The sequence below is a fragment of the Limimaricola sp. G21655-S1 genome, from assembly GCF_027213785.1.
GTDB lineage: Bacteria > Pseudomonadota > Alphaproteobacteria > Rhodobacterales > Rhodobacteraceae > Limimaricola.
The window spans coordinates 1-54,963 of the sequence record NZ_JAPWGO010000011.1 but is presented as its reverse complement, the minus strand read 5'-3'; the positions used below and the strand labels follow the sequence as shown (position 1 = coordinate 54,963).

General features: G+C 68.5%; 56 protein-coding genes and 1 pseudogene (1 of these 57 only partly in view). 20 read left to right on the top strand and 37 right to left on the bottom strand.

Features of this window, described 5'->3' with window-relative positions; genetic code table 11:
- From ltnD to dctP, 6 genes are all read right to left on the bottom strand, one after another.
- Positions 1-186, bottom strand: the beginning of a protein-coding gene (gene ltnD / locus O4G76_RS12190; protein ID WP_269397586.1) for an L-threonate dehydrogenase. It extends 708 nt beyond the left edge of the window; only the first 186 of its 894 coding nucleotides appear in the window; its start codon is at positions 184-186; its stop codon lies off the left edge, out of view.
- Between the two features lie 158 nt (positions 187-344).
- Complete coding sequence (locus O4G76_RS12185) at positions 345-1,847, bottom strand: malonyl-CoA synthase (RefSeq protein WP_269397660.1); 1,503 nt, start codon at positions 1,845-1,847, stop codon at positions 345-347.
- Positions 1,848-1,849: 2 nt separating this feature from the next.
- Positions 1,850-3,106: a malonyl-CoA decarboxylase gene (locus O4G76_RS12180; RefSeq protein ID WP_269397585.1), complete on the bottom strand. Its 1,257-nt coding sequence runs from the start codon at positions 3,104-3,106 to the stop codon at positions 1,850-1,852.
- Positions 3,103-4,422: a TRAP transporter large permease gene (locus O4G76_RS12175; protein WP_269397584.1), complete on the bottom strand. Its 1,320-nt coding sequence runs from the start codon at positions 4,420-4,422 to the stop codon at positions 3,103-3,105. The genes O4G76_RS12180 and O4G76_RS12175 overlap by 4 nt, the downstream gene beginning before the upstream one ends.
- A complete protein-coding gene (locus O4G76_RS12170; protein ID WP_085896972.1) occupies positions 4,422-4,970 on the bottom strand; it encodes a TRAP transporter small permease subunit in 549 nt (182 codons plus the stop codon). The genes O4G76_RS12175 and O4G76_RS12170 overlap by 1 nt, the downstream gene beginning before the upstream one ends.
- A 56-nt stretch (positions 4,971-5,026) precedes the next feature.
- Positions 5,027-6,007 carry a TRAP transporter substrate-binding protein DctP gene (gene dctP / locus O4G76_RS12165; RefSeq protein WP_269397583.1) on the bottom strand — a complete coding sequence of 327 codons (981 nt, stop codon included), beginning with the start codon at positions 6,005-6,007 and terminating at the stop codon, positions 5,027-5,029.
- A gap of 131 nt (positions 6,008-6,138) precedes the next feature.
- On the opposite strand from dctP, the gene O4G76_RS12160 reads away from it, so the two are divergent.
- The gene (locus tag O4G76_RS12160) at positions 6,139-6,792 is read left to right on the top strand and encodes a GntR family transcriptional regulator (protein WP_085896970.1); all 654 of its coding nucleotides are present in this window, start codon (positions 6,139-6,141) and stop codon (positions 6,790-6,792) included.
- A gap of 3 nt (positions 6,793-6,795) precedes the next feature.
- Here O4G76_RS12160 and O4G76_RS12155 read toward each other — a convergent pair whose 3' ends face one another.
- The gene (locus tag O4G76_RS12155; protein ID WP_269397582.1) at positions 6,796-8,133 is read right to left on the bottom strand and encodes a replication initiation protein; all 1,338 of its coding nucleotides are present in this window, start codon (positions 8,131-8,133) and stop codon (positions 6,796-6,798) included.
- Between the two features lie 608 nt (positions 8,134-8,741).
- On the opposite strand from O4G76_RS12155, the gene O4G76_RS12150 reads away from it, so the two are divergent.
- The 3 genes from O4G76_RS12150 to O4G76_RS12140 all read left to right on the top strand — a co-directional run bounded on the left by O4G76_RS12150 (position 8,742) and on the right by O4G76_RS12140 (position 12,690).
- The gene (locus O4G76_RS12150) at positions 8,742-10,145 is read left to right on the top strand and encodes an AAA family ATPase (protein WP_269397581.1); all 1,404 of its coding nucleotides are present in this window, start codon (positions 8,742-8,744) and stop codon (positions 10,143-10,145) included.
- Positions 10,123-11,208, top strand: a complete 1,086-nt coding sequence (locus tag O4G76_RS12145; protein ID WP_269397580.1) for a ParB N-terminal domain-containing protein — start codon at positions 10,123-10,125, stop codon at positions 11,206-11,208. The genes O4G76_RS12150 and O4G76_RS12145 overlap by 23 nt, the downstream gene beginning before the upstream one ends.
- Positions 11,209-11,448: 240 nt before the next feature.
- Positions 11,449-12,690, top strand: coding sequence for a glycerophosphodiester phosphodiesterase family protein (locus tag O4G76_RS12140; protein ID WP_373568034.1), 1,242 nt, complete (start codon positions 11,449-11,451; stop codon positions 12,688-12,690).
- 185 nt (positions 12,691-12,875) lie between these two features.
- On the opposite strand, the gene O4G76_RS12135 is transcribed toward O4G76_RS12140, so the two are convergent.
- The 6 genes from O4G76_RS12135 to phnD form a co-directional block, all read right to left on the bottom strand.
- A complete protein-coding gene (locus O4G76_RS12135) occupies positions 12,876-13,385 on the bottom strand; it encodes a GNAT family N-acetyltransferase (RefSeq protein ID WP_269397579.1) in 510 nt (169 codons plus the stop codon).
- A gap of 135 nt (positions 13,386-13,520) precedes the next feature.
- The gene (locus O4G76_RS12130) at positions 13,521-14,432 is read right to left on the bottom strand and encodes an HAD-IIA family hydrolase (protein ID WP_269397578.1); all 912 of its coding nucleotides are present in this window, start codon (positions 14,430-14,432) and stop codon (positions 13,521-13,523) included.
- Positions 14,429-15,232: a phosphonate ABC transporter, permease protein PhnE gene (gene phnE, locus O4G76_RS12125; RefSeq protein WP_269397577.1), complete on the bottom strand. Its 804-nt coding sequence runs from the start codon at positions 15,230-15,232 to the stop codon at positions 14,429-14,431. The genes O4G76_RS12130 and phnE (O4G76_RS12125) overlap by 4 nt, the downstream gene beginning before the upstream one ends.
- Complete coding sequence (gene phnE, locus O4G76_RS12120) at positions 15,229-16,041, bottom strand: phosphonate ABC transporter, permease protein PhnE (RefSeq protein ID WP_269397576.1); 813 nt, start codon at positions 16,039-16,041, stop codon at positions 15,229-15,231. Before phnE (O4G76_RS12120) ends, phnE (O4G76_RS12125) begins: the two co-directional genes overlap by 4 nt.
- The gene (gene phnC, locus O4G76_RS12115; protein ID WP_269397575.1) at positions 16,038-16,814 is read right to left on the bottom strand and encodes a phosphonate ABC transporter ATP-binding protein; all 777 of its coding nucleotides are present in this window, start codon (positions 16,812-16,814) and stop codon (positions 16,038-16,040) included. Before phnC ends, phnE (O4G76_RS12120) begins: the two co-directional genes overlap by 4 nt.
- Before the next feature lie 52 nt (positions 16,815-16,866).
- Positions 16,867-17,853, bottom strand: coding sequence for a phosphate/phosphite/phosphonate ABC transporter substrate-binding protein (gene phnD, locus O4G76_RS12110; protein ID WP_269397574.1), 987 nt, complete (start codon positions 17,851-17,853; stop codon positions 16,867-16,869).
- A 142-nt stretch (positions 17,854-17,995) separates the two neighbouring features.
- Here phnD and O4G76_RS12105 point away from each other — a divergent pair, with 142 nt between their 5' ends.
- On the top strand, positions 17,996-18,772 hold the full coding sequence (locus tag O4G76_RS12105; protein WP_269397573.1) for a DeoR/GlpR family DNA-binding transcription regulator: 777 nt from the start codon (positions 17,996-17,998) through the stop codon (positions 18,770-18,772).
- A 49-nt stretch (positions 18,773-18,821) separates the two neighbouring features.
- Here O4G76_RS12105 and O4G76_RS12100 read toward each other — a convergent pair whose 3' ends face one another.
- The 4 genes from O4G76_RS12100 to O4G76_RS12085 all read right to left on the bottom strand — a co-directional run bounded on the left by O4G76_RS12100 (position 18,822) and on the right by O4G76_RS12085 (position 22,129).
- The gene (locus O4G76_RS12100; protein WP_269397572.1) at positions 18,822-19,043 is read right to left on the bottom strand and encodes a DUF1127 domain-containing protein; all 222 of its coding nucleotides are present in this window, start codon (positions 19,041-19,043) and stop codon (positions 18,822-18,824) included.
- Between the two features lie 118 nt (positions 19,044-19,161).
- Complete coding sequence (locus tag O4G76_RS12095; RefSeq protein WP_269397571.1) at positions 19,162-20,433, bottom strand: FAD-dependent oxidoreductase; 1,272 nt, start codon at positions 20,431-20,433, stop codon at positions 19,162-19,164.
- Entirely contained in the window at positions 20,403-21,245 is an 843-nt protein-coding gene (locus tag O4G76_RS12090; protein WP_269397570.1) for a squalene/phytoene synthase family protein, read from the bottom strand. Before O4G76_RS12090 ends, O4G76_RS12095 begins: the two co-directional genes overlap by 31 nt.
- Positions 21,242-22,129 carry a squalene/phytoene synthase family protein gene (locus tag O4G76_RS12085; protein WP_269397569.1) on the bottom strand — a complete coding sequence of 296 codons (888 nt, stop codon included), beginning with the start codon at positions 22,127-22,129 and terminating at the stop codon, positions 21,242-21,244. The genes O4G76_RS12090 and O4G76_RS12085 overlap by 4 nt, the downstream gene beginning before the upstream one ends.
- 144 nt (positions 22,130-22,273) lie before the next feature.
- Here O4G76_RS12085 and crtI point away from each other — a divergent pair, with 144 nt between their 5' ends.
- Genes crtI through O4G76_RS12065 form a run of 4 tightly spaced genes read left to right on the top strand, consistent with a single transcriptional unit; the run spans position 22,274 to position 27,276 of the window.
- The gene (crtI, locus tag O4G76_RS12080) at positions 22,274-23,830 is read left to right on the top strand and encodes a phytoene desaturase family protein (protein ID WP_269397568.1); all 1,557 of its coding nucleotides are present in this window, start codon (positions 22,274-22,276) and stop codon (positions 23,828-23,830) included.
- Positions 23,827-25,395: an NAD(P)/FAD-dependent oxidoreductase gene (locus O4G76_RS12075; RefSeq protein WP_269397567.1), complete on the top strand. Its 1,569-nt coding sequence runs from the start codon at positions 23,827-23,829 to the stop codon at positions 25,393-25,395. Before crtI ends, O4G76_RS12075 begins: the two co-directional genes overlap by 4 nt.
- Positions 25,379-26,161, top strand: coding sequence for a lysophospholipid acyltransferase family protein (locus O4G76_RS12070; RefSeq protein ID WP_269397566.1), 783 nt, complete (start codon positions 25,379-25,381; stop codon positions 26,159-26,161). The genes O4G76_RS12075 and O4G76_RS12070 overlap by 17 nt, the downstream gene beginning before the upstream one ends.
- Positions 26,158-27,276, top strand: coding sequence for a glycosyltransferase family 2 protein (locus O4G76_RS12065; RefSeq protein WP_269397565.1), 1,119 nt, complete (start codon positions 26,158-26,160; stop codon positions 27,274-27,276). Before O4G76_RS12070 ends, O4G76_RS12065 begins: the two co-directional genes overlap by 4 nt.
- A 4-nt stretch (positions 27,277-27,280) precedes the next feature.
- Here the strand turns inward: O4G76_RS12065 and O4G76_RS12060 are convergent, their stop codons facing one another.
- The 3 genes from O4G76_RS12060 to O4G76_RS12050 all read right to left on the bottom strand — a co-directional run bounded on the left by O4G76_RS12060 (position 27,281) and on the right by O4G76_RS12050 (position 29,631).
- Complete coding sequence (locus tag O4G76_RS12060; protein WP_269397564.1) at positions 27,281-28,651, bottom strand: aldehyde dehydrogenase family protein; 1,371 nt, start codon at positions 28,649-28,651, stop codon at positions 27,281-27,283.
- Positions 28,648-29,352, bottom strand: a complete 705-nt coding sequence (locus O4G76_RS12055) for a hypothetical protein (protein ID WP_269397563.1) — start codon at positions 29,350-29,352, stop codon at positions 28,648-28,650. The genes O4G76_RS12060 and O4G76_RS12055 overlap by 4 nt, the downstream gene beginning before the upstream one ends.
- 120 nt (positions 29,353-29,472) lie before the next feature.
- Complete coding sequence (locus tag O4G76_RS12050) at positions 29,473-29,631, bottom strand: YqaE/Pmp3 family membrane protein (RefSeq protein WP_085896949.1); 159 nt, start codon at positions 29,629-29,631, stop codon at positions 29,473-29,475.
- A gap of 184 nt (positions 29,632-29,815) precedes the next feature.
- Here O4G76_RS12050 and O4G76_RS12045 point away from each other — a divergent pair, with 184 nt between their 5' ends.
- The gene (locus O4G76_RS12045; RefSeq protein ID WP_269397562.1) at positions 29,816-30,439 is read left to right on the top strand and encodes a hypothetical protein; all 624 of its coding nucleotides are present in this window, start codon (positions 29,816-29,818) and stop codon (positions 30,437-30,439) included.
- Positions 30,439-31,089, top strand: a complete 651-nt coding sequence (locus tag O4G76_RS12040; protein WP_269397561.1) for an RES domain-containing protein — start codon at positions 30,439-30,441, stop codon at positions 31,087-31,089. The genes O4G76_RS12045 and O4G76_RS12040 overlap by 1 nt, the downstream gene beginning before the upstream one ends.
- Before the next feature lie 22 nt (positions 31,090-31,111).
- Here the strand turns inward: O4G76_RS12040 and O4G76_RS12035 are convergent, their stop codons facing one another.
- Complete coding sequence (locus O4G76_RS12035) at positions 31,112-31,612, bottom strand: autoinducer binding domain-containing protein (RefSeq protein ID WP_269397560.1); 501 nt, start codon at positions 31,610-31,612, stop codon at positions 31,112-31,114.
- A gap of 146 nt (positions 31,613-31,758) precedes the next feature.
- Here O4G76_RS12035 and O4G76_RS12030 point away from each other — a divergent pair, with 146 nt between their 5' ends.
- On the top strand, positions 31,759-32,361 hold the full coding sequence (locus tag O4G76_RS12030; RefSeq protein ID WP_269397559.1) for an autoinducer binding domain-containing protein: 603 nt from the start codon (positions 31,759-31,761) through the stop codon (positions 32,359-32,361).
- A 26-nt stretch (positions 32,362-32,387) separates the two neighbouring features.
- Here the strand turns inward: O4G76_RS12030 and O4G76_RS12025 are convergent, their stop codons facing one another.
- The 5 genes from O4G76_RS12025 to O4G76_RS12005 all read right to left on the bottom strand — a co-directional run bounded on the left by O4G76_RS12025 (position 32,388) and on the right by O4G76_RS12005 (position 35,422).
- Positions 32,388-32,546 carry a hypothetical protein gene (locus O4G76_RS12025; RefSeq protein ID WP_269397558.1) on the bottom strand — a complete coding sequence of 53 codons (159 nt, stop codon included), beginning with the start codon at positions 32,544-32,546 and terminating at the stop codon, positions 32,388-32,390.
- Between the two features lie 96 nt (positions 32,547-32,642).
- Entirely contained in the window at positions 32,643-32,936 is a 294-nt protein-coding gene (locus tag O4G76_RS12020) for a hypothetical protein (RefSeq protein WP_269397557.1), read from the bottom strand.
- A 1-nt stretch (position 32,937) separates the two neighbouring features.
- Positions 32,938-33,669, bottom strand: coding sequence for an ABC transporter ATP-binding protein (locus tag O4G76_RS12015; RefSeq protein ID WP_269397556.1), 732 nt, complete (start codon positions 33,667-33,669; stop codon positions 32,938-32,940).
- Complete coding sequence (locus O4G76_RS12010) at positions 33,654-34,424, bottom strand: ABC transporter permease (protein ID WP_269397555.1); 771 nt, start codon at positions 34,422-34,424, stop codon at positions 33,654-33,656. Before O4G76_RS12010 ends, O4G76_RS12015 begins: the two co-directional genes overlap by 16 nt.
- On the bottom strand, positions 34,421-35,422 hold the full coding sequence (locus O4G76_RS12005; RefSeq protein ID WP_269397554.1) for an ABC transporter substrate-binding protein: 1,002 nt from the start codon (positions 35,420-35,422) through the stop codon (positions 34,421-34,423). Before O4G76_RS12005 ends, O4G76_RS12010 begins: the two co-directional genes overlap by 4 nt.
- 246 nt (positions 35,423-35,668) lie before the next feature.
- Here O4G76_RS12005 and O4G76_RS12000 point away from each other — a divergent pair, with 246 nt between their 5' ends.
- Positions 35,669-36,379 (top strand): DUF1194 domain-containing protein, encoded by a 711-nt coding sequence (locus O4G76_RS12000; protein WP_269397553.1) that lies wholly within the window; start codon positions 35,669-35,671, stop codon positions 36,377-36,379.
- Between the two features lie 20 nt (positions 36,380-36,399).
- Here O4G76_RS12000 and O4G76_RS11995 read toward each other — a convergent pair whose 3' ends face one another.
- The 7 genes from O4G76_RS11995 to O4G76_RS11965 all read right to left on the bottom strand — a co-directional run bounded on the left by O4G76_RS11995 (position 36,400) and on the right by O4G76_RS11965 (position 41,808).
- Complete coding sequence (locus O4G76_RS11995; protein WP_269397552.1) at positions 36,400-37,002, bottom strand: DedA family protein; 603 nt, start codon at positions 37,000-37,002, stop codon at positions 36,400-36,402.
- Positions 36,999-37,358, bottom strand: a complete 360-nt coding sequence (locus O4G76_RS11990) for a hypothetical protein (protein WP_269397551.1) — start codon at positions 37,356-37,358, stop codon at positions 36,999-37,001. Before O4G76_RS11990 ends, O4G76_RS11995 begins: the two co-directional genes overlap by 4 nt.
- 41 nt (positions 37,359-37,399) lie before the next feature.
- Positions 37,400-37,933 (bottom strand): EF-hand domain-containing protein, encoded by a 534-nt coding sequence (locus O4G76_RS11985; RefSeq protein ID WP_269397550.1) that lies wholly within the window; start codon positions 37,931-37,933, stop codon positions 37,400-37,402.
- Between the two features lie 168 nt (positions 37,934-38,101).
- Complete coding sequence (locus O4G76_RS11980) at positions 38,102-39,361, bottom strand: PHB depolymerase family esterase (protein WP_269397549.1); 1,260 nt, start codon at positions 39,359-39,361, stop codon at positions 38,102-38,104.
- Positions 39,362-39,392: 31 nt separating this feature from the next.
- On the bottom strand, positions 39,393-39,797 hold the full coding sequence (locus O4G76_RS11975; protein ID WP_269397548.1) for a CopG family transcriptional regulator: 405 nt from the start codon (positions 39,795-39,797) through the stop codon (positions 39,393-39,395).
- 81 nt (positions 39,798-39,878) lie between these two features.
- Positions 39,879-40,010, bottom strand: a complete 132-nt coding sequence (locus O4G76_RS11970; protein WP_269397547.1) for a hypothetical protein — start codon at positions 40,008-40,010, stop codon at positions 39,879-39,881.
- 319 nt (positions 40,011-40,329) lie between these two features.
- Positions 40,330-41,808, bottom strand: a complete 1,479-nt coding sequence (locus O4G76_RS11965) for a fused MFS/spermidine synthase (RefSeq protein ID WP_269397546.1) — start codon at positions 41,806-41,808, stop codon at positions 40,330-40,332.
- Between O4G76_RS11965 and O4G76_RS11960 the strand changes: the two are divergent.
- A pseudogene (locus O4G76_RS11960) lies at positions 41,807-42,187 on the top strand (class II aldolase/adducin family protein); the annotation flags it as partial. The gene O4G76_RS11965 and the pseudogene O4G76_RS11960 overlap by 2 nt on opposite strands.
- 108 nt (positions 42,188-42,295) lie before the next feature.
- On the opposite strand, the gene O4G76_RS11955 reads toward O4G76_RS11960, so the two are convergent.
- Positions 42,296-43,213, bottom strand: coding sequence for a hydrogen peroxide-inducible genes activator (locus tag O4G76_RS11955; RefSeq protein ID WP_269397545.1), 918 nt, complete (start codon positions 43,211-43,213; stop codon positions 42,296-42,298).
- Positions 43,214-43,305: 92 nt separating this feature from the next.
- Between O4G76_RS11955 and O4G76_RS11950 the strand changes: the two genes are divergently transcribed.
- Entirely contained in the window at positions 43,306-44,280 is a 975-nt protein-coding gene (locus tag O4G76_RS11950; protein WP_269397544.1) for a sodium-dependent bicarbonate transport family permease, read from the top strand.
- 240 nt (positions 44,281-44,520) lie between these two features.
- Here the strand turns inward: O4G76_RS11950 and O4G76_RS11945 are convergent, their stop codons facing one another.
- Positions 44,521-46,497 carry a PhoX family phosphatase gene (locus O4G76_RS11945; RefSeq protein ID WP_269397543.1) on the bottom strand — a complete coding sequence of 659 codons (1,977 nt, stop codon included), beginning with the start codon at positions 46,495-46,497 and terminating at the stop codon, positions 44,521-44,523.
- A gap of 468 nt (positions 46,498-46,965) precedes the next feature.
- On the opposite strand from O4G76_RS11945, the gene O4G76_RS11940 reads away from it, so the two are divergent.
- From O4G76_RS11940 to O4G76_RS11920, 5 genes are all read left to right on the top strand, one after another.
- Entirely contained in the window at positions 46,966-47,655 is a 690-nt protein-coding gene (locus O4G76_RS11940; protein ID WP_269397542.1) for a hypothetical protein, read from the top strand.
- A 61-nt stretch (positions 47,656-47,716) separates the two neighbouring features.
- Positions 47,717-49,510 carry an ABC transporter ATP-binding protein gene (locus O4G76_RS11935; RefSeq protein WP_269397541.1) on the top strand — a complete coding sequence of 598 codons (1,794 nt, stop codon included), beginning with the start codon at positions 47,717-47,719 and terminating at the stop codon, positions 49,508-49,510.
- Complete coding sequence (locus O4G76_RS11930) at positions 49,470-50,708, top strand: glycosyltransferase (RefSeq protein ID WP_269397540.1); 1,239 nt, start codon at positions 49,470-49,472, stop codon at positions 50,706-50,708. Before O4G76_RS11935 ends, O4G76_RS11930 begins: the two co-directional genes overlap by 41 nt.
- Before the next feature lie 30 nt (positions 50,709-50,738).
- Positions 50,739-51,872 carry a radical SAM protein gene (locus O4G76_RS11925; RefSeq protein ID WP_269397539.1) on the top strand — a complete coding sequence of 378 codons (1,134 nt, stop codon included), beginning with the start codon at positions 50,739-50,741 and terminating at the stop codon, positions 51,870-51,872.
- Between the two features lie 643 nt (positions 51,873-52,515).
- Entirely contained in the window at positions 52,516-53,334 is an 819-nt protein-coding gene (locus O4G76_RS11920; protein WP_269397538.1) for a hypothetical protein, read from the top strand.
- Positions 53,335-53,574: 240 nt separating this feature from the next.
- On the opposite strand, the gene O4G76_RS11915 is transcribed toward O4G76_RS11920, so the two are convergent.
- The gene (locus O4G76_RS11915; protein ID WP_269397537.1) at positions 53,575-54,141 is read right to left on the bottom strand and encodes a DUF3085 domain-containing protein; all 567 of its coding nucleotides are present in this window, start codon (positions 54,139-54,141) and stop codon (positions 53,575-53,577) included.
- A gap of 534 nt (positions 54,142-54,675) precedes the next feature.
- The coding region (gene cutA / locus O4G76_RS11910) for a divalent-cation tolerance protein CutA (RefSeq protein WP_269397536.1) at positions 54,676-54,963 on the bottom strand (288 nt) is incomplete at its 5' end.

The window sequence follows — 54,963 nt, the reverse complement described above, 5'->3', positions numbered from 1 at the left end:
GCTGACCACGATGTCGCTTTGCGCCGCGGCCTCGCGCGGCGTGCCCGCCTCGCCGCCCTCGGCCAGAAGCGGCGCCGCCGCACCATCGCGCAGGTCGCAGCCGATCACCCGGTGCCCCGCGCGCCTGAGCGACAGCGCCATGCCGAGCCCCATCGATCCCAGACCGATCACCGTGATCACCGCCATGCGCGCCTCCCGTTTGGTATACCATTTGGTCCCATGCTTCGCCGGGCCTGTCAATCGGCGGCGTGACGAACCGCCCCGCCCTACCGATCCGGGCCGCCGCGCATGACGAAAGGCGCCGCGCGGTCGCGCGACGCCTTGTCTCTTTCCCGGTCCCGGGATCAGCCCGCGAAACGCTCGCGCAGCAGGTTTTTTTGCACCTTGCCCATGGTGTTGCGGGGCAACTCGTCGACGATCTCGATCCGGCGCGGCTGCTTGAACCGCGCGAGGCTGCCCTGCATCGCCGCCATCACCGCCTCGGGGTCGATCTCGGCACCGGGGCGCGGCACCAGCACGCCGACCACGCTCTCGCCGAAATCGGCGTCCTTCACGCCGATCACCGCGCTCTCCAGCACACCGGGCTGCTCGTCGAGCAGGAGCTCGATCTCCTTGGGATAGATGTTGTAGCCGCCCGAGATGATCAGGTCCTTGTCGCGTCCGACGATCGAGACGTAGCCATCCTCGTCGATCCGCCCCAGATCGCCGGTGAGGAAGAAGCCGTCCTCGCGCAGCTCCGCCTTGGTCTTCTCGGGCATCTGCCAATAGCCCTTGAACACGTTGGGCCCGCGCACCTCGATCAGCCCGACCTCGCCCTGCGGCAGCTCGGCCCCGGTCTCGCGGTCGGTGATCTTCAGCTCCACCCCCGGCAGCGGGAAGCCCACGGTTCCGGCGCGCCGCTCGCCGTCATAGGGGTTCGAGGTGTTCATGTTGGTCTCGGTCATGCCGTAGCGTTCGAGAATCCGGTGCCCGGTGCGCTTTTCGAACTCCACATGCGTCTCGGCCAGAAGCGGCGCCGAGCCCGAGATGAAGAGCCGCATGCCCGCGGTCAGTTCGCGGGTGAACCTCTCGTCGCCCAGAAGCCGGGTATAGAAGGTCGGCACCCCCATCATCGAGGTCGCCTCGGGCATCAGCTCGATCAGCGCGTCGAGGTCGAATTTCGGCAGGAAGATCATCGAGGCGCCGGCCACCGCGATCACGTTTGTCGCCACGAACAGCCCGTGGGTGTGAAAGATCGGCAGCGCGTGCAGCAGCACGTCCTCATCCGTGAAGCGCCAGTGCTCGACCAGGGTCACCGCGTTCGAGATGAGGTTGTCCTGGGTGAGCATCGCGCCCTTGGAGCGACCCGTGGTCCCCGAGGTATAAAGGAACGCCGCAAGGTCCTCGCCCGTGCGCGGCACCGTCTCGAACCGGTCCTCGTGCCGCGCCGCCTGCGCCATCAGCCCGCCATGACCATCGGCGCCCAGCGTCAGGATCTGCGCCCCGAGCCGCTCGGCCAAGGGTGCGAGATCCGCCTCGCGCGCCGGATCGCAGATCACCATCCGCGCGCCGCTATCCTCGATGAAATAGCTCAGCTCATCGACCGTGTAGGCGGTGTTGAGCGGCAAGAACACCAGCCCCGCCTGCGCGCAGGCGGCATAGAGCGCCAGCGCCTGCGGGCTTTTCTCGACCTGCGCCGCGACCCGGTCGCCGGGCTTCAGACCGGCATCGACCAGCGCATGGGCGATGCGCGCGGCCTGGCCCAGGAACGCCGCATGGCTGATCCGGGCGCCGTCGCGCAGGATCAGGAACGGCGTCTCCTTGCCGGCGTGACGCCCGAACAGCGTGTCGTAAAGCGGGTTGGCCATGCTCATGCCCCTTCCTTGCGGGCCCGGCCCTGGCGGGGAAGGAGACCGCGCACGGCATCCGACGCCGCCACCTCCTGCCGCTTGGCAAAGCCTTCGTGGTTCTGGGTGATCTTCCCCAGGTCATAGAGATAATTCACCATCGCGCCGCAGCTCTCGGCGCGGCCCTTGGGCGAGATGTCGGCATTGGCATGCACCGCGTGCAGCTGCGCGCCGTTGCCCAGATGGAACCGCGCCACCGGGTCGAGCGGCATGCCGCCCTCGCGCTTGGCGGTCAGCAGGTAGGTCGCCGCGATGCGCCTGAGCGCCTCGTCGTCGAGCTTGGTCGGATCGATCTCCTGCCCGTCCATCCAGCGCCGCAGCCCCGGGATCGGCGACAGCGTCACGAAGGTCCTGAGTCCGGGCAGCTCGGCCGAGAGATCCGCCACCACCTGCTTGATCAGCGAGTTGCCGAAGGAGATGCCGGCGAGCCCCGACTGGCAGTTCGAGATCGAGTAGAACACGGCCGTGTCGGCCTCCGCCGCCTCGACCTCCTCGCGGTCCTCGGCCAGAACGCCCTGGATCGAGCCGGGAATGCCACGGGTCAGCGCCACCTCGACGAAGATCACCGGCTCGTCCGGCATCGCCGGGTGAAAGAACGCGAAGCAGCGCCGGTCGGTGGGCTCGACCCGGCGGCGCAGATCGTCCCAGCTGTCGATCGCGTGCACCGCCTCGTAGGCGATGATCTTCTCGAGAATCTGCGCCGGGCTCTCCCAGCTCACCGGGCGCAGCACCAAAAAGCCGCGGTTGAACCAGCTCTGGAACAGGTGCCGGAAATCCTGATCGAGCGCGGCGCGCGGATCGTCGCGCCTGAGCAGCCGCAGCAGGTCGGCGCGCATCGCCACCAGCCGCGCCGTGGCGCCGGGCACCCGGTTCAGCCGCCGCACCAGCTCCTGCCGGGGCGGCTCGGCCGCCTCGAGAAAGGCGCGGTAGCTCTTCGGCCCCGGCTTGGCCTCGTAGGCGTCGAGCGCGCTGCGCACCGTTTCGGGGTCGATGTCCAGCTCCTCCGCCAGATGCGCGAAGAAGGCGATCTTGGCGGCGTCGTCCTTGTGGGCATAGCGTTCGAGCAGTTCGCGCGCCGAGGTCAGCCCCGAGATCTCGCCGGCGTTCGACAGCAGGTCCGCGATCAGCGCCGCGTCCGAACGGTGGTCGGCCTCGCGCGCCGGCTGCCACGGGTAGCGGCGTTCGAGGATGGTCGAGAGGACGTCGGACAGGATGCTCATATGGCTTTCCCCATGACGGCGTCGGGCAGCCAGGTCGCCAGACCCGGAAACACCGACAGAAGCACGATGGCCGCGATCATGCAGCCGACGAAGGGCAGCGAGCCGAACAGCACCTTCTTGAGCGAGATGTCCGGCGCGATGCCGTTGATGACATAGAGGTTGAGGCCCACCGGCGGCGTGATCAAGCCGATCTCCATGTTGATCGTCACGATCACCGCGAACCAGTAGGGATCGAACCCCGCCGCCGTGATGATCGGCAGAAGGATCGGCGCCGACATCAGGATCACCGCGACCGGGGGCAGGAAGAAGCCCGCCACCAGCAGGAACAGGTTGACGATCGCCATCAGCACCCAGCGGTTCACGTCGAGGTCGCCGATCCAGGCCGCCACCGACTGGGTGATGAACAGCGAGGACAGCATGAAGGAGAACACCCCCGCCGCGCCGATGATGAACAGGATCATCACGCTCTCGCGGGTGCTGTCGCGCAGGATCGCCCAAAGCGCGCGGGGCTGCACCATCTTGTAGATGATCATCACCACGACGATGCACAGAAGCGCGCCGACGGCGGCGGTCTCGGAGGGCGTCGCGATGCCGCCGTAAAGCGCGTAGAGCACGCCGAGGATGATCGCGAGGAAGGGCAGCACGCGCGGCAGGATCTCGACCTTCTGGCGCCAGCTATAGGTGATGCCCGACAGCGCCACGCCCGCGGCGCCGCGCCGCCAGGTGTCGAAGATCGACCAGGCGATGAACAAGAGCGTCAGCACGAGGCCGGGAATGACGCCGGCGAGGAACAGCCGCCCGATCGAGGTCTCGGTCGCGATGCCGTAGACGATCATCGTCACCGATGGCGGGATGAGGATGCCCAGCGTACCGCCGGCGGCGATGGACCCGGCGGCCACCTCGTCGGGGTAGCCGCGCTTGCGCATCTCGGGGATGCCCATCTTGCCGATCGCGGCGCAGGTCGCGGGGCTGGAACCGGACATCGCGGCGAAGAGCGCGCAGGCGCCCAGGTTCGACACCAGCAGCCCGCCCGGCACCCGGGTGAGCCAGCGCTCCAGCGCCTCGTAGAGATCGGGACCGGCGCGCGAGGACGAGATCGCCGCGCCCATGATGATGAACATCGGGATCGACAGCAGCGCGAAGCTGTTGAGCTCGCCGAAGAACAGCTCGGGCAGCGCCTCGAGCGAGCGCGCGCCGTCGACGAAGAACAGGAATCCGGTGGCGACCACCAGAAGGCCGGTGCCGACGGAGATGCCCGAGAACAGCACCAGCACGGTGAACAGCGCGACCAGCGCGCCAAGGGTGAGCGGCTCCATCAGTGTCTCCGGTCTTCGGGGGCGACGTTGGGATCGGCGTCGTCATGCCCGGTGGCGACGGCCCAGAGATCGGCCACGAGCTGCAACGCGAAGAGCGCGAAGCCGAGCGGGACCGCGAGATAGGGAATCCAGAGCTTCACGCCCCAGACGGTTTCCGAGCGCCAGTTGCGCTCCCAGGCGAGGTGGAACATCTCCCAGCCATAGAACAGCATCAGCCCGATCATCACGATCGTCGCGGACAGCACCGCCAGCGCCAGCGCCTTGCGCGCGCCCGCCGGCAGCAGCCCCGGTACCAGGTCAACGCCGACATGGCCGCGCAGCTTCTGCACATAGGGCAGGCCCAGCAGCGTCGCGCCGATCATCATGTAGATCACGGCTTCCGTCTGCCAGACGGTGGATTGGCCCAGCACCGCGCGCAGAAAGATCATCTGGCAGGTGATCAGCACGGAGACGAAGATCAAGGCGGCCGCCACGACCCCGCACAGGGTCGAGACATGGCCAATCGCGCGGATCGCGGCGGGGGCGTCCCGCCGGGTCATCTCGGTCATGGAATGTCCTCGGGAAATGGGGTCGGCCCCGGCGCGGCGCCGGGGCCCGCCTCGGCTCACTCGACGGCGAGCGCCTTGTCGAGCAGCTCCTGGCCGTTCGGGGTCTCCTCGACGAAGACCTTGAACGCGGTCTCCTTGGCCAGCTCGCGCCAGGCCTCGAAGTCCTCTTCGCTCATCTCGGCGATCTCGACCCCGGCCTCGCGGAAGGTCTCGCGCGCCATGTCGTCGCCCTTCTTGCCCTCGGTGAGGTAATAGGCCTCGGCCTTCTCGGCCGCCGCCATCAGCGCCGCCTGCTGCTCCTCGGTCAGACCCTCGAAGGTCGTCTTGTTCATGATCAGCGGCTGGTACATGAACCACAGCGCGGTGTCGCCCGCGGGCGTGTAGCAGTCGAGCTGCTCGTAGAGCCGGTAGCTCACGAAGCTCTCGGACGAGGTGTTGGCGGCGTCGAGCACGCCCGTTTGCAGCGCCGGGTAGATCTCGGACGAGGCCATCGAGGCGATCGAGGCCCCTGCCCCCGCCAGCATCTCCTCGAAGCTCTTTCCGGCGGCGCGGATCGTCACGCCCTGGACGTCCTCGGGCGCGGTGATGCAGCCCTTGTTCGAGCCGAAGCCGCCGGCGAGATAGCCGTCGACCAGCACCATCACGTCATCCTCGGCCATGGTCTCGCGGATCGCGTCGCCGAACTCGGATTTCGACAGCCGGTTGCCGTGCTCGAGATTGCGCACGAGGCCGGGCATCAGGGTGAGGTTGTAGGCGGGCTGCTGGCCGCCGGCATAGCTCAGCGGCAGCACCGTCATGTCGAGCTGGCCGCGCGACAGCGGCGTGTACTGCTCGCGCGCCTTGAACAGGGTCTGGTTCGGAAAGATCTGGATCTCCAGATCGACATCGGCGGCGGCGACCTCCTCGGCCACCATCTGCGCGACCTGATGGCGCACGTCGCCCTCGGCCCATTGATGCGACAGCCGCAGCGTCTCGGCATTGGCGGCCAGCGGCGCGAGCAGCGCGGCCCCGGCCGCGAGCAGGGTGATCTTGTTCATTCTCGTCCTCCCAAACGACGCGCCGCGATGCTCCCCCATCCGACGCCGGGTCACGCTGCGCGGGATTGTATTCGGAGTCAAGCTCTCGTATACAAGAATGGCTTTTCTGCATATGCGAAGGGATCGGCGCCATGAGCCGCAGCCGCAGCGACCTGATCGCCGAGACGCTCGAGGACGAGATCCTGCGCGGCCGGTTCCGCCCCGGCACGAGGCTCGACGAGACCCGGCTGGCCGAGGAGCACGGGGTCTCGCGCACGCCCCTGCGCGAGGCGTTCCAGAAGCTCGCCGCCGCCGGGCTGATCGAGCAGCAGCCGCGCCGCGGCGTCTTCGTGCGCGAGGTCGGCGCGGTCGAGCTGCTGGAGATGTTCGAGGTGATGGCCGAGATCGAGGCCAGCTGCGGCCGCCTCGCCGCGCAGCGCATCACCGACGCGGCGCTCGCCGATCTCGACGCCGCCAACGACCGTTGCCGCGAGGCGCTGGAGGCCGGTGAAAGCGACGCCTATTACCGCGAGAACGAGGTGTTCCACCACCTGATCTACGAACAGTCCGGCAACCGGTTTCTCGCGGCCGAGGCCGGGCGGCTGCATCGCCGGCTCAAGCCGTTCCGCCGCACCCAACTGCATCTGCGCGGCCGCATGGCGCAGTCGATGACCGAGCATCAGGCGATCGTCGCGGCGCTGCGCGCGGGCGAGGCCGATCGCGCGGCGCGGCTGCTGCGCGAACACGTCGCGGTGCAGGGCGAGAAGTTCCACCACCTGATGGCGGGGCTGCGCGCCGCCGAATAGGCGTCACTCGGGCGGCAGCTCGGGCAGCTCCTCGAACAGCCCGGGCTGCATCTCTTCCCAGAAGGCGAAGATGGCGCGGGCATTGAGCGCGCTCTCCCAGCCATGGCGGCGGAAATCCTCGCGCTCCAGCTCGCCTTCGAGCTGGCTCAGCATCAGCCGCCGGTCGGCATCGCGCTGGGTCGGGTTGCGCCGCTTGACCGCCTCGGCCACCGCCTGGAACCGCGCCACCCGCGCCGCACGCCGCGCCGCGCGCATGTCGATCTCGGCCTCCGCCTCGGCCTGCCGCGCGATCCGGGCATCGGCGGCCTTGCGGGCCGCGTCGCTCGGTTCGGGCGCGGGGGCCTGAGCGGGCGGCGCCCCCTCCCCCGCCCAGCCATTGTCGAGCGCGGCGCGCAGGAACCCGACCGGGCTGCGGACATTGTCGCGCCCGGATACCCAGTCGAGCTTTTCGGCCACCGCCTCGGCGCCATGCTCGGAGATCCATTGCCGCGCCAGTCGGTCCGACACGCCCTGCGCCCGCAGCCGCTCATAGACCGGCTGGCTGCGCAGCGCCTGCCCGTCATCGATGTCGAGCATGGCCAGCTGCGGGTTCTCCCGGATCAGGAATCGCAGCTCCTTGACCGAGCGGCCCATGCGCTTGAACTCGGGCTCGATCAGGATGTTCGAGGAGCGGTTCACCTCCTCGACGCTGGGCTTGATGACCTTGGCGTTGAGATGCTTGAAGCTGCGGTAGTAGTCGCTGTCATCCACCCCCATCAGCCGGCGGAACACCTCGAGCGGCCACCAGCCGGTCGAGCCGGTGCGCACGAAGCGGTAGCAGTTCTCGTAGAGCGCCAGCCCGTGCCCCGAGGTGAAGCGGCGCTGGATGTCGAGATTGATCAGCGCGAAGACCCGCGGGTCGTGCAGCTTCTCGGCCAGCGCCGGGGAATAGGCATAGTCGCAGACCCCGTCGCGCAGCCGCGCATGGGCAAGGAGCGCCGAGACCCCCCATTCCTGACGCCCCTTCTCGTCGAGCATGTCCCATTCGGCCACGGTCTCGGCCAGCCCGCGCAGCGCGTCGCGCAGGCTGTCGATGTCGTTCGAGTTGTAGCCGATCATCAGGCACAGGGTACGCGCGTCGATCCGGTGCACGCTTTGGCTCAGCAACGTGTCATAGGCATTGAGCAGCAGCACGTTCGACAGCTTGCGCTGCAACAGCGTCAGCTTGCCGCCGATATGGATCGCGGCGACGTTCTTCTTCACGGTGCCGCGGCGAAGCGCGCCGCTCAGCCCTTCGACGTCGATCCGGGCCGGGGTCGTCGCCCTGACCTTCGTGCCCTGCGCCTGCCGTTCGCCCGCCATAACCAATCCCTCGCCGCACCCGATCCGGCACGTGCCGCAGGCTGCACCTTGTGGCACCTTCACGCAAGCGCGATCTGGGTACCTTCGCACCATTCCGATCCTATCCCGTAAAGGGGTACCTTTCAGTGACCGCAGCGCGCGTTGCGTGGCGGGCATCCCGAAACCGGGTACCCTGCGCCCCCGACAGCGCGAATCGAGGCGGTTTCGGGGGCGCCAGTTGCGCCGAAACCCGTCAATATCCCCCTATCGAGGCGGGTTTCGCGACTGTTGCATGGCCCTGAATCCGGGAACCTCCGCTCCTGCAAACGGGTACCCTTGGCCCCGGAATCGGATACCCTTCGTCCCGAGAACGGGTACCAAATAGCCCATAGCCTCATGAAATTACGGGATTTCCTGAGCCCAAAGACTCTAAAGATTCGAAAGATTACAAACGACCTGCGTGCTGTTCCTTCATGGAAATTGGAGAAGAAACCGGCAGGGTTTCGCGGCGAAACCTCGAATGCCACGCTTCGACGCGGGTATGGATCAGGGTTATTCCGCTTCATGGGATGATGTGCGACAGTTCGCTCGATAACAGCGCAAGCGGCGCACATGACAGAAGGTTTCGCATGAACAAGCGCGCGGACACGAGCTCACCGCCCTTTCACAACATCGACCCGGCGCGCGCCGCCGCGCGGCTCGGCCCCCGCGTCGATACCACGCGATTCGCCAAGGCCGCCACCTTTTGTGCGCGCGGCCGCGACGACATGGCCCGGCGCGGCTACGCCCCCGACGGCACCAAGACGCTGCGCAAGTTCTCGATCTGGGAGATCACCCGCTACCTGATCCCGGTCGCCGCCGCGCATCTGCGCCGGGTGCTGAAATCGCATCCCGACCTGCCGCAGGGCGAGGGCGAGGCCGGGGCCAAGTGGTTCAGCCTCGACGACGTGCTGAAGCTGCGCCGGCACTTCGCCGAAGAAGGCGCCGCCAACAAGGAATACCGCCCCTGGCGCCCCGAGGGTCTGCCAGCCAAGATCGCCGCCGTCGCCAACTTCAAGGGCGGCTCGGGCAAGACCACCACCTGCGTGCATCTCGCCATGGCCGCCGCGCTCGACGGCTACAAGGTGCTGGTGATCGACCTCGACAGCCAGGCCTCGATGACCTCGCTTCTGGGCGGCAAGGTCGCCGATGAATGGCAGACCGTGTTCCCGCTTCTGGCCCGCGACTACGCCCGCGCCGTGACCCAGGAGAACCTCGTGCGCGAGGCCGAGGGCGCGGCCCCCCTGCCCCTCGACGAGACGCTGACCGAGGCGCTGGAGGTTTCGCCGCGAAACCTGATCCAGTCGACGCACTGGCCCAATATCGACCTGATCGGCGCCCAGCTGAACCTCTACTGGTCCGAGTTCCAGATCCCGGTCTGGCGCATGAATCTGAAATCGTGGTCGCTATGGGACGCGCTCAACAATGCGCTGAACGAGGAGGGGCTTCTCGACGAGTATGATATCGTCTTCCTCGATACCCCCCCTGCCCTCGGCTACCTGACGATCAACTCGCTCTCCGCCGCCGACATTCTCTTGGTACCGCTTGGGGCCTCCTTCCTCGAGTTCGATTCCACGGGCCGGTTCTTCGACATGCTCTACTCGACCTTCGCCTCGATCGAGGAAGGCGAGAACGCGCAGCGCCGCCGCGCCGGCCTGCCCGAGATGCGGTTCGAATGGGACGTGGTGCGCGCCATCATCACCCGCTACGACGCCGGGCAGCAGACCGATCTGGCCAACGTGATCCAGGCCTATTTCGGCGACTTCATGACCGCCTACCGGCAGGAGTTCACCGCGCTGGTCGGGCAGGCCGGAGAGCAGATCAACGGCATCTACGAGGCCGATTACCGCGACTTCAACCGCGAGACCTATCTGCGCGGGCGCGAGGCCTTCGACAGGACCTATGCCGAATTCAAAGAGCTGCTTCTGGGCAGCTGGTATCGCGACATGATGGAAGAGCAGGAGGTGAAGGATGGCCAGACGCAGGACGCTTGAGGCGCCCGATCCGCAGGCGCTCGCCGAGATCGAGGCGGGTTTCGCCGCGAAACCGGCGCTTGGCCCCGGCGGCTTTGCCGCGCCGATCGCGCAGGTCGCCGCCGAGGCCGCCTCGGACCGCGACGCGCGCCCGGCCGCCGATCGCGCCAACGCCGCGCGCACCGCGACCGAGGCCGCGTCCTGGCGCGAGGCGCAGGCCGAGGGGCGGGTGATCAAGACGCTGCCGCTCGACCGGATCCAGGTGAACCACCTGACCCGCGACCGGGTCGAGAGCGATGCCGAGGCGATGGACGAGCTGGTCGCCTCGATCCGCGCCAACGGACAGCGCCTGCCGATCGAGGTCGTCGATCTGGGTGAGGGGCGCTACGGTCTCGTCTCGGGCTGGCGCCGGGTCCGGGCGCTGGCGCTGATCGGCGCCGAGGAGGGCACGGCGCCGGTGGCCCGCGCCATCGTGCGACCGGCGGTCGAGGCGGGCGACGCCTATGCGGCGATGGTCGAGGAAAACGAGGTCCGCGCCCAGCTCACCCCCTACGAGCGCGGCCGCATCGCCGCCGTGGCGGCGCATCTCGGGGCCTTCCCCTCGATGGAGGCCGCGGTCGACGCGATCTTTGCCGCCGCGTCGAAGGCCAAGCGCTCGAAGATCCGTTCCTTCGCGATGGTGCATTTCGAGCTGGGCGACCTGCTGTCGCATGGCCGCGAGCTGAGCGAAGCGGGCGGGCTGCGACTGGCGGCCGCGCTCAGGGGCGGTTTCGCCACGAAACTGCGCGCGGCGCTGGAGCGGGGCGACGCGCCGGACGCGGCGGCGGAATGGGCGCTGATCGAACCCGTTCTCGACGCCGCCGAGGCGGCCCCCAAGCCCGCGCCGCGCGGCGGCCGTCCGCGCCGTGAGGCACAGCCGCCGCTGGCCGAGGCCGTGCTGCCGGGCGGGGCGCGCGCGACGGTCCGGAGCGACGGGGCGAAGCTGGTGCTGACGCTGGACGGGCAGGGGGGGCTGAGCGACAGCGAACGCCGCGACATGGCGGAGCGGCTTCTCGCTTGCCTGACCGAAGCAGGGGACGACTGATAGACCGCAGGACCATCATCTAAGGCGTTGTAATACAATGATATTCAAGAGCGTTCGGAAGCAGGGGCAGCCCTTGCTTCCGCAGGGTCACCAGGCCGGCGCGCCGCGCGGGCGAAGCGCCGCCGAGCAATGCCAACGCACTGTCATTAAAACTTAATCACACCGTCGTGTTTCGCTTAGGCTGTTGGCGCAGAAGGTCGGCAACGAGACCGGCCCTGACAACCTATGGGAGGACGACACATGACACGGATAGGATTTCTGGCACTGGCCACGGCGCTGCCGGGCATGGCGCTGGCCGAGAGCCACATGGCCGAGGGCGGCCCGGCGCTGAGCTATGGCGAGCGGCCGTTCTTCCTGATCGACGCGATGGAGGAGGGCGAGCTCAAGGACAAGCTGATGTCCTGCCAGGGCCAGACGCCCGAGCCCACCGCCTTTTCCATCGCGCATCGCGGCGCGCCGCTGATGATCCCCGAGCACACGAAGCAATCCTATGTTGCGGGCGCGCGGCAGGGTGCGGGGATCGTCGAATGCGACGTGACCTTCACCGCCGATCACGAGCTGGTCTGCCGCCACGCGCAGAACGATCTGGCGACCACGACGGACATCCTCGTCACCGATCTGGCCGAGAAATGCACCGCAGGCTTCACCCCCGCGGGCGAGGGCAGCGATGCGAGCGCCGAGTGCCGCACCTCGGACCTGACGCTGGCCGAGTTCCGCGAGCTCAGCCCGAAGATGGACGCCTCGAACGCGGCGGCCTCCACGCCCGAGGAGTTCCAGGGCGGCACCGCGCCGTGGCGCACCGATCTCTACGTGGCGGGCGCCGAGCTGATGACCCATGCCGAGTCGATCGCGCTGATCGACGGCCTCGGCGCCGACTTCACGCCCGAACTCAAGGCGGCCTCGGTCGAGATGCCGCATGAGGGCTTCAGCCAGGAGGACTACGCGCAGAAGCTGATCGACGAGTACAAGGAAGCCGGCATCGAGCCCTCCCGGGTCTGGCCGCAGAGCTTCAACCTCGACGACATCAAGTACTGGATCGAGAACGAGCCGGAGTTCGGCGCGCAGGCGGTCTATCTCGACGACCGCTACGAGGCCGAGGACGAGGATGAGGGGCTGATCGACCCGATGGACCCCTCGACCTTCAAGCCGACCATGCAGGAACTGGCCGATATGGGCGTGAACTACATCGCGCCGCCGATGTGGATGCTGGTCACCACCGACGAGGCCGGCGAGATCGTGGCCTCGGCCTATGCCGAGGAGGCCGAGGCCGCGGGGCTGGAGATCATCACCTGGACGCTGGAGCGCTCGGGCCCGCTGGCCGCGGGCGGCGGCTGGTACTTCCAGTCGGTCGAGCAGGCCATCGACGATGACGGCGACACCTATGCCATGCTCGACGCGCTGGCGCAGGATGTGGGCGTCGTGGGCGTGTTCTCGGACTGGCCCGCCACGGTGACCTACTACGCCAACTGCATGGGGCTCTGAGCGGCTCCTGAGAGCGGGGCAGGGGGCCCTCAGGCCCTTTGCCGAAGATGCCCGCACGGACGAGTTGGCGGCGCTGCGCGTCCGGGGCCTCGATGCGAAGACGCCCTCGTGGACATCCGCGAGGGCGTCGTGACTCCCATCGTTTATCGAGCGGACGAAGCGGGCACCGGCGGGAAGACCCGTTGTCAGTCCAGTCGGTAGGAATAGACGTTGTTCAGGTAGCTTTCCGCGCCGATGCGGAACTGCGTCTCTCCGACATGCTCGAAGCCCTTCCGAAGGTAGAACGCGATGGCGGGCGCGTTTTCCGCATTGGTCGTGAGCCAGACCGTATCGGCCTGCATCGCGCGACAATGCCCGAGGGCCGCGTCGAGCAGGCGCGACCCGATCCCTTTCCCATGGTGACGCGGCTGGACGTAGAAGGTCGCGACCTGCAGGTCGGAACATCCGTGCACAGGCGGCCTGCTGCCTGCGGAGACGCGTATGTATCCGTCGATGCCCTCGTCGTTCTGCGACACCATCACGAACTCCGACGGATCGGCTATGAATGTCTCGGCGTTGGCCACGGTGAAGGTGTCGAGGACATAGTCCGCGAAGAAGGCGCTGACGCCGCGCTTCAGATAGGTGCTGATCCACACCTCCAGCGAAAGGGCGGCGATGCTCGAAGCGTCTGAAATCCGGGCCGGTCTGAGGGTCATGGATCTGATATGCCCTCGGCCGGAGCAGGGGTAAACGCCGAATGTTGGGGGCGGAGAGTACTCTTCCCGATCCCTGCGGCGGACCGATCTGCGATCCATCCGTCGAGGGGCATTCCGCCGCGCCGCCCATGGCCGTCAGATATGCGGGATCACGAAGTCGGGGACGATGCCCGCGCGGTCGATCGCGGCGACGATGTCCTCTCCCGCCAGCGGGCCGTGATCGGTGACCAGCGCCGAGGCGAATCCCATGGCGCGGGCGCCGAGGATGTCGGTGTGCAGCGTGTCGCCGACCATCAGCACGCGCGCGGGGGCGGGCGCCGGGTCGAGCCGCGACAGGGCCAGATCGAAGATCGCGCGGAACGGCTTGCCGCAGAACTCGGGCGCGCAGAGGCCGGCATCGGCCAGCGCATTGGCGAAATGGCCGGGCTCGAGCGTCAGCCCGCCTTCGCGCGGGGCCACGAGGTCGGGGTTGCCGACCAGCACCGGGCGCGGGTGGTCGCGCAGGCTGGCGGCAAGAAGGCGCTGCCGCTCGACGGTCCAGCCGTCGGAGCCGACCAGCAGGAAGCCCTCGGCCGCCGCGTAGCCCGCCGCGTCGTCGAGCAGCAGATGCGCGTCGATCGCCTCGAACTCGCGCAGGCCGTGGCCCGGGCCCAGCATCACGCCCCAGCGGCGCGGCTCGTCGCGGCCCAGCCGGGCGAGCAGCGCCTCGCGGCTGGTCACCACCTCGTCGGGGGCGAAGTCGAAGCCGAGCCGCTCGTAGCGCTGCATCATCGCCCGCTTGGGGTAGCCCGCCGAGTTCGAGACCACCATCACCCGCTTGCCCATGCCGCGCAGTTCGGCGATCCGCGCGGCGGCGCCGAGGATCGGCGTCTCGCCCACGTTGAGCACGCCGTAGGCGTCGAACAGCACCACGTCGAAGGGATCGGCGATGGCGCCCAGATGCGGGGCGCGGCCGAAGGCGCTGCCCTCTGGCGCCTCGGGCAGCCGGTGCCGGATCGCCAGATAGGCGTCGAAGGCGGCGCGCCCGTCGGGACGCGGCCCGGTCACAGGATCCGGCGCCGCAGCCAGGCCGAGACGATCTCGCCCAGGATCACCAGTCCGAGGATCGCCAGCAGCACCGTCGCCGCCTCGCGCCAGTTGAAGGTGTCGATCGCGCCTTGCAGGATGATGCCGATGCCGCCCGCGCCGACGAGACCGAGCACGGTGGACTCGCGCAGATTGATATCCCACCGCAGAATCGACACGGCCCAGAATGTCGGCATGACTTGCGGTACGATCGCATAGGCGATGACCTTGAGCCGGGAGGCGCCCGTCGCCTCCAGCGCCTCGACCGGGCGCTTGTCGATTTCCTCGATCGCCTCGCCCAGGAGCTTTCCGACGAAGCCGATCGAGCGGAACATGATCGCGACGATGCCCGCGACGATGCCGGGGCCGAAGATGGCGACGAAGAGTAGCGCCCAGATGATCGTGTTGATCGAGCGCGACGAGACGAGGATGAAGCGGCCGATCCAGAGCGTGGCGCGGTTCGGCGTGGTGTTCTGCGCCGCGAGCCATGCCACCGGCAGCGACAGGATCACCGCGAAGGCGGTGGCGATGGTGGCGATGTTCACCGTCTCCCACAGCACCCGCAGGATCGCGCCGAGATTCGACGGGTCGGGCGGGATCATCCGGCCGAACAGGTCGCCCATCTGGCTGGGCGCGTCCCAGACCCAGGCCCAGATCACCTCGATCGAGGAGATGGCCCAGCCGATGGCCAGCGCGCAGGCGGCGAAGACGGCGTAGCGTTGCAGCCGCTGTTTCAGGGTGAAGCGGGTCCAGTCGTCGCGACCGAGATCGGAGAGGGTCATAGGCGTTTCCTGATCTGGCCCGACACCGCCTCCGACAGGAGGATCACGCCGACGATGACCATGGTGATGGCGAGCGCGAAATCGTAGTCGTAGCGGCCGAAGGCGTTGGCCAGCGTCGAGCCGATGCCGCCCGCGCCGACGATGCCGACCACCGCCGAGGCGCGCAGGTTGCTGTCGAGCTGGTAGATGGTGAGACCGACCTGACGCGGCATGATCTGCGGGATCACCGCGTAGATCAGGGTCGAGAGATAGGGGGCGCCGGCGGCACGCATCGCCTCGACCTGCCCGAAGTCAATCTCCTCGATCCGCTCGGCCAGCATCTTGGCGACGAAGCCGATGGAGTAGACGATCAGCGTCAGCACGCCCGCCAGCGGCCCGAAGCCCACCGCCTTGACGAAGATGATCGCGACGATCACGGGATGGAAGCTGCGCGCGACGATGATGATGGCGCGGCCCAGATAGAACACCGCCTTGGGGACCACGTTGCGCGCCGCCATGAAGGCGATCGGGATCGACAGGATCACGCCGCCGAAGGTGGCGAGGATCGCGATCTTCAGGCTTTCGAGAAAGCCGTCGATCAGGAGCCCCGAGCGCTCGAAGCTCGGCGGGAAGGCCCCGCCGAAGATCCGGCCCGCGCGCTCGATGCCCTCGGCCACCCGGACCCAGTCGATCGGCAGCCAGGCCAGGGTCCAGACGACGTAGACCAGCGCACCGCCATAGACCAGCCAGCGCAGCACCGGGTTGGCGATGAAGCTCGGCTTGCGCCAGTGATCGCGCGGCGCGGGGGCGGGGGAGGGGGCGGTGCTCATGACGCCGCCCGCATCTCGCCGGCGCGGTCGGCGGCGGGGCTGCCGGAATAGATCCGGTCCATCGCCTCCTGGTCGAGCGCGCGGGGCAGGTCGTCGAAGATGATCCGGCCATAGCGCATCCCGACGATCCGGTCGGTGTATTCCTTGGCCTCGTGAACGTTGTGGATGTTGATCAGCACCGGCAGCTTCAGCTCGCGCGAGAGGTCGCGCAACAGCCCCATGATCTGCTCGGAGGTCTTGGGGTCGAGCGAGGCGGTGGGCTCGTCGGCGAGCAGGATCTCGGGCTTCTGCATCAGCGCCCGGACCACGCCGACGCGCTGCCGCTCGCCGCCCGACAGCTCGTCGGCGCGCTTGTCGGCGTAATGGGCGATGCCGACCCGCTCCATCAGCTCGTAGGCGCGGCGGATGTCCTCCTTGGGGTAGCGCCGCATCAGCGCCGCCCAGGTCGAGATGTAGCCCAGGCGGCCGGACTGGACGTTCTCCATCACGGTGAGCCGCTCGACGAGGTTGAAGCCCTGGAACACCATGCCGATCTTGCGGCGGGCGCGGCGCAGCTCGGCCCCGCGCAGCCGGGTCAGTTCGGTGCCGTTGAGGGTGATCGAGCCGGAGGTGGGCTCCACCAGCCGGTTGATGCAGCGCAGCAGCGTCGACTTGCCCGCGCCCGAGGAGCCGATGATCGACACCACGCTCTCGCCCTCGATGGTCAGGTCGAGATTCTTCAAGACCGGCTCGCCGCCGCCATAGCGCTTCACCAGATCGCTGATCTTCAGCATCGCATTCTCCTTGCGGGGTCCGGCCCCGTCGCCGGGGCCGGACCCGTGCGCGTCACTCGGCCGCGAGGCCCTCGGGCGTGTATTCGACGCCATTGGCCTTCTGGATCTGCCGGATCACCGCCCACTGGTCCTCATAGGTGATGGGGATGAACTTGCTGACGCCGGTGAACTCCTCGCCGAGGGCCGTGCCCGCGAAATCGAAGCTGAAGAACGCCTCCTCGATCTTCTCCTTCAGATCGGGCGCGAGGTCGTGGGCATAGGTGTAGGAGGTGGTCGGGAAGGGGTCGCTCTCCCAGACGATGCGCACCTCCTCGGGGTCGTAGAGGCCGCGCTCGGCCATCCGGTCGACCACCTCGGAGGCCACGGGGGCGGCGTCGTAATCGCCCGCGACCACGCCCAGCATCGACTGGTCGTGGCTGCCCGAATAGGTCACCTCGTAATCCTCGTCCGGCACCACGCCGAGATCGGGGAACAGCGCGCGCGGCGCGAGGTTGCCCGAGTTGGAGGTGGGCGAGGTATGCGCCACGCGCTTGCCCGCGAGATCGGCGGGTTCCTGGATGTCGCTGTCGGCCTGGGTGTAGAGCTGCAGCTTGTAGCCGAACTGGCCGTCATCCGAGCCCATGATCGCGAAGGGCACCGCGCCGGCGAGGTTCACCGCATAGGGGGTGGGGCCGGTCGAGAAGCCCGCGATATGCAGGCGGCCCGAACGCATCGCCTCGACCTCGGCCGAGTTCGACTGCACCGCGAAGAACTGCACGTCCTTGCCCGTCACCTCCTCGAGATGGGCGATGAACGGCTCCCAGATGTCCTCGTAGATCGCCGGATCCTCGACCGGGGTATAGGCGAAGACCAGCGTGTCGGGGTCCTTGAGCAGGCTCTCGTCGGTCGGCGCGTCGGCCACCAGATCGCCGTCGGCGTCGCAATACATCGCGTCGAGCGCGCCGCGCTCGGGGCAGTCGTCCTGCGCCATGGCCGTCATGGCCGAAAGCGTCATCGCGGCGAGCGTCGCCGCACCCAGAATCGTCGGGGTCTTGAGCATGTCGAGTTGTCCTCCTCCCAGAGATGGTCCGGGGGACCGCTCCTCAACGGTGCCCGGATCGCAGCGATCTCAGCACTTCGGGTTTGACAGTGCAACATTTTCTTGGGTGAAGATGTGTCAGACCGGACATCGGGGGACAGGCATGGGCAGCGAGGCGCGTCCCGCCAAGGCGGAACGACAGGCACAGATCCTGATGGAGCTGAAGCTCAGGCCGCATGTGCGGATCGCCGATCTGGCGGCGCGCTTCTCGGTGACGCCCGAGACGATCCGCCGCGATCTCGGGGCGCTGGACGGGCGCGGCCAGATCCGCCGCGCCTATGGCGGCGCCACCGCGCCCTATCCCGGGGCGCGCCACGATCTGGAGGCGCGGCAGGAGCGCCGTGTCGACGAGCGGGCGCGGATCGGCCGCGCCGCGGCGGCGCTGGTGCGGCCGGGCGAGACGCTGATGATCGACGCGGGCGCGACGACGATCGAATTCGCGCGCTACCTCGCCATCGCGGGCACCCCGGTGACGGCCATCACCAACTGCCTGCAGGTGGCGCAGCTCCTGGGCGGGGTGCCGGAGGCGGAGGTGGTGCTCTGCGGCGGTCGGCTCCTGGCGGGGGAGGGGGCGTTGATCGGGCCCGAGGCGGTGGAATCGCTGCAGCGCTACCGGGTCGATGCCTGCTATCTCGGGGCCTCGGCGGTCGATGCGGAGATGGTGAGCGAGGCGGTGCGCGGCTTCGACGCGGTCAAGCGGGCGATGCTGGCGGCGAGCGGGCGCTCGGTGCTCTTGGTCGATTCCAGCAAGCATGGCCGGCGCGACTTCGCGGCGGTGGCGCCGCTGTCGAAGATCTGTCTCGTCGTCACCGACGCGGCCCCGGACGAGGTGCTGGCACGGGGTCTGGCGCAGCACGGCGTGGCGCTACGGGTGGTCTGATGCGGGCGCCGCGCCCCCGGCAAGGGGGGACGCGGGTGGCGCGCTCGGCTCAGAGGTAGATCGAGCCGCCGAAGATCTTGCGGACCATTTCGGCGCGGGTGGTGCCGAGCGCCGCGAGGTCATCGTCGCTCATGTCGTTGAGGCGGCGGACCTGCTGCATGCGCGGGCCGGCTTCGGCGATGGCGACGAGGCCGCGGCCGATATAGGCGAAGGGGGCGATGAGGATACCGGCCAGCGAACGGGCGGTGGATTGGGTCGCGGTCTGTGCCATGTGAACGGCCTCTCGTCTGGTGTCTGCCTTGTCTTGCAACGAGATATGCGCCCCCGAGGGGGTGCGGACAACAGACGCTTCGGTCTGGCCGGGTTGCACTGGGCGCAAGGCAGTCGCCTCAGCCGTCGAGCGCCTCGGCGGCGGCGCGCCCCGAGAGCAGCGCCGCCTCGATCGTCTCGGGCAGGGGCCCGGCGAGCCAGTCGCCGGCCAGCGCGAGCTTGGCCAAGGGCCGGATGGCCGGCCGCGCGCGGCGACCCGCGGGCGAGGCGTCGGCGGTGGCGGCGCGGGCGCGGATCAGCCGGGCGGCCAGCGGCGGCGCATCGGTGCCGGCGGCGCGGGCCACCTCGCGCCAGATCCGGTCAAGGGTGGCGTCGCGGTCGGGGCGGGGCCCGGCGCAGCTCTCGGCGGCCGAGACGGTGACCGATATCACGTCGTCGCGGCGAAACAGCCAATGCGACAGGCTCGAGATCAGCCCGAGGATCGGCGGCAGCCGCCCGGCCGTCTCGGGCGGCACCCGGAAATGCGCGTTGAGGATCGACTGGCCCGGCCCCGGCGCGGGCCCGTCGAGCAGCCGCGCCAGCGCGTCGGGGGGCAGGGCGAGGATGGCGGCGTCACCGGGGCCGAGCGTGATCTCTTCCGCGCCGAAGCGCAGCGCGTGGAGCCGGTCGCCTTTCAGGGCGAGGCCGGTGAGGGGGCGGCGGAAGTTCGGACGGATGCCGCGCTCGGCCAGCCGCGCCAGCGCCGGATCGACAAGGGTGGGGCCGAGGCCGCGCGGCATGGTGACCGGGCGGCTGGCCGCGCCGCCGCGCAGCACGGTGCGGCGCAGCACCTCGGCCAATGGCGCCGCCGCCGCGTGGTCGGGCGGGGCGTTGAGCACGGCGAGCGAGAGCGGCTCCCAGATCCGGGTCCAGGCCGGACCGCGCCCCGGGATCGCCTGCGCCACGGTGGCATCCGGCCCGGCACGCATGAGCCGCGCCGCGTCGGGGCCGAGCGAGAGCGCGGTGCCGGGCGGCAGCCGCAACCCGCCGCGCAGCAGCTCGCCGAGGGAGGCGGGCAGGCGCAGGCTCCAGCGGGCGCCGGTTTCGAGGTCGAGAAAGGGCAGCTCGGCGCGCGGGGCGATGTCGAGCAGGCCGGAGGTGCCGATGCGGCGGCAATGGTCGAGCACCTCGGCATTGCCCGAGAGCACGAGGTGGTTGCCATTGTCGATCACTCGGTCGAGCGCGCCGTCGTGAAAGCTCCAGCAGCGGCCGCCGGCGCGGGCCGTGGCCTCGTGCAGAACCACTTCGGTGCCGGGGCGCTCGGACAGGTGCAGCGCGGCGGCGAGGCCCGCGAGCCCCGCGCCCACGACATGGACCCGCCTCACCGCGTCGCGCCGCTCGTGGCGAGGCACAAGAGCCCGTCCACCAGCTTGCGCCAGCGCGGGCGCGGCACGGGCGGGCGCGCGGCATCGGCCTCGATCTGGCGCAGCAGCCGCTCGTATGGGCCCATCATCAGCAGCGCCGGGGCGATGCGCAGCCGTGGATGCGCCGCGATCTCGCGCGCGGCGGCGCGGTAGGCGGCGCGGGCCCGCAGCGCGAGGCGGCGGCGCGCCTCGGGCAGGCCGGGGGCGTCCGATACGGCGGCGGGAACGGGCGGGATGCCGGTCTCGGCCAGGAGCCCGGCGGGGAGATAGAGCCGGCCCAGTTCGGCGTCCTCCTCGACGTCGCGCAGGATGTTGGTGAGCTGCAGCGCCTCGGCCAGCGTCAGCGCGAACCGCTCGGACGCGGCGCCGCGCCAAGCGCCGAAGACATGCATCGACAGGATGCCGACCGCGCCCGCGACGCGGCGGATATAGGCGTCGAGGCGCGCCTCGTCCGGTGCGATCACCCCGTCGAGATCCATGCGCATGCCGTCGAGGATCAGGGCCAGCTCATCCTGCGGCAGATCGTAGGCACGGCTCGCATGGGTGAGCTCCCGGCCCACCGCGGTGCGGGGCCGTCCGTCGCGGATGCGGCCGAGCTCGGCGGCCCATTCATCGAGGAAGGCGCGCTTCTCGGCCAGCGGGGCCGGGCCGTCGACCATGTCGTCGAGCAGCCGGCAATAGGCGTAGATGGCGAGGATGGCGCGGCGGCGCGGCGCCGGCATCAGCCGCATCCCGGCGCGAAAGCTGCTGCCCGACCCCGCGACGATCCGGGCCACCTCGCGCTGGTTCTCGTCGCTCATGCGGTACCGCCCGGCACGCGGCGCGGCGCGATCAGCGCGAGCCCGCCGCGCAGCCCGGCGCGCAGCCAGTCGCCGCGGTTCGGCGCCACCCGCCCAGCCAGCGGATCGGCGCGCCGCAGCCGCAGCTGCAGTCGCGCGGCCAGCGTCGCGATCACCTCGATCTCGGCCCGCAGGCGCCGCGCGCGGACCGTGCGCGGCAGGGTGGCGGCGCGCGCCAGCAGCCCGGCATTGGCGTCGAGCGCGCGGTCGACGGCGGCGCGCAGCGGCGGCGTCAGCACCGCCCCGCCCAGATCGCCGACATCCGCCCCGGCGGCGCGGAGCCAGTCGAGCGGCAGGTAGACGCGGCCCAGATCGCGCCAGTCCTCGCCCAGATCCTGCAGGTGGTTGAGCACCTGCAACGCCGTGCACAGCGCATCCGCCGCGTCGCGATCGGCGCCGGTCTCGCCATGCAAATCGAGAAGGAAGCGCCCGACCGGGTTGGCCGAGGACCGGCAATAGGCGCGCAGCTCGGCCCAGCTCTCGCAGGGGCGCGCCTCGATGTCGGCGCGGAACGCCACCAGCGTCGCGATGGCATGACGCTCGAGCCCGGCGCGGCCGACCGCCCGCAACGCGTCGCGCAGCGCGTGGCCGCGCGGATCGCCATCGCCCGCGCCGCGAAGCCCGGCCTCGATCCGGTCGAGCCCGGCCTGCTTGTCCTCGATCCGCATCTCGGGGTCGTCGGCGATGTCGTCGGCGGCGCGCACCACGGCGTAGAAGGCCCGCACCGGGTCGCGCAGCGGCGCCGGGAGCAGCAGCGATCCGACCGGGAAATTCTCGGTCTCGGCGGCGCGGCGGCGCGGCTGCGGCATCGCGCCGCGCTGCTCGGTCTTCACGACTTTTTCCATGTCCTCGCTCATCCGCGCGCTAGATCGTCCGACGCCCTCCCGATGGGCGGATATCGAAAGTACGAACACCATGGTAGATACGAGCGCCCCCGTGGCAAACCTTTCCCTCCGGGCAGCGCGCCGCGTGGCGCGCCGGGAGGCGTGATGATGGACGGGTCGGGCGGGTTCGACGCGGCGCGCAGGCGGGTGTTGGTGATCGGCGCGGGGCCGGGCGGTCTCGCCACCGCGATGCTGCTGCGCGCGGCGGGCGCCGAGGTCACGCTTCTGGAGAAGGAGGACCAGCCCGGCGGCCGCACCGGCGCGATCCGCCGCGACGGCTTCACCTTCGACATCGGCCCGACCTTCTTTCTCTATCCCGAGATCCCGCGCGAGATCTTCGCGGCTTGCGGCCATGATTTCGACGCCGAGGTCGAGCTGATCCGGCTCGACCCGATGTACCGGCTGCAATTCGACGATGGCCGCGCCATCGACGCCACCGCCGATGTCGAGCGGCTCACCGAACAGGTGGCGAGGATTGACGCGCGCGACGCGCGCAACGTCGCGGGCTATTTGGAAGCGAACCGCGCCAAGTTCGAGGCGTTCCGGCCGATCCTGCAGCGGCCCTTCGCCAGCCTGCGCGACCTGGCGCAGCCCGACATGCTTCGCGCGCTGCCGAAGTTCAGGCCCTGGGCCACGGTGGATGGCGAGCTGCATCGCTGGTTCCGCAATCCGGATGTGCGCGTGGCCTTCTCGTTCCAGTCGAAATATCTGGGCATGTCGCCGTTCAAATGCCCGTCGCTCTTCACCATCATCGCCCATGTCGAATACGGCTTCGGCGTCTGGCATCCGAAGGGCGGCTGCAACGCGATCACCGCCGCGATGGCGCGGGTGGCGCGCCGGATGGGGGTCGACATCCGCCTGTCCGAGCAGGTGGAGCGGCTCAAGGTCGAGGGGCGGCGCGCGGTGGGGGCGGTGACGGCCAGGGGCGATTACGACGCCGACGCGGTGGTGATGAACGCCGATTTCGCCCATGCGATGACGACGCTGGTGCCGGATGCGGCGCGCAAGCGCTGGACCGACAAGCGCATCGCGTCCAAGAGCTACTCCTGCTCGACCTTCATGCTCTATCTCGGCATCGAGGGGACGCTGCCCGAGATGAGCCATCACACCATCGCCTTTTCCGGCGATTACCAGCGCAACGTGGCCGAGATCGACGCCGGCAAGGCGCCGCTCGATCCCACGATCTACGTGCAGAACGCCAGCCGCACCGATCCGACGCTGGCGCCCGAGGGGCATTCGGCGCTCTACGTGTTGGCGCCGGTCGGCAATTTGACGGGGGGCGAGGACTGGGCCGCGCTGGCGCCCGCCTACCGCGAGAAGATCCTCGACCGGGTATCCAGGCTGGCCGGGCGCGACATCCGGCCCGCGATCCGCACCGAGATCATGTACACGCCCGACGACTGGCGCTCGAAGCTCTCGGTCTACAATGGCGCGACCTTCAACCTCGCGCATAATCTCGGGCAGATGCTGCATTATAGGCCGCGCAACCGGTTCGAGGATATCGACGGGGTCTATCTCACCGGGGGCGGCACGCATCCCGGCTCGGGGCTGCCGACCATCTTCGAGAGCGCCCGGATCGCCAGCAAGCTCTGCGCCGAGGATATGGGCCTGCCGGGGGCGGGCGCGATGACGACGACACTGCCGATGGAGGCTGCGGAATGACGAAGACGGGGATCATCGGTGGCGGCCTTGGCGGGCTTGCCGCCGCCTGCACGCTGGCGGCGCGCGGTCATGACGTCGTGCTGTTCGAGAAGAACGACTGGCTCGGCGGCAAGGCCGCGGTGCTGGAGGAGGGGGGCTTTCGCTTCGACATGGGGCCCACGATCCTGACCATGCCGCGCGTGCTGGAGCGGATCTTTTCCGAAGCCGGCCGCGACCTGCATGCCGAGCTCGACCTGCGGCGGCTCGACCCGCAATGGCGCTGCTTCTACGACGACAAGACGGTGCTCGATCTGCGCGACGACCCGCGCCAGGCGGCCGAGGCGATCGGGCGGCTCTCGCCCGGGGACCGCGAAGGTTTCGAGCGGTTCATGGAGGTGGCCGGGCAGCTCTCGGACGTCTCTGACCGGTTCTTCTTCTGGAAATCGGTCGAGGATCTGCGCGACACGATGGATCTCAAGGCGAACATGAACCTCGCCACGCTGAAGGACGTGATGGCGCTCCGGATGCACCGCACCGTGGCCGGGCAGATCAAGCGCGACGTGAAGGACCGCCGCGTGGCGCAGATGCTGGAGCATTTCATCCAGTATGTCGGCTCCTCGCCGCTGGCCTCGCCGGCGGTGCTCTGCGGCATCGCGCAGATGCAGCAGGGCGAGGGGGTCTGGTACCCGATGGGCGGGACGCGGGCCGTGCCTCTGGCGCTGACCCGGCTGGCCGAGGCCTTGGGCGTCGAGATCCGCACCGGCGGCGGCGTGCGCCGGATCGAGGTGACGAAGGGCCGGGCCCGGGCGGTGATCACCGATGCGGGCGAGCGCGTCGCCTGCGACCACGTGGTGTCGAACATGGACAGCGTGCGCACCTATCGCGAGCTGGTCGGCGGCGCCGAGGGCCGGGCCTTCGACAGGTCGCGCAAGCGCGAGGCCGCCTGCTCGGGGGTGGTGCTCTATCTCGGCCTCGACCGCGCCTACGAGCATCTGGCGCATCACAACTTCGTCTTCTCGCGCGACCCAGAGGAGGAGTTCGGCGCGATCTATGACAAGGGCGAGCCGGCGCCGGATCCGACCGCCTATATCGCCGCGCCCGCGCGCACCGAGCCGGGCGTCGCGCCGGAGGGCGGCGAGGCGCTCTATGTCCTCGTCCACACCCCCTATCTGCGCCCCGGCCACGACTGGAAACAGATGCTGCCGGGCTACCGCGAGGTGATCCTCGACAAGCTGCGGCGCAGCGCCGGGATGGAGGACATCGACGCGCGCATCGTGGTCGAGCGCAGCCTGACGCCGCAGGACATCCACGAGCGCTACAACGTGCTCGACGGCGCGATCTACGGGCTGGCGAGCCACGGCAAGGTGCTGGGCGCGTTCAAGCCGGGCAACCGCTCGCGGCAGGTCGAGGGGCTGTATCTCGCGGGCGGCTCGGCGCATCCGGGACCGGGCATGCCGATGGCGCTGATGTCGGGCTGGATCGCCGCCGACACGCTCGACCGTGACGCGGGTGGCGCGCGCGCGGCGCGCGACGACGCGGACGGGGCGCGGCGGCAGCAGGCGGGCGCGGATGTCGCGGCCGAGTGATCCCGAGGCCGCGCGCTCGCCCCGGATGGCGGGCTTCTTCGCGGGGGTGATGCGGCGCCAGCTGGCGCGGCAGTTCCGGGCGGTGCGGATCGCCCGGCCCGGCCTGCCGGCGCTGGACCCGGCCCGGCCGGTGATGGTGGTGACGAACCACCCGTCATGGTGGGATCCGGCAGTGTTCATCGCGCTGCATGACGGCCTGTTTCCGGGCCGCACCGGCTTTGGCCCGATCGAGGCGGCGATGCTGGAGAAATACCCCTTCATGGCACGGATCGGCCTGTTCGGGGTCGAGGAGGGTTCTCGCGGCGCGGCCGGGTTCCTGCGGGTGGCGGGGCGGATCGTGTCGCGGCCCTACCGGGTGCTGTGGATCACCGCGCAGGGGCGTTTCGCCGATCCGCGCGAACGGCCGCTGGCGCTGCGTCCCGGTGCGGCGCATCTCATGGCGCGGCATCCGGACCTCGCGGCGCTGCCGCTGGCGCTCGAATACCCGTTCTGGTCCGAAAAGCGGCCCGAGGCGCTGCTGCGCTTCGGCGCGCCGCTTTCGGCGCGCGAAGGCGAGCCGGTGGCCGATCTCGCGGCGCGGCTGGAGGCGGCGCTGACCGAGACCTGCGACGGGCTGGCGGCGCTGGCGATGGCGCGCGATGCCTCGGCCTTCGACATGGCGCTCGGCGGGGCGCGCGGCACCGGCGGCGTCTACGGGCTGTGGCAGCGCGGGCGGGCGGTGCTGGCGGGGCGGCGCTTCGTGCCCGATCACGGGGAGGAGGGATGATCCTGATCCTGTCGATCCTCGCCTTGGCGCTGGCCGGGCTATTCGCCGCGATGTGCGTGGTCAATCTCTCGGTGCTGCGGCCACCGGAGGGGGCGGGGGGCGAGGCGGTGTCGATCCTGATCCCGGCCCGCGACGAGGCGGCCAATATCGACGCGGCGCTCGATGCGGCGCTGGCGCAGAGCGGCGTCGAGATCGAGGTGGTGGTGCTCGATGACGGCTCGACCGACGGCACGGACGCGATCGTGGCGGCGCGGGCCGCACGCGACGGGCGGGTCCGGCTGCTGCGCGGCGCGGCGCTGCCAAAGGGCTGGATCGGCAAGACCCATGCCTGCTGGCAGCTCTCGAAGGCGGCGCGGCACCCGGTGCTGCTTTTCGTCGATGCCGATGTGCGGCTCGCCCCCGATGGGGCGGCGCGGCTCTCGGGAGAAATGGCGCGTCGCGGTCTCGACCTGCTCAGCGGCTTTCCGCGTCAGGTCACGCGGACATGGGCCGAGAAGATTGTGATCCCGCAGATATTCACCACGCTTCTGGGGTACCTGCCGCTGCCGATGGCGCGGGCCCGGCCCGACCCGGCCTTCGGCGCGGGCTGCGGCCAGCTGATGGCGGTGCGCCGCGCGGCCTATGACGCGGCGGGCGGGCACGCGGCCTTTGCGGGCCGGATGCATGACGGGCTGGAGCTGCCGCGTCGGGTGCGGGCCACGGGCGGGCGCAGCGATCTGTGCGACGCCACGCCGGTCGCGACCTGCCGGATGTACGCGACGCCCGCCGCGATCTGGCACGGGTTTTCCAAGAACGCGACCGAGGGCATGGCCACGAAGCGGGCGCTGCCGGTCTGGACGCTCTTGCTGTTCGGCGGCCACGTGCTGCCGTTCCTCACGCTCGTTGCGGCGCTGATCGCGGGGGCGGGGTGGGCCGCTGCGGTCTCGGGGCTGGCCTGCGCGCTGGTGCTGGGCGCGCGCATCGCCATGGCGCTGCGGCTGCGACAGTCGTGGCTTTCGGTCTTGGCGCATCCGCTCGGCGTGATGGTGGTGCTGGCGATCCAGTGGAGCGCGCTGATCGGGGCGTCGCGCGGCCGCCGCGCGGTCTGGCGCGGCCGCGACTACGGCATGGGCTGAGCGCTCAGCCGATCAGCGATTTCAGGATGCGTTCGACGTTGCGCCCATAGGGGGGGCGCACCAGTCGCGCCAGCGAAGGCCGGGCGATCATGGTGCTGCGCGGCCGGGTGAAGGCGCGGAAGCCCTCGGCCCCGTGATAGGCGCCCATGCCAGAGGCGCCGGCGCCGCCGAAGGGCAGTTGCTGCACGCCGACATGCAGCACCGCCTCGTTGATCACCGCACCGCCCGCCGGGATCGCCTCGGCCTCGGCCCGCGCGGCGGCGCGATCGCGGCCATAGACGTAGAGCGCCAGCGGGCAGGGGCGTGCGGCGACGAAATCGCGCGGCTCGTGCGGCGCGTCATAGGGGATCACCGGCAGGATCGGGCCGAAGATTTCCTCGCGCATCAGCGGGTGGTCGCGGTCGGGGTCGATCACCGCCACCGCGCCCATGCGCGGCGGCGCGGGCGGGCGCGCCATCAGCGGCACCGGGTCGAGCCCGTCGAGCAGCGCCGCGAGCCGGTCGCGGTCGGACGCGCGGGCGATCGCGGCATAGTCGGGCCCGGCGGGGTCGGGATAGAGCGCCTCGGTCGCGGTCTTCAGCGCCGCGACGAAGCGGTCGAGCATCTCGCGCGGGACCATCGCGTAATCGGGGGCGACGCAGGTCTGACCGGCGTTCAGCAGCTTGCCCGCCATGATCGAGCGGGCGGCGGCGTCGATCTCGGCGTCGGGGCGCAGGATGGCGGGCGACTTGCCGCCCAGCTCCAGCACCACCGGCACGAGGTTTCGGGCCGCCGCCGCCATGATGTGGCGGCCGGTGCCGGTGGAGCCGGTGAAGAACAGCCCGTCGAGCGGGGCGGCGGCCAGAGCCCGGGCCTGATCGGCGCCGCCGGTCAGCACGCGGGCGCGGTCGGGGATCGCGCGTTCGACGATCCGTGCGATCAGCGCGGCGCTGCGCGGCGTGTGCTCCGAGGGGTGCAGGATCGCGCGGTTGCCGCCGGCGATGGCGGCGACGAGCGGCACCAGCGCCAGCTGCACCGGGTAGTTCCACGGCCCGATGATCCCGACCCGGCCCAGCGGCACCCGGTCGACCCGAGCCGTGGAGGGCCACAGATGCGGCGGCAGCATCACCCGCTCGGGCCGCATCCAGCGCCGCAGATGGCGCCGCGCGTGCTGCGCCGCGCCGATCACCATCGCCACCTCGGTGAGCAGCGTCTCGGGCCTTGGCCGGGCCCCGAAATCATCGGCGACGGCTTCGGCGGCTTCCTCGGCATGGGTGCGCATCTCGCGCTCCAGCGCTTCCAGATGCGCCTTGCGGGCGGCGCGGTCCGGGGCGGGCTCGGTCGGGCCGAAGGCGTCGAGCGCCGCTTCGAGGGCGGGGTCGGGTGTCGCGGTCATCCTGCCTCCTGGCGCGCGGCGCGGTCATCCGCGTCATTGACGCGAAAGTCGCGCTCGGTCCAGTCGCCATAGATGATCGGGTTGCGGGCGCAGAAGGCGACGAGCAGCCCCGAGAGCGGCCAACGGGCGCCATGGCGCAGCCGCCGCTGCGCCGCGACGGCGCCGTAGCTCGCGCCGGCGAGATTGGCCGCCACGTCGCCCATCGTGTCGGGCAGGCCGGATCGCTGCGCATTGGTGCCGAAGACGGCGTCGATCGCGAACTCGAACAGCTCCCAGCCGGCGCCGACCAGCGCCGCGAAGCCGACCCCGAGCGTGCCGAGGATCCACAGGGCGGTGCGCGGCGGCGCGCCCGCCGTGGACAAGAGCGCCATCGCGACGCCGGCGAGTGCCAGCACCGCCGAGGCCAGGGCATGCAGCAGCAGGTCCCAGACCGCGCTGTCGCGGTAGAGGCCCGCCGCCTCGCCCAGCACGAAGGCGGCGAGGCAGAAGCCGAGCACGCCGGTGGAAAGGCCGGGCGGCATCACGATGCCCGAGACGCGGGTATAGAGCGGCAGCAGCAGCGCCAGCGCCATCGCCCCGAGCGCGGCCAGCGTCAGAAGCGGTTGCGCCGAGAGGACACCCGCCGCGGCGATCAGCCCGGCGCCGCCCCAGAGGATCGACCGGGGCAGGGTGGTGGGTCGCAGCAGGCCGGTCCGGATCATCTGGCGGTCTCGCATCGGGGTGTCGGGGCGCAACCTAGCGCGCCCGCGCGGGGGCCCAAATCAGGGGTCCAGGCTGGCGCACGGGCCGAAGTCGGCACCGAGGTCGGCAGTGGGGTCCGCCTAGCGCTTGATGATGATGTAGAGCGCGTGGATGATGCCGGGGACATAGCCGAGGAGCGTCAGGATCACGTTGATCCAGAAATGCTTGCCCAAGCCCTCCTGCAGGAACACGCCGAGCGGCGGCAGCAGGATGGCGACGATGATGCGGATGATGTCCATTCGGGGTCCTCGTGGCGCAGGCGCGCCGGTTCGTGTCACGGGTCGGGAAGCCAATGCGGCGCATCCGCATCGGTTCCGCGCGAAGGCGTGGCGGGTGAACGGCGACCCTCCGCGCGGCTTCGTGACCTCGCCTTTACTAACGACGGCTAACGACCTATATGTGCGTTAGCGAAGGAGGTCCGCCATGATATCGCAGGCAGGTGCACGTCAATCCGGCGCCGAGGGGTTCGGCGAGGTGATGTCCTCGCTGTCGCGGCTTCGGCTCGACCATCTCGCCGCGCCGCTGGCGCGGGCGGTGGACAGCTATCTCGCCGATCACGCGCGCCAGCTCAGGGCGCTGTCGCGGCCCGAGCCGCTGACCGCCGCCGAGGAGGCGGCGCTGGCCTCGGTGGGCGTCGGACGCGGCGCCGGTGAGCCGGATCTCGGCCCCGTCATGGGGGTGGCGGTGCGGCTGGCCGCGATCCAGGCCGGGGCGATCCCGCTCAAGGCGGCGGCGGCGCGGCTCGGGGTCAATGACAGCCGGTTGCGGCAGCGGATCAAGGCGCGGACGCTCTACGCGCTGCGCCAGCCGGGCGGGCGGGGCTGGATGGTCCCGGCGTTCCAGTTCCTCGGCGATGCGGAGCTGCCGGGCCTCGCGCAGGTGCTCCCAGTCGTCCGAGAGGACATCCACCCGGTCGAGCTGGAGAGCTTTCTGACCACGCCGCAGCCGGATCTCGAGGATGAGGATGGCACGGCGATGCGGCCCGTGGACTGGCTCGCGCAGGGGCGCGACCCCGGCGCGGTGCGGGCGCTGGCGGCCGGGATCTGATGCCGAAATTCCCCGAGCCGCCGGAGCGGGCGGCGCTCGAAGCCCTGGGCCCAGAGATCCGCGAACTGCCGCGCGCCGCGCCGCTGGGGCGGATCTTCATGCGCGGCGGCGCGCATCCGGTGGAGTGGAACAGCTTTCGCCACTGGGGCCCGACCGACGCGCGGTTCGACCATCACCTGCCGGGGCCGGATGGCGGCGGCGCGGAGCAGGCGCGCGGCGTGCTCTACGCGGCGGGGCCGGGTGGCGCGGGGGCGCTCGCGACCTGCGTGGCCGAGGTGTTCCAGTCCAAGCGGATCATCAATCGCAGCCATGGCGCGCCTTGGTTCTGCGTCTTTGCCACCACGCGGCCGCTGCGGCTGCTCGATCTCACCGGGCGCTGGCCGACGCGGGCCGGGGCCTCGGCGGCGATCGCCACCGGTGCGCGGGCCCGGGCCCGGCGCTGGAGCGCGGCGGTCTACGAGGCCTATCCGATGATCGACGGGGTGATCTACCGCTCCTCCATGGCCGGTGACGCCGAGGCGGTGGCGCTCTACGAGCGGGCCGCCTCGGCGCTGCCGGAGCGGCCGCAATTCCACCGGGCGCTGGAGGACCCGGCGCTGCAGCGGCCGCTGCTCGATGCCGCCGCCGCGATCAATTACGGATTGATCTGAGCGCGGGCCGCGCCGGGCCGGTTCATCCGGGCTGGTCGAGCTGCTCGGTCACGACGATCGCCATGTCGCGAATCCGGTCATGGGCCTCGGCTCCGAGCGGTGCGCGGGGCCGTGTCACGTCGTGCAGGCGGCGCAGCAGCTGCCCCACCTCCTCGATCTCCGCATCGGTGAAGTCGCGATCCGACCGGGAGAAGCCGCCAAGCGAGAAATTCCCGCCCTCATGGATCGAGTGGCTGTGGCCGAAGGTGAGGCCGTATTCGCGGGCCAGCGCGAACAACCCGGTGTCGTCGGTCGCCTCGAATTCGGGCCAGCGCCTGACGCCCTGTTCCTGCATCGACCAGCGGACGGTCGGATCGCGCATCAGCCAGCCCTGGCGCGCGTAGAGTTCGCGAAACTCCGGCGGGTAGCATTCGAACATGTAGGCAGCGGAGGTGAACCGGAGATGCAGACCGACCGCGAAGCCCGCCGTTGCGATCTGCTTGAGGCGGCTCAGGGTGCCGATGACGATCGTTGCGGTCTGCATGCACTTGTCTTTCGGTGTTTTCGGGGGATATCACAAGGGTTCCAGCGCCGGAAGGTTTGCCCTGCCGGGGTGAACGGCTGCATGATCGCATCATCGGCGAACCGCAATGGCTTCGATGGAAGCCGCGCAACCGACAGGCCAAGACATTGATATCGAAGGACGCATCCGAGGATTTCGCGCGACTCGCGCCGAGCGGCTTCTATGTCGCCCTCAGGGTGCGCTTCGCGTTTCCGGCCACCGAACTCAACGCGCTGCCGCGCGAATGGGTCGATCTTTATTCCAGACGCCGGTTCTTTTTCGACGACCCGGCGCTGCGCTGGTCCTGCGACCATGTCGGCGCGGTGCGCTGGAGCGCGCTGGCCGATACGGACCCGCAGGAGATCATCCGGCAGTCCCGGGCCTTCGGCCTGCGTTACGGCGCCGTCGTCGCCTTCAGCGAGAGCGACGGGCGGCGCAGCTACGGGCTGTTCTACCGGCCGGACCGCGAATATGACGACGCGGAGTTGGCGGATCTGGCCGAGCGCGTGGCAGCACTGCATGTCGGGCCGGGACGCGCCGGCGCGCTGACCCAGGCCGAGCTGGCGGTACTGGAAGCGGTCCGCGACGGCACGAAGATCAAGGAGATCGCCCACGACTTCGGGGTCAGCGAAGGCGCGATCAAGCAGCGGCTGAGGAATGCCCGCGACAAGCTCGGCGCCGCGAACGGCACCCAGGCCGCGGTCATGGCCTCGCGTCTCGGCCTGATCTAGGCCGGGCGCCGATCGGGGCCCGGGTCCTATTCGACCGGCGCCGACAGGGTTTCGGGCTCGGCCGAGGGCGCGATCCGGTCGATCATCGCCTCGCCCAGCATCCAGGCCACGACGAGCGCGACCAGAGCCGCCGCGCCCCAGAGCAGATACATGCCCGGCTTGGCCGGGCCCTTGTTGATGTCCATCTCGACGATCCTTCTCGACGGCTGGTGCCGCCATAGTAGCGCGGATCGGCGCGGATTTCCCCCGTTTCGATGCGGTGCCCGTGATCGGGCCGCGCATCAGGCCCGCATGTAGGCCCAGCCCTCGTTCTGGCGCGTCGCGATATGCAGCACGGCGGCGGGCACCACGCGCGCCGTCTCGGGCACGGCGAGGCCCTGCGCGGCGAGCGAGTTGCCGCAAAGGAGCAGCGGCGGCTCGACCTCGCCGGTTTCGATCGCGGTGGCCACGGCGCCGGCATTGACGACGATCTCGACCTCGGCCGTGGGGTCGGCGCGCAGCAGGTTGCGGGCGTTGGAGCGGGCCCGGGCGAGGGCGGCCGCGGTCGGCGCGTGGATCAGCAGTCGCAGGGCCATGTCACAGGGCCTCCTGAATGTCGGTGACGAGCGGGGCGAAGCCCGGATCCTCGCGGCGGCCCTCGAGCGGCAGCGCGACGCGGCGGTCGAGGCCGATGCGGGCGGGCTGGCCCGAGAGCACGATGACGCGTTCGCTGAGCAGCGCCGCCTCGGCGATGTCATGCGTCACGAAGAGGATCGCCGCGCCCGAGGCAGACCAGATCCTGAGCAGCTCGTCCTGCAACGCGCCGCGCGTCAGCGCGTCGACCGCCGAGAAGGGCTCGTCCATCAGCAGCACGTCGGGCCGCACCACCAGCGCCCGGGCGATGCCGCCGCGCTGGACCTGCCCGCCGGAGAGCTGGTGCGGGTAGCGATCGGCGAGATGCTCCATCCGGGTCAGGCGCAGCACCTCGTCGACCCGTTCGCGCCGCTCGCCGGCGCTGAGCGACAGACCTTCGAGACCGTATTCGACGTTGCGCCTGAGCGTGCGCCAGGGCAGCAGGCGGCCGTCCTGGAACACGATGGCGCGGCGGCGCTGGCCCGGCCGCACCGGGCTGGTGAGATCGATGGTGCCGGCATCGGGCGGCAGCAGCCCGGCGATGGCGCGCAGCAGCGTCGACTTGCCGACGCCCGAGCCGCCGACCAGCGCCACGAAGCCGCCCGCCTCGATGTCGAGGTCGAACTCCTGAAGCGTCGGGCGTTCGGCCCCGGGAAAGCGCAGGCTCAGCCCGCGCGCGGTCAGGACGGGCGCCATGCGAGAAGCCTCCCCTCGATCAGCGAGAACAACGCGTCGGACAGGGTGTAGACCACCGAGATCGCCAGCATGTAGACGACCACCGCCTCGTAGGCGCCGACGCCGGCGGCGGCGTTCATCTCCTGGCCCATGCCGGGCACGCCCAGAAGCTCGGCCGCGATCAGCGTCATCCAGGCCTGGCCGACGCCGGTGCGCAGCCCCGACAGGATGCCGGGCGAGGCGGCGGGCAGGGTCACCGAGCGGTGCCGCTTGAAATAGGCGCCCTGGCCGAAGGCGCGGGCCAGCTCGTGGTAGCGCGGATCGACGTTGCGCACGGCCGCGTAGGTGGCGAAGTAATTCACCCAGAACACGCCGATCGAGATCACGAAGGCCGCGCCCGCATGGCTCACCTTGAACCAGGCGATGGCGAAGACCACCCAGGCCAGCGGCGGGATCGGCCGCAGGATCCGCGCCAGCCAGGCATGCGCCGCGTCGAGCCGCGGCAGCGTCGCGGTGGCGAGACCCACCGCGATGCCCAGCAGCGAGCCGAGGCCGAGCCCCCAGACGTAGTGCACGAGCGAGGAGCCGATGGCCGGCAGCAGCCGGCCCGAGACGATCTCGTCGCGGATCGCGGCCGGCACCAGGAACGGGTCGGGCATGGTGCCGGGCGTGGTCCAGCCGAAGCTCCCGGCGGCCTTCCACAGCGCGATGAAGGCCACGAGACCGGCGGCGCCGAACGCGGCGCGCCGGATCCCGCGCGGTGCGGCGGCGCTCATCGTGCGGCTGCGCGCTCGAAGACGTCGAGGTCGAACAGCGCGTCGAGATCGACCGGCTGCGCCAGCGTGCCGAGCTCGATCTGGAAGTCGTGCATGGCGCGGGTGCCCTCGGTGATGCGGTTCGGATCGGCGACGAACTGCGCCGCGGACCGTGCGATCGCGGCCTCGACCACCGCCGGGTCGAGACGGCCGCCGCCGACATGCTTGGCGACCATCGGCGCGGCGGTGGCGGCGTCGCTGGCGAGCAGATCGGTCGCGGAAATATGGGCCGCGACCAGCGCCTCGACGGTCTCGGGCGACCGCTCCAGCAGCCCCTCGCGGACCGCGAGCACCGCGCCGGGCTGATCGGGGAACATCTCCGCCCCCGCAGCCACCACCTCGGCGCCCTCGATCCGGGCCAGCGTGGTCGAGACGACCGGTTCGAGGATCGCGGCGCCATCGACCGCGCCGGTCAGCAGCGCCTGCTGCACCTGCGCCGTGCCCTGATGGATGATCTCGATCAGCTCGGGATCGATGCCCGCCTCTTCGCGCATCCAGTATTGCAGCACGGTTTCCGGCACCGAGCCGGTGGGGAAGGTCGAGATCACCGGCTTGCGGCCCTCTCGCGCGGCGAAGGCCGCGAAGGCGGTGGCAGCGTCGGCGCCCTCGAAATCCGCCGCCAGCGGCGGCAGCGCGACGAGCGAGATCTGCTCGACGATGTTGGAGGCCACGACCTTGATGTCGGCGCCGCGTCCGCGCGCCACCATGGCCGGGCCGATGCCGAGATAGGCGACGTCGAGTTGACCGGCCAGCAGCGCCTGCACCATGGCCGGACCGTTCTGGAACTCGACCAGATCGGCGTCGATCCCGGCCTCGTCGAGCGCGCCGTTCTCCAGCGCCACGAAGAGCTGCGACACCGGCAGGATCGGCATGTAGCCGATCTCGATCTCGGTATCCTGTGCCAGCACCGGCGCGGCGGCCAGTCCGGCGGCGAACAGGGTGGTGAATGCGGTCTTCATCTCGGAGCCTCGCGCTGGGTTTGTCGTCACTTAACGCGGTCATGGCGCGGGCGGGAGGTGAGGCGGCGCGAAAGGGAAACCCGTCTTTTCGGGCCTGTCCGGCTGGTCCGGGCGTTCCGCGCGATGCCCGGCCATTGGAACGGCGATCCCCCGAGCCGGCGCGCGAATGGGCAAGGCACCGCTCGTTCGGGGCCCACTGGGAGATTTGCACGCCGGTCGGGCCGGAATCGCGCTAGGCTGGAGCGCATGAAACGGTGGGTTCTCATCGCCTTGCTGGTCCTCGCGGGGCCGGCGCTCGCGCAGGAGCGGCGCGAGACCGGGCTGGAGCTGGTGCTGCTGGCCGATGCCTCGGGGTCGATCGACGCCGAGGAGCTGGCGTTCCAGCGGCAGGGCTATGCCATGGCGCTCACCGATCCGCGGGTCGTCGCGGCGATCGAGGACAGCACCTACGGCACCATTGCCGTCACCTATGTGGAATGGGCGACGAACACGGCGGTGGTGGCGGACTGGACGATCATCGACGGGCCGGAGGCGGCGCGCGGTTTCGCCGATGCGCTGCTCGGGCCGCCGCGGCGCGCCGTGGGGCGCAACGCGATCGGCGGCGCGCTGCTCGAAGGCAAGCGGCTGATCGAGAGCAATGACATCGACGCGCCGCGCGCGGTGATCGACTTTTCGGGCGACAGCATCGGCAATTCCTCGGGGCCCTCGATCGCGGCTGCGCGCGACGAGGTGCTGGCGGCGGGGATCACGATCAACGCGCTGCCGATCCTGCGACCCGAGGACGGGCGCCGGGCCGGAGCCGATCTCGAGGCGGAATATGCCCGCCGGATCATCGGCGGGCCCGGCGCCTTCATGGTCACCGCCGAAAGCCGCGCGACCTTCGCCGAAACGCTGCGCCGCAAGCTGGTGCTGGAGATCGCGGGGCCGGAGGCGGCGCGGCGGCACGCGGCGCGATAGGCCCGCGCCATGCGGCGGGATCAGGCGGCCTGATGCTGCGCCCGCCAGCCGCGCCGCAGCCACCATGCCAGGCCGAAGGTGGCGGCCAAGGCGAGGATCAGCCCGACCGAATTGGCGATCAGCGCCGCGATTTCTGCGATCCTCTCGGCGAAGGCGTAGCCGAGCCAGCTATAGGCTAGGCACCATGTCACCGCGCCCGCCGCCGCCGCCGCGCTGAAGCGCGACCGGTCGAGCCCGAGCGCGCCGGAGAGGTAGCCGACATAGGGGCCGAGCGGGCTCAGCACGGTGCGGCTGAGAAACACCGCCAGCAGGCCGCGCCGGTCCAGCAGGTCCTGCGCGCCGCCCAGCACGGCGGCGGGGCCGGGTCGGCGCCCGAGCCGCGCGATCAGCGGCGCACCGCCCGCGCGGGCGAGGTGATAGGCGATCTGGTCGCCCGCCACGAAGCCCGCCAGCGCCGCCGCCAGCAGCTGCCAGTAGACCAGATCGCCCGCCGCCGCGAAGCCGCCGGCGGCCATCACCAGCATCGACGACGGGATCGGCAGCGCTAGGCAGGACAGCGCCACCGAGACCATGACCAGCCAGTTGCCATAGACCGGAACCAAGGCGAGCAGGGTATCGGTCATTGCTGGGCACCCTCCATCTCGGCGCGGGCAGCCTCGATCCGATGCCGGAACCGCTCCAGTTCGGGCCCGTCCCCGAGCACGTCCGAGAGGGTCGTCGGGCCTCCATGGGGCCGCGGGTCGACGGGCAGGAGGCTATAGACGAAAGACGGCGGCAGGCCCCAGCTGCGGGCGACATAGCGCGGCGTCATCCACGGCTCGATCGGCCGTTCGGCATGGGTCGGGGCGAAAAGCCGGGTGGTGGCGGTGCCGACCTGCCACCCGAAGCCGAGCCCCGCCACGACCGCGAGGGCCAGCAGCAGGGCCGCGACCGGATGCCGGCGCGACAGGAAGCGAAACAGGCGGCGTGCTCCGGTCATGATCCTCGACCCCTTCACGGGTGCTGCGGCCCCCTACCAGCTCAGCGGCGGCCGCGATCGGCCGGGCCGATCGCGCCGTCACCATCGCGGTCCAGCCGCGAGACGAGGCGGTCGATCCGGCTCTCCATCTCCGCCTCGGAGATCTGGCCGTCGCCATCGGCGTCGAGCGCCTGGAACGCATCGACCATCCGCTCGCGCGTGAAGGCGTTGTAGAGCGTTTCGAACTCGGCGATCTCCAGCGCGCCGTCGCCGGAGGCGTCCGCGCTTTCGACCTGCGCGGCGCGGAAGGCGTCGATCTCGGCCCGGGTCAGCGCCCCATCCTCGTTCATGTCGGCCTGTTCGATGATCTGCTGCAGCATCACCGGGCCGCCGCGACGGCCATGATGGCGATGCCCGCCCTTGCCGCCAAAGCCGGCGCGGACGCGCTCGATGACGCCGGGCCGTTCCGGGGCCTGGGTCGTGGCGCTTTCGGGGGTTTCCGCGACGGGCTGGCTCTGGGCCGTGGCGATGGCGGCGCCGGCGCCGAGCAGCGTGGTCACGAGAAAGGCGGCGGGAAGCAGGGTCTTGGGTGTCATGGCGATCGGTCCTCGGGTCTGGTCCGGGCTGCGATGCCCGGGCCTTCGTCGAGGACCGTCCTGCCAGCCATGGCGGATCGGCGCCACGCGGGCTTTGTCGCCATGTATCGCAAGGCGGGCGGGGGATACATTTCGCGACAATATCCCCCGGCCGCCGGTGTCTCTCGCTCAGCCGTCCTGCAGGAAGAACCGGATCATGCCCTTCGAGGCGTCGGGTCCTGCCGGGTCGGTATAGCTGCCCTCGGGGCGGCCGCCGGACCATGCGTGGCCCGCGCCAGACACGATCCAGCTTTCGGCGCGGACCCGGCCTTGCGCATCCCTATGAAGCCTGCGGCGATAGGGCCGGGCCGCCTCGTCCTCGGCTGGGGCTGCGTCTTCGCCCCGCGATCCGAGGATCCTTTCGGCGTTGGAGATATCGACCGTGCGGTCGGAATCGCCATGGATGACGATCAGCCGCGGACCGGTGGCGGCGGCGGCGCGACCGGCGCCCTGGCCCCGCATCGCGGAAAAGGCCGAGACCATGTCCTGCGCGGCACCCGCCGGCAGGCCCGAATGCACCCCGATCGCGCCGAAGATGTCGGGATGCGTCTCGCCCAGGATCGCCGCCATCGCGCCGCCCGCCGAGAGCCCCGCCACGAAGCAGCGCTCGCGCCCGACACCGAACTCGGCGCAGAGCGCCGAGGCCAGGCCGGCCAGGATCGCCGGCTCGCCCCGCGCGGCCTGCTGGTGCCCGGCCTCGAACCAGTTCCAGCACGACATCATGTTGTGGTCGCGGGTCTGTTCGGGCCAGGCCACCGCGAGATCGGCGGCCTCGGCGGCGGCGTTCATCCCGGTGCCGCGCGCGAAATCCTCGGGCGTCTGGGTGCAGCCATGCAGCATCACCACGAGGCCCTGCACCCGCGCGGCACCGCAGGAGGGAATGTAGAGCCGGTAGTTGCGCGCGCCCTCGGGGCCGGAATGGCTGCGCGACAGGAATTGCGCCCCCTCGGGCATCTCGGGCACCGTGGCGTCGCCCGGCACGACGCCGCGCCCGGCAGGCCGCATCTGCCCCGGCAGCCCGGCGAGGGCGCCCGCCAGCGCGTTGGGCAATGCACCGGACAGCGGATTGGTCGTGGGGCCGCAATCGACGCATCCGCTCATCTGCGCCTTCAGGCGCTCGAACAGGGAGGGGGGCGCGGCGGTGTCGGCGGCGTCGCTGCCCTGGCCGGACTCTTCGTCGAGGATCTCGGCATCCTCGACCTGTGGATCGCGGCGCCATTTCGAGGCGCGGGGCAGGGCGGGGGGCGGGGTCGTCGCCGCGGGCTCGGGGCGGTCGGGCCGCGCGCCGCCACCAAGCGCGGCCTGGATCTCGCGGGTGGCGCCCATCGGGTCCTGCGCCCGCACGGCGGCCAGCGCCCGCCGCATCGCGGCGGTCATGTCGATACTCATCTCGCTCGTCCTTTCGCAGCCCCTCGGGGCGTCACTTGATCCGGTCCGCCAAGGCGGATTTGAGGGCCGGGCTCGCCTGGAGCGCGCCCAGAACGGTCAGCGAGGCGATGGTCTGCCGCGCCAGCTCGGGGTCGATGTCGGGGGCGAAGCGGGCAAGGCCGACGACGCGGACATGCAGCACCTCGCCCCTGTCGCGCAGCTCCTCGAGATCGGCGCGCAGGAAGTCGTAGAGCCCCACTTCGAGCCGGTGCCTTGCCACCGACCGGTCGATCTCCCCCGCCTGCGCCGCAAGCTGGGTGCGGATCGCGGTGCGGATAAAGTCGGTCCGGTTGCTGAAGAAGCCCTCCTGCACCAGCAGATCGATCCGACCCAGATCGACCGGGCCGAGATTGATGGTGATCTTTTCGGTCTCCGCCGTTTTCTCGCGCTTAGCCAACAGCCATCCCCATACCATCCATGTGGATGGTGATATGGCGAGTCCGCTGCGCATTGCAATCCCCTTGAAGCGTCCGGGTGGTCACGACCATGCGAACGGATGGGGCGACGGATGGATGCGGTGAGAGGGTATGAGGATGCCGTTTGGATGAACGTTGCCCATGAAGAGGGCGGCTTGCGGCGCCTTCGTCGTTCGATCCGGCAGTTCCTGCATGGCCGTCGCGCCCTGTAAACGGGCCTAGCTCACTCGTAGCATCGAGTTGGTCCAAGTGCCGCAAGCAGGTCGGTCTTGGATCAGGCCCTCTGCATTCCGGGCATGTCACGGTTGCGACCGCGTCGAAGCAGGATCTCCACCGGACCGGACCGGTCTATTTCAGGAGGGCTGCTATGGCTTGGATCGGCGCATATCGCGCGTAGGAGGTTTCCCGACTTCGGCGATCCAGCTTTGATGGCAGCCTTTCTGACAGGCGAAGGCGGCGTCCGGAGTTGCGGGAAGTAAGCAAACTGGAAAGGCGCGTTCCGACGCTGACGGCCTAGCGATGGCCGACCCATCCCCGGTCGTCGGTAAAGGCGCGAGCAGGCGATATGGACACCGTCTCGTAGCCCTCAGGCACTGTCGGCAACGGTGCGAGGGGTGCCGCCGATGCGGCGAGCACGAGGTTGGCCCGTCCGCGTGAGCTCACCGGACCCTGAACGGCTTCGACATGGGGGTAAAGGTCTCTCAGGATCGCGTGCAGTCCGCGCACGAGCGGGCCGTCGGGCGCATCGATGAGGTTCACGTAGACGGGGCCGTCGACGATTTCTCGCAGACGTTCATAGGTCTCGACCGTCGCGAGATGAGCGGGCACCGACTCAGAGGAGAACGCGTCCATGACGGCGGCATCGAAACGTCGATCCGCCTCGTTGATGTAGACACGGCCATCCTCGTGCACGATGCCGAGCCTGCCTTTATCCGCCGCGCCGCCAGAGCCTGCGTGGGTCGCGTCGAAGCCCGTCCGCGCGATCATCCTGCCGGCCGCCGGAAGATGCGCCCTGACGACGGAGGTGACGAGGGGGTCGATTTCCACCGCGACGGCCCGGGCCGCCGGTCGCGCGGCCAGCAACTTGGTGGGCAGCGTATAGCCGCCGCCGCCGATGAAGAGCACCGCAGGTTCCGAACCGAGATCGCGGTCCATGCGGGCCCAGAGCCATTGCGCGTAGGACAGCACCAGTTCCGGCGAGCCCTCAATGCCGACGCTTTTTTCCGCCGCCTGCGATGTGCGGTCGGCCTGAAGATAGACCGTGTCGCCGCGGCGCAGGATGTCGATGCAGGACAGGCCGGATTCGTACTGGCAGACGGGGCCGCTCATCAGGCCCGCGGCCATGAGGAGGGCGGCGAGCGCCATGGAGACCGGCGTGACCGGCTCGGGCGGGGCCGGGGTCGTCGCGACGGCGCCGTCCTTGGCGCCGGATGCCCCGCCGCGCACGAAGGGAACGCAGAGCAGGGCCACGGCGCCGCAAGCGGCGAAGGTGGCCGCCGAACCGAAATGCGGCAGGGTGACGAAGCCGGCCAGCAGGGCGCCCGCGATGGCACCGATCGAGCCTGCCGCCAGCACGAGGCCCAGAGACGAGCCTTCCCGCCCGGGCCGGGCCTCGACGGCCATCTTCGCGAGGAAGGGGGATGGAAAGCTGACGAGCACCGAGGCGGGAAAGAACGCGACCCAGACGGTGAACAGCATGCCTCCGGTCCCGCGCGCCCCCATGGCATAGAGCGCGGCGAGCACGGTCGGCGAAAGCGCCATCAGCACGGCCGTGGCGAGCAGCGCCCTTCGGACGTGCCGAATGGCGACCCGGCGCGGGCGCTCCGCGGCGAACCCCCCGATGGCGTTGCCGACCGAGAACCCGGCGAGCACCGTGGCGATGACGGTCGTCCATGTCACCAGGGAGGTTCCGAAGAACGGGGCAAGGACACGACCGGCGGCGATTTCGTAAGTGAGCCCGACGACGGACAGGACGAGGATCAGGCCGATCATGGTCCAAAAGCGCATATCGGTCTCTCCAAGGTCAGTTAGACGCTGCCCGCTCGTCCGAAAGAGCTTAGTGGCCCGCTGCCTGAAGGGAAGGCGGTCGGAGCGCGCGATACTCGTACCGCGACCCTATGAGGTCGCAGGGCAGGGCGCTCGCAGCCACTTCTCCAGCTTCTCGACCCCCGGACGGGCCCAGCTCTTCGTGTTGCATACCGAATCGTCGTCCCGCGCTCTCGATCCGGCCCGGCCGAGCCGCGTCGATGCGGCCATGGCCCATGTCGGTCATCGGCCCATCAAGGAAATGCCGCTGCACCGGGCCTTCGACGACACCCGCAGCGGCGCGGGCGCGATCGTTCATCTGCATTCCTGTCGCTCCGTGGCGCTATCGATGATGCCCGGATCCGGAAAATGGTTTCTCAGAAGAAGGGTGGTAGGCGGCGCAATCGCTGCGCCCGAGCGGAATGTCGGCCATGACGCAAGCCGAACATGCAATTCACGACGGTTCGGATACGGCCAGGTCGAGCAACCTCGCCGCGTCTCGTATGGCGCCGATCAGGTGGTCGCGGCTTTCGTCGGCGGGCTGATCCGCCGAGAACAAGAGGCTGATGCCCCGGTTCGCGTCCGGCATGACCAGCGGCCTGACGACGACTTCCTTCCGGTGGATCGCCTGGCGCCGGGCGAACAGGTCGGGGAGCACCGCGACACCGGCGCCGGTCGCAGCCATCAGCATGATGGAGTCGAGGCTCGTGCCTTCGTAATCGTCCGACACGATGCCCCCGCTGAGTCCTGCGAGGCCGTAGACGATCCGCGCCAGCCGGTGTCCCGTATCCAGCGTCAGGAGGCGCTGGCCTGTCAGATCGGTGCCGCCGACACGATCGAGCGCGGCGATGGGATGATCCGGGGTCACGGCCACCCAGAGGGTTTCGGTGAACAGCGGATGCTGCCGGGTGTTCGGGTGGTCCTCGGGCGTCGAGATGATGGCATCGAAGCGCCCGTTGCGGATGCCTTCGTCGAGGCTCAGGGTGTTCTCCTCGCGCACGATGACGCGCAACTCGGGCTGGTCGCGATGTAGCGAGTGCATCACCTGCGGCAGCAGGTAGGGCCCGATCGACGGCAGGACGCCGAGCCGCAACCGCCCGCCGAAAGGCAGCGTGGAGGTCATGACGCTGCGCAGGTTCTCGACCTCCGCCAGGATGCGTCGCGCCCGGTGGACGCATTCGAGCCCCTTTGCCGTCGCCTGCGTTCCGCCGCGCCCTCGCTTGAACAGCCGCACGCCGAGATCGGCCTCCACCGCTGCGATCTGGCTGGAGAGGCTCGGCTGGCTGACATGCAGCGTATCCGCGGCCAAGCTGAAGCTGCCGAGCTGGTGCACCGCGACGATGTATTCCAGCTGGCGGAGTGTCGGCCTCATGCATAGGTCCAAGCTATAGATGGCGCTGATAGAATGTATTTAAGCTATGAAGATTTCTGCGGCAATGGGGGCGAAACCGAAAGGAGTTCGCCGTGTCTGCCGTTCTCGACACCCTCACGGGCAACCTCATGGTGCCCACCATCCTGTTCTTCGTGCTCGGCCTGATCGCCGCATTCATGCGCAGCGACCTGTCCATTCCCGAAGGGGCCGCGAAGTTCATGTCGCTCTACCTGCTCCTGGCGATCGGCTTCAAAGGCGGCCATAGCCTGGCGGAGCATGGTCTGCGCAGCGAGTTGCTGGTCGCCATCCTGGCCGGTCTGCTCCTGTCCTTCCTGATCCCGTTCCTGGCCTTCGTGCTGCTTCGGGTGATGGCCCGGTTGGATGCGATGAACGCCGCCGCGGTGGCCGGACATTACGGATCGATCTCGATCGTCACCTTCGTCGCCGCCACCAGCCTGCTCGAACTGTCCGGCGTCGCGTTCGACGGCTACATGGTGGCGGTCGCCGCCAGCATGGAGGTGCCGGCGATCCTCTCGGCGCTGTGGATCGCGCACCGGTATTCCGGCGACCGGGAGGCGACCGGCGGCGTTCCGGCCCGCGAACTTTTCGCCAATGGTTCGGTGCTGCTGCTCACCGGCGCTTTCGTGATCGGCGCCGTCACGCAGGACAAGGGCATGCAGATGATCGCCCCCTTCGTCGTCACGCCCTTCGTCGGCATCCTCTGCCTGTTCCTGCTCGACATGGGGATCTCCGCCGGCCGGAGCCTCTCGGCCAACCGGCACATGCTGAACCCGGGGCTGTTCTCCTTCGGTCTGGTCATGCCGATCACCGGCGCGCTGCTGGGCTGGGCCGCCGGATCGATGATCGGGTTGCAGACCGGAAGCCTGTTCCTGCTGATGGTCCTGGCTGCTTCCGCCTCCTATATCGCGGTTCCTGCCGCGATGCGCATCGCGCTGCCCAAGGCCGAGTCCGGCATCTACCTCACGCTTTCGCTGGGCGTGACGTTTCCCTTCAATATCACGGTCGGTTTGCCGCTCTATCTATGGCTGGCGGGTTTCGGCGCGTGATACCCGCGAGCTGGCCAGTCAATGCCGAAGCCGACCTTCGTCGCGGGGCGTCTTGACGGCAATCATCGGTGAACGAGGTCAGCCACCTTTAGTGGCGAGCTAATTCGGCAGCGCTGAACCCGTGGCCAATCGAACCCGAAGGCCTATCGGTGTCATCTCCCTGCCGGCGTGTGGGGAGGTGCGCCTCGGGCGGCGCACCTGCTTGTAATGGAGGGTAGGCGAGTGCCAGTCGTCCGGGCCTTACCCGATCCGGCCGCCACCCTGCTTCTGGATCACGACCACGGCGGGCCGGGGTGGCATGCCATCCGTGAAGTCGGGCCAGCGGGTCGAGGGGCTGTCGAAGGTCGAGCCATCGCCCGGATGCTGGACCGCGAGGAACAGGGACTGGTCGTCGTTGACGAACCACGGGCCGCACATCTCCGCTCCTACCGGCACGCGGAAGAAATGCTTCGACGTGCCCCGCATATCGCCCTCGGTTTCCATCGCCCAGAGGCCGTCGGCGCGCCCGGTGTCCTCGGCCGAGTTGCCGTCGGTCGCGATCCAGAGCCGGCCCGCCGCGTCGACCGCGCAGTTGTCGGGCATGCCGAACCAGCCATGTTCGCTCGTCGCCGGCGAGAAGGTCGCGCCCACCTCCTCGACCGAGGGGTCGCCGCATTTGACGAGGATCTCCCACGGCATGGTGTCCGCCGCGAAATCGCCCTCCGGCGCGGTGATCTCGATGATGTGGCCGAAGGCGTTCTCGGCGCGCGGGTTGGCCGCGTTCTCGTCGCCCGGCTTGCGGCGCGTGTTGTTGGTCAGCATCACGTAGATCTTGCCGGTCTGCTCGTTCGGCTCGACGTCCTCGGGACGGTCCATCGGCGTCGCCTCGAGGAAGTCCGCGGCCCGCCGGGTCTGGATCAGCACGTCGCCTTGGTCGGCGAAGCCGTTCTCGGCGGTCAGCGGTCCCTCGCCATGGATCAGCGGCAGCCAGGTCACGGTGCCGTCCGCGTCGAAACGCGCGACCGAGAGCGTGCCGCGGTCGAGGATGTCGGGGTCAGGGTTCTCGGGGTCGTGCGCGGCCTCGGTGACGAAGCGATAGACGTAGTCGAACCGCTCGTCGTCACCCATGAACAGCGCGACCCGGCCATCGCCATTGACCGCCGGCATGGCGCCCTCGTGCTTCATGCGCCCCAGCGCCGTGCGCTTGACCGGGGTCGAGTTCGGGTCGGCCGGGTTCACCTCGACGATCCAGCCGTGGCGGTTGGGCTCGTTCGGCTCCTTGTCGATATTGAAGCGGTCGTCGAACTTGCCCCAGGCATACCATTTGCCCGGCACGCCGTAGCGGGCGTTGAGGATCGTTGCCGGATCGTCCGAGGTTTCGGTCGCGGGCGGCTCCTGGGCGTCGCTCCAGAAGTAGCCGTTGAAGTTCTCCTCGGCCATCAGCCAGGTGCCCCAGGGCGTGATGCCGCCGGCGCAGTTGTTGAAGGTACCCAGCACCTCGGTCCCGGCCGGGTCGGCCCCGGTCTGCATCTTCGCGTGACCGGCGGCGGGGCCGGAGATCTTCATCGGCGTTTCGGCGGTGATCCGGCGGTTGTAGCTCGAATCGCGCACCACCGACCACTTGCCGTCCTCGCCGCGCCGGATTTCGATGACGCTGCCGCCATGCGCGGCCTTCTCGATATTGACCAGCTCCTCGGTCATCTGCGCGAACTCGGCGTCGTCCTGGATGCCGAGGCCCGGGAACATCAGCTCCTCGTTGGTATATTCATGGTGGTTCACGAGCAGCAGCCGGTCCGGATCGTCCGGAGCCTCGGGATGCGGCACCGTCCCGATGAAGTCCGAGTTGTAGCCGAACTGCTGGTTCTGCGCCTCGGCGGTCTGGTTGTCGACGTCGAATTCGGGCGCGCCGGGCAGGACCGGATCGCCCCAACGGATCAGCACGTCGGCGTCGTAGCCCTCGGCCACGACCATGTCCTCGCTGACGCCGGCTTCGATCTCGGTGAAATCGAAGCTGCCCTCGCCGGTCTGCGCGTAGGCGCGGCTGGCGGCCAGCGCCATCGGGCTGACCGTGGCGGCGATGGCGGTGAACCCCAACGCGCCCTTCATCAGGTCCCGCCGCCCCATGCGGGCGGCGATCACGTCGCCGATCGTCGGGGCGCCGGACGTGTTGACGCCCTTGTCATCGGCCGCGTCGAAGCGCTGTGAACGATTCAGTGGATCGAAAATGGTGAATTTCATGTTCTTTCCTCCCTCGCCTGGCCGCGTCGCCAGGCGAGGCCGATCTTGGCACCGAAGCCTCGAGTTGTAACCCGAGGAATGCGCCCGCAGGCCCGTCTCCCAACAAATCCGGACCGGGATGAGCCCCGCCGCCGCAAGGAAGCACTGGCAACTGTATCCATCGGACTGGTTCCTGATTCCGGAACCTGCAAACGCAGCTACCAAAAAACGTGGATCCATTCCGACACCATTCACCGGCCATCCTGAAATGCGGTCGTATTAATACGAGAGTACTATTAACGCAGGTACTTGGAAGTGAGAGCAGGGGCGGACAATATTTTTTTGTCCATGGATTTCGGCGACAGCGGAAGTCGAAGCGCGAAGGTGTTTAAGGTTCGTTAATAATATAGGATACGGATGGCAAAAATTGGAGATTGACGGATCCAACTTTGTCGACCTATGCTTGAAAAACGCCATCGCGGGGGTCGCATGCAGATTGCAAACCTCGAACTTTCCGACATAGATGTCGCTTCTTTAACGTTGCACAAGGTCGTGCGACGGCACATCGGCGGTCAGGATCATTCGCGCTGGGTCCTGTCTGGGCCGACCGAATCCAATGAAACCGGCCGACTGTACTACAAGATATGGAACGCGAGCTACATTCGTCGAGACAACATAATGGGCGCTTTGGAAAGCGGCTTTTATGATATCCGGACGGTCCCCGCGTTGCGCGCATTGATATTCGGGCGTGGCGTTTGCCGTGGTTATGTCATGAAGGAATGTCGCCCTCTAAAAAGCTTCGATCCTTCGTTCTTTCGGCTGGTCCTCGACAGAACGGCAGGCACCAAATATTTCGCCGTCCAATTCGGCCATGCACACAGCATGCTCTGTGGGAGCGCGATGAGCATGATCGATCTCGAAGGCGTCTACCCTATCGAGGAACTGGGCTTGATCAGGCGTCACTACAGTGCCTTTGCCAACGCTAGATACGCCAAATTCGTTACGGCACTGTATCGGGACTTGGTCGGTTCCGAGGAAACACCGCCATCCAATCCGCCGCTGGAACGACACCTATCATGGAGACGGCATCCGTTCCAAAAGGCCTTGGTCGTGGCATCAAAGCACGCCGGACGCGTCTCGGCTCGATGTGCTCCGAGATTGACGCAGCTGGAGGTATAAGAGCACGGATCGGAATTTTTTAAAGCAGTGTGGGTTTCCTAGTCCTCGGATGGGAGCGGGTTTGTTCAAGTTGTTAGGCAAGATATCAGAGCTGCTCGATCAGCAAGAACGTCGCCGATTGTGGATGGCTCTGACGATTGGTCTCGCAATTGGTGTCGGTGACATGATCGGGGTCATGTCTGTCATCCCTTTCCTGGTGGTGGCTGCAGATCCGAGTTCGATTGAAGAGAAGCCCAGCTTCGCGAAGGCCTACGATTTTTTCGAGTTCTCGGACGATACTCAGTTCCTGATCGCGCTAGCGCTATGCTCGCTGGTAACCATTTCCGTGGTTACATCTCTTCGAATTTTTGGTCTTTTCTACCTGAGGAGGTTTGCGAGAGGTCAAAGCGTGAGCTTTGCGTCCCGGCTGTTTGCGCAGTACATGCAGAAGTCCCTGGATCGAACTCATACCCGACATTCCGCCAGTCTCATCTCCAACATACAGTCTGAGGTCGAGAGAGTGGTGAACGGGGTGATGATGAACGCCGTGCGCCTTTTTGCCAATGGCAGCACCGCGATCTTCCTCGTCCTTTTGCTGATCGTGGTCGAGCCGGCAGCGGCGATCACCATGGGTCTACTGCTGGGATGCGGATATGGAGCGGTATTTTCCGTAGTGAGCGGCCGCATCCGACATCTAGGTGCCGAGCGGGTTCGCGCAAACGCCCAGGCGGCGAAAACCCTTGGCGAAGCATTGGCAGGTTCTCGGGAAATCTGGCTGTACGGCATGCAGGGATTTTATCGGGCGAAATTCGAGGAGGCCTACCGGCGCAAGAACGAGGCACAGACGATGGCGGAGCTATTGCGGGATGTTCCCAAATCCGTCCTCGAGTTATTGACGTTTGGCACCATGATCCTGCTGGTGATCTGGTCGCTGAGTGAAGGGGCACATTCGAGCGGCGCTCTCCCGCTAGTGGTCCTTTACGCCTTCGCGGCGGCCCGGCTTATACCGGCATTGCAGCGCGTCTACGCTGCCGCCACGGCATTGCGTACGGATCTGCCGTCCCTCGATGCGCTATGGGCTGACCTTAGCAAAGCAGAGTTCGAGGGAGCGCGGGCAGCCGATGTGCGTACCGCGCCGAGGCTGGAAAGAGCCCTCGAGTTGAAAGGGATTTCTTATTGGTACCCTGGCTCTCGGCAGCCCGCGATCCGAGACCTGAGCCTGACCGTCCCAGCAGGTTCCTTCGTGGGGATTGTGGGTGCGACGGGCGCGGGCAAAAGCACCATACTCGACCTGATGGCTGGTCTGCTGACTCCGGCATCGGGGAGTATTTCCGTGGATGGCACATCCATTGACGACCGAAACAGGAGCCAATGGCGGAAACGCGTAGCTTACGTCCCGCAGGAAATCTCACTGGTCCAAGGGTCTATCAGGGAGAATATCGAGTTTGGACTTAATGATGACCACCATTCGAAGTATCGCATTTGGCGGGCGGGGGCATTTGCGGGACTCGATCCACTCATCGCGGATCTGCAGGACGGATACGACACCAAGTTGCATGAGCGGGGGATCAATCTCTCTGTCGGCCAGCGCCAGCGCATCGGCATCGCTCGCGCCGTGTATCGCGAGCCGGATCTCTTGGTCATGGACGAATCCACCAGCGCGCTCGATGCGCTGAGCGAGGCCGAGCTGAATGCGGCTGTTGCGTCTTTACGCGGAAAAACGACGGTCGTCATTGCCGCCCATAGGTTGAGCTCGGTTCGAAAATGTGACACGATTATCGTAATTGCCGACGGTCGTGAAATTGAATCGGGTTGTTATAGCGATCTGATGGCGAGTGGTTCTCTTTTCCGATCTCTCGTTAATGCCGATATGTGATTTTGTTGCGATTGCTGGAAAAGTGTTTTGGACCATGACGTCTTTGCATGTTGCGCAGGTGATCGGAAATCTGAAATGCGGCGGCACGCAGGAGCTTTTGGTCCAGCTCGCCGGTCAGCGGCCCCAAGCCGGGTTGAAGCTACGGGTGATTGTTCTTTCTCCTCCTGCGGGCACCGGGTATTGCGACCGCTTGCGCGCGGCGGGCGTATCCGTCGCCCATTTGTCTCCTGAGCGGGGCAGGGTGGGGCTGATGATCTGGCGGCTGGCCCGCGAACTGCGGGCCGCCAAGGTCGATCTCGTCCACGCCCATTTGAGACGCGCGAACACTCTGGCCCCGATCGCGGGCGCCATCGCCGGCGTTCCGGTGATAGGCGGGCTGCACTTGCCAAGTCCCGGACGCCGCGGCGTCGACGGGCTGCGCGACCTGGCCGAGAGCATGGCGCTCCGGGCCGGCAGCCGGGGCGCGACGGCCTGCTCCGACAGCGTTGCCCGCGACAATCGTGATCGGCTGGGATCTCTGCCGATCGCGACGCTTGCCAATCCCGCCCCACCTGCTCCCCCTCTAGCCATGATCGAGGCGGGCCGCGCCGCCGGTCGCGATGCGTCCGAGCCGGTGGCCTTCCTCGTGGTCGGCCGCCTGGCTCCTGAGAAACGTGTTGAGACCGCCTTGGTGGCCGCTAGGCACCTATTGGATCGCGGCATCAGGTTTCGTCTCTCGATCGCCGGCGAGGGCAGCGAAGCCTCTCGTCTACGGGCGTTCAGCCGCGATCTGGGACTGGAGTCCGTGGTTCGCTTTCTGGGTCCGCGCAGCGATATTTCCCGGCTCATGATCACGCATGACGTCTATCTGAGTGCGTCGCGCGATGAAGGCCTGTCCATCGCCCTGCTCGAGGCGATGGCTCATGCGATGCCGGTCATCGTTACCCCTGCTGGTTCCGCCGAGGCGCTGGTCGATCGGCAGGTCGGCTACTGCGTCGCGATGGAGGACGCGGAGGCCTTGGCGGCGGCCATGTACGAGCTGGCTGGGGATCCGCGCAAGCGTTGCGATCTGGGACGAGCCGCCCGCCTCAAGGTGGAGCAGCATCACCGTCTCGACGATTGGAGCCGAGATCTTGTCAGACTTTACGAACGGGCGCTGGCGGGTCGCTTGCCCTCGTCCATACCGGGGGGGCTGCGCCCTGACAGAGTGACTTCGTGACAGGTGTGTTTTTTCGAGGGGGACGGTTTGATGGTCAACAGCAACAGGATCGAGAGGCAGGTAAAGAAGGCCCTGCGCGGATCACCACTTTACGCCCCGGTCAAGCTGCTCAGAGAGCAGATGCGCATCGCACATTTCTCGCTGGCGCAGGTGACCGATAAGGTGGTGCGACCGGCCCCGCACGAGGTCTTCCTCAGCCTGACTGCGAACTGCAACCTGCGCTGCGGAGCCTGCAGCTACGGCCGGGACTTCATGCCAAGCCATCAGCTTCCGTGGGAGGTTGGCGCCAAGCTTATCGACGACTGCAAGGAACTCGGCATCGGGACCATCCGGCTCTATGGCGGCGAGCCGCTTCTGCATCGCGACCTCGACAAGTATGTCGAGCGGATCGCTCATCACGGGCTGAACATGTATGTCACGACAAATGGCCTGCTGCTCGACAAGAAGATAGATCGGCTTGTCGAGGCTGGGCTCAAGCGGGTCTCGATCGGCTTTTACGGGCTGGAGGAGGATTACGACGCCTACGTCCAGAGGCCCGGAGCCTTCGAGGCCCTGAGCAGGTCGCTGGCCGCGACACGGTCAAGGCATGGGGTCGACACATTGCCGATGGGACTGGATTGGCTGCTGATGCGCAGCACAGGACGACCCGACAGCGTCAGGCGGACATTGCAGTTCGCGCGTGACCACCAGATGCAAGTCTATATAAACCTTATCCATTACTCCCTCCCCTATTTCGTGAGACCCGAGCGTGAAAGCGAACAGCGCTTTTGGTTCGAAGAGGAGGATCGCCCGATCCTGGAGGAGGTCGCCTCGATCCTGCTCGAGGAAAAGCAGCGCGACCCCGGTCTCATCCGCAATACGGAACGGGGTATCCGTTCGATTCCCGACTGGTTGATCCGCAAATCCGCAATGCGGTTGCCCTGCACCAGCCATGACATGCTCTGGATCGGACCAGACGGGACGGTTCAGATGTGCTTCGTCACTTTCAAGCTCGGCTCTCTGCACGAGCACAGGCTTTCTGAGCTGTTGTTCAACGAGCGGCACCGGAGCTTCGCGCGGCATGCCTTCAACCTGAAATGCCCGAACTGCAATTGCGGCTATGACAAGCGGGTGAACTTGCATCGTCCATCGCGCACTGCCTATGCGGCCGGGATGAACGGCTGAACCGCGCTTGGCGCGCGGCTGTCGACTGTGCATTCTGATTTGAGAGCGGCATTGGTGATGTGACCGCCCCCGCCGGCATCGTTGGGTTCAAGCTGGAAGAGCGTTGTCGCGCCATTGGGCAGGACCGACCGGAGCCCGGCGAGGGAAGCTTCTCGAAGCGCTTCGCCGAGCAGAGCCGAGGGGGTCCGATGCGGTCCAGACCTGCGACACCGCGCCTGCGCTGAGTTCGGCGCTGCTTGCCCAGACAAGAGGCGTGCCGATCCGCACCGCGCTGACCCTGCTGGACGCGATGACGGAGCTTGGTCTCCTACGGGAGATCACTGGCCGGCGGACCGCGTGGATCTGGACGGTGCCATGCCTCGGCGGGCGTCTCGCTGGTCGGCCGTTCAGGCAGGCTCGGCTGCAGAGGCGCACCGTCATGCCGTCGGCCAAGGTGCGCGAAACGGCGCGCAGCCACCGCAGGGATTAGCGAGAGGTTTCGGTGTGGGCGATGGGGTGCGCCTTCACTGATATTGAGACGGCTCTCAGCAAGGCGAGCGCGCTGCCGATCGCCGCGCGGGGCCGGAGATGAGTATGCCGAGCGCCCTGATGAACCAAGCTGACCGTGGCGAGTTATGCGCGCAGATTCATCATGGAGGTTCCGATGATCAAGGCCTTTGCAAGTGCTGCCGCTCTCTCCGCGCTTATGGCCGGGGGGGCCCTGGCGCAGGATGACGAAACGATGATCGTGGTCACCGAAGACGCGATGATGCAGATGTCGATGGTGGACGGACAGACCACCGTGACCTTCCCGCTCATCACCGCGCTGCAGGACGGCTACATCGTCGTGCATGCCGTCGCTGCTGATGGCACGGCCGGTGAAGTGCTGGGGCATGCCTCGGTGACTGCCGGCGAAAATGCCGACGTGGCGGTGACGATTCCGGAGGCGCTGCCTGCCGGAACTCAATTGATGGCCATGTTGCATGTCGAGAATAACGACAACGGCACCTTCGATTTCGGGCCGGAGATGACCGATGTGGATGCCCCGGTGATGCGAGACGGGGCGCCGGTGATGGTGATGTTCGCCGTGCCCGAGGGCGTGGCTGACGGTGTCGTGGTCATCGAGCCCATGCCTTCGCCCGATGTGGCCGATCCCGAGTCCCGTTCGGCCTCGGAGGACGATGAGGAGCGGGACGCGGTCGAGGAAGACGAACCCGCGATCGATCCGAATGATACGGAAACCGAAGGCTTCATCGAGGAAGGCGAGGATACCGACGGGGAAGGCAACGACGAGGACGGCGAGCCTGTCGAAGAAGGCGCGGGCGACGAAGAGACCCAAGATACGGATCTGGAACAAGACACGGGTCTGGATACTGAAGGTCAGGAAGACGACGCTGCCGATACCGATACCGATACCGATACGGATGCCGATGCTGGCGCCGATGCCGATGCCGACGCTGACGGCGAGGTGAATGCCCAGTAACCCGGATTTCATCCGGGCTGTTCTGGGGGGCTGGCCAGGTGTCAATCGGCTGGCCCCCGCTCTTCGAGGAAACGGCACGTGGCGGGAATGTCCTGCCCCCGCTGAAGCTCTTCGCCCCCCGAGATGGGCTCATTACTTCGGACGGCACTCTCCGCGGCCGCCCCATAATCGCATTCATGCTCTGCAGCCGGTGGGATCCCCTTTAGCTTCTGCCAATGGACACATACTCGTGTCGGGCGGTCAGCGGCGGGTATCGCGTATCGCTGTTCCCGGATGCCGGTCAGGGCAAAGCGCTCCCTTGAAGGCCCCCTTCAAGCTCGGCAGGACGATTGCCTTGGCGGTGATGTGGATCTCGTAGAGCGATCCCGGCACGAGTCCCCTTTGCAGCTGCTCCGCTCCGAGGAACTCGACCCCGTCCTCTCGGCCGAAGATGGTATGCTGGGCATGCCGCACGTCCTTGCAGGGCATCCAGGTGGGATCGGCCTCGCGAGCGTAGGCGACATGACGGCCTCGAGCGCGAAGCGCCTCCATTTCCGGGGAGACCGCGTTCGTCATGAAATAGATACCTTCGTCACCAGCCAGCATCAGCCCCGGCGGAATCCTGGTGCAGTCGAGGTCGTCAATGGTCGGGTTCGGACAAACATCCGTGCGAAGCCCCTCCATCGCTGCAGCGCGTCCCGCGGCCTCCAAGTCGGCGCGCCAGAGTGTGGGATCGAAGAGCTGGGCATAGGTCGGCCGGCGCGTTCTCGCGGTTTCCGAAAGGGCCAGGAGTTCGAGCAGGTGGTCCGCGTCGAACGTCGCCCTCATCGTCGAAGCCTCCTTTCTGGCGGGACCGCAGCTCGCGATCGAAGAGATTGGCGAGGGCCTCGACCGCCCTGGTTGCTCTTCCTGCCCTGCACTTGGCCCGGGTCATTCTTCTTCGCTGCAGCGCTGGGGTCGACAATGAATCCGCTCTCCTGACCGTTCGAGAGAGTAACCTACACCGAAGCGGTGCTCCCTTAGGTCAGGTGTCATCCGGATTGGACGTGATCCGCCGTCGTTCATTCCCACTGCATGCATCTCGACGAGCGTACCGCCCACGCCCGACATCAACTACGGGACGATGACCGTGCTCCACTCGCTCCTGTTCGGTGCGACCTTGTCAGGGGTGAGATGGACGGGGGGCATCGCGGATACTGCGTCGCCTGCCCACCGACAGATGGTTTGGGATGCCTCGGTCTTTTCCAATGCCCACAACCGCATGACCGAGCGCCCATTCAAGATCGTGGGGCCGGCGGGATGAACAATGCCTGTCAAATGCCGGATAAGGCCGGGACGAAACGGCGCGCCCGGCGCCCGCGATCACTCGGCGCAGTTCTCTTCGAGCCAGTCGAGCGCGCCGGTCGTGATGCGGTGGATATGGGTCGAAAAGATCGCGGGCTCTTCGTAGCTGTGCAACTCGGTGATGGCCGCGACCACCTCGTTCCAGCGTGCCTCGACCGTCTTGATGTCCAGCCGCCATTCCAGATGGTCGTGGATCTCGCCCTCCCAGCGGTAGAGCGTGTCGATCCTGCGGATATGGACGGCGGCGGCGAGCCGGCGTTCGAGGAGCGCCCGCGCGATCTTGCGCGCCTCCTTCTCGCTGTCGCA

Bases quoted from the DNA above. Each gene is read 5' to 3' on its own strand.
- O4G76_RS12185 (WP_269397660.1), bottom strand. From the start codon at position 1,847: ATGGCCAACCCGCTTTACGACACGCTGTTCGGGCGTCACGCCGGCAAG.
- O4G76_RS12180 (WP_269397585.1), bottom strand. From the start codon at position 3,106: ATGAGCATCCTGTCCGACGTCCTCTCGACCATCCTCGAACGCCGCTAC.
- O4G76_RS12175 (WP_269397584.1), bottom strand. From the start codon at position 4,422: ATGGAGCCGCTCACCCTTGGCGCGCTGGTCGCGCTGTTCACCGTGCTG.
- O4G76_RS12170 (WP_085896972.1), bottom strand. From the start codon at position 4,970: ATGACCGAGATGACCCGGCGGGACGCCCCCGCCGCGATCCGCGCGATT.
- dctP (WP_269397583.1), bottom strand. From the start codon at position 6,007: ATGAACAAGATCACCCTGCTCGCGGCCGGGGCCGCGCTGCTCGCGCCG.
- O4G76_RS12160 (WP_085896970.1), top strand. From the start codon at position 6,139: ATGAGCCGCAGCCGCAGCGACCTGATCGCCGAGACGCTCGAGGACGAG.
- O4G76_RS12155 (WP_269397582.1), bottom strand. From the start codon at position 8,133: ATGGCGGGCGAACGGCAGGCGCAGGGCACGAAGGTCAGGGCGACGACC.
- O4G76_RS12150 (WP_269397581.1), top strand. From the start codon at position 8,742: ATGAACAAGCGCGCGGACACGAGCTCACCGCCCTTTCACAACATCGAC.
- O4G76_RS12145 (WP_269397580.1), top strand. From the start codon at position 10,123: ATGGCCAGACGCAGGACGCTTGAGGCGCCCGATCCGCAGGCGCTCGCC.
- O4G76_RS12140 (WP_373568034.1), top strand. From the start codon at position 11,449: ATGACACGGATAGGATTTCTGGCACTGGCCACGGCGCTGCCGGGCATG.
- O4G76_RS12135 (WP_269397579.1), bottom strand. From the start codon at position 13,385: ATGACCCTCAGACCGGCCCGGATTTCAGACGCTTCGAGCATCGCCGCC.
- phnE (WP_269397577.1), bottom strand. From the start codon at position 15,232: ATGACCCTCTCCGATCTCGGTCGCGACGACTGGACCCGCTTCACCCTG.
- phnE (WP_269397576.1), bottom strand. From the start codon at position 16,041: ATGAGCACCGCCCCCTCCCCCGCCCCCGCGCCGCGCGATCACTGGCGC.
- phnC (WP_269397575.1), bottom strand. From the start codon at position 16,814: ATGCTGAAGATCAGCGATCTGGTGAAGCGCTATGGCGGCGGCGAGCCG.
- phnD (WP_269397574.1), bottom strand. From the start codon at position 17,853: ATGCTCAAGACCCCGACGATTCTGGGTGCGGCGACGCTCGCCGCGATG.
- O4G76_RS12105 (WP_269397573.1), top strand. From the start codon at position 17,996: ATGGGCAGCGAGGCGCGTCCCGCCAAGGCGGAACGACAGGCACAGATC.
- O4G76_RS12100 (WP_269397572.1), bottom strand. From the start codon at position 19,043: ATGGCACAGACCGCGACCCAATCCACCGCCCGTTCGCTGGCCGGTATC.
- O4G76_RS12090 (WP_269397570.1), bottom strand. From the start codon at position 21,245: ATGAGCGACGAGAACCAGCGCGAGGTGGCCCGGATCGTCGCGGGGTCG.
- O4G76_RS12085 (WP_269397569.1), bottom strand. From the start codon at position 22,129: ATGGAAAAAGTCGTGAAGACCGAGCAGCGCGGCGCGATGCCGCAGCCG.
- crtI (WP_269397568.1), top strand. From the start codon at position 22,274: ATGATGGACGGGTCGGGCGGGTTCGACGCGGCGCGCAGGCGGGTGTTG.
- O4G76_RS12075 (WP_269397567.1), top strand. From the start codon at position 23,827: ATGACGAAGACGGGGATCATCGGTGGCGGCCTTGGCGGGCTTGCCGCC.
- O4G76_RS12070 (WP_269397566.1), top strand. From the start codon at position 25,379: ATGTCGCGGCCGAGTGATCCCGAGGCCGCGCGCTCGCCCCGGATGGCG.
- O4G76_RS12065 (WP_269397565.1), top strand. From the start codon at position 26,158: ATGATCCTGATCCTGTCGATCCTCGCCTTGGCGCTGGCCGGGCTATTC.
- O4G76_RS12060 (WP_269397564.1), bottom strand. From the start codon at position 28,651: ATGACCGCGACACCCGACCCCGCCCTCGAAGCGGCGCTCGACGCCTTC.
- O4G76_RS12055 (WP_269397563.1), bottom strand. From the start codon at position 29,352: ATGATCCGGACCGGCCTGCTGCGACCCACCACCCTGCCCCGGTCGATC.
- O4G76_RS12050 (WP_085896949.1), bottom strand. From the start codon at position 29,631: ATGGACATCATCCGCATCATCGTCGCCATCCTGCTGCCGCCGCTCGGC.
- O4G76_RS12045 (WP_269397562.1), top strand. From the start codon at position 29,816: ATGATATCGCAGGCAGGTGCACGTCAATCCGGCGCCGAGGGGTTCGGC.
- O4G76_RS12040 (WP_269397561.1), top strand. From the start codon at position 30,439: ATGCCGAAATTCCCCGAGCCGCCGGAGCGGGCGGCGCTCGAAGCCCTG.
- O4G76_RS12035 (WP_269397560.1), bottom strand. From the start codon at position 31,612: ATGCAGACCGCAACGATCGTCATCGGCACCCTGAGCCGCCTCAAGCAG.
- O4G76_RS12025 (WP_269397558.1), bottom strand. From the start codon at position 32,546: ATGGACATCAACAAGGGCCCGGCCAAGCCGGGCATGTATCTGCTCTGG.
- O4G76_RS12020 (WP_269397557.1), bottom strand. From the start codon at position 32,936: ATGGCCCTGCGACTGCTGATCCACGCGCCGACCGCGGCCGCCCTCGCC.
- O4G76_RS12015 (WP_269397556.1), bottom strand. From the start codon at position 33,669: ATGGCGCCCGTCCTGACCGCGCGCGGGCTGAGCCTGCGCTTTCCCGGG.
- O4G76_RS12010 (WP_269397555.1), bottom strand. From the start codon at position 34,424: ATGAGCGCCGCCGCACCGCGCGGGATCCGGCGCGCCGCGTTCGGCGCC.
- O4G76_RS12005 (WP_269397554.1), bottom strand. From the start codon at position 35,422: ATGAAGACCGCATTCACCACCCTGTTCGCCGCCGGACTGGCCGCCGCG.
- O4G76_RS12000 (WP_269397553.1), top strand. From the start codon at position 35,669: ATGAAACGGTGGGTTCTCATCGCCTTGCTGGTCCTCGCGGGGCCGGCG.
- O4G76_RS11995 (WP_269397552.1), bottom strand. From the start codon at position 37,002: ATGACCGATACCCTGCTCGCCTTGGTTCCGGTCTATGGCAACTGGCTG.
- O4G76_RS11990 (WP_269397551.1), bottom strand. From the start codon at position 37,358: ATGACCGGAGCACGCCGCCTGTTTCGCTTCCTGTCGCGCCGGCATCCG.
- O4G76_RS11985 (WP_269397550.1), bottom strand. From the start codon at position 37,933: ATGACACCCAAGACCCTGCTTCCCGCCGCCTTTCTCGTGACCACGCTG.
- O4G76_RS11980 (WP_269397549.1), bottom strand. From the start codon at position 39,361: ATGAGTATCGACATGACCGCCGCGATGCGGCGGGCGCTGGCCGCCGTG.
- O4G76_RS11970 (WP_269397547.1), bottom strand. From the start codon at position 40,010: ATGCAGGAACTGCCGGATCGAACGACGAAGGCGCCGCAAGCCGCCCTC.
- O4G76_RS11965 (WP_269397546.1), bottom strand. From the start codon at position 41,808: ATGATCGGCCTGATCCTCGTCCTGTCCGTCGTCGGGCTCACTTACGAA.
- O4G76_RS11955 (WP_269397545.1), bottom strand. From the start codon at position 43,213: ATGAGGCCGACACTCCGCCAGCTGGAATACATCGTCGCGGTGCACCAG.
- O4G76_RS11945 (WP_269397543.1), bottom strand. From the start codon at position 46,497: ATGAAATTCACCATTTTCGATCCACTGAATCGTTCACAGCGCTTCGAC.
- O4G76_RS11940 (WP_269397542.1), top strand. From the start codon at position 46,966: ATGCAGATTGCAAACCTCGAACTTTCCGACATAGATGTCGCTTCTTTA.
- O4G76_RS11925 (WP_269397539.1), top strand. From the start codon at position 50,739: ATGGTCAACAGCAACAGGATCGAGAGGCAGGTAAAGAAGGCCCTGCGC.
- O4G76_RS11920 (WP_269397538.1), top strand. From the start codon at position 52,516: ATGATCAAGGCCTTTGCAAGTGCTGCCGCTCTCTCCGCGCTTATGGCC.
- O4G76_RS11915 (WP_269397537.1), bottom strand. From the start codon at position 54,141: ATGAGGGCGACGTTCGACGCGGACCACCTGCTCGAACTCCTGGCCCTT.